Source organism: Nostoc sp. FACHB-152, from assembly GCF_014697475.1.
In the GTDB taxonomy this organism is placed as follows: domain Bacteria; phylum Cyanobacteriota; class Cyanobacteriia; order Cyanobacteriales; family Nostocaceae; genus Nostoc_B.
Window position 1 is genome coordinate 1 of record NZ_JACJRV010000003.1, and the last position, 57671, is coordinate 57671.

Annotated in this window: 45 protein-coding genes; 21 read left to right on the plus strand and 24 right to left on the minus strand. The window is 39.8% G+C overall.

Features of this window, described 5'->3' with window-relative positions; all coding sequences use genetic code 11:
• Positions 1 to 168: 168 nt before the first annotated feature.
• Positions 169 to 1950 carry a family 10 glycosylhydrolase gene (locus H6G76_RS03835; RefSeq protein WP_313934741.1) on the minus strand — a complete coding sequence of 594 codons (1782 nt, stop codon included), beginning with the start codon at positions 1948 to 1950 and terminating at the stop codon, positions 169 to 171.
• 41 nt (positions 1951 to 1991) lie between these two features.
• Between H6G76_RS03835 and H6G76_RS03840 the strand changes: the two genes are divergently transcribed.
• From H6G76_RS03840 to H6G76_RS03850, 3 genes are read left to right on the plus strand one after another with little or no spacing between them, the layout of a single operon-like run.
• The gene (locus H6G76_RS03840; protein ID WP_190695618.1) at positions 1992 to 3131 is read left to right on the plus strand and encodes an acyltransferase family protein; all 1140 of its coding nucleotides are present in this window, start codon (positions 1992 to 1994) and stop codon (positions 3129 to 3131) included.
• A 28-nt stretch (positions 3132 to 3159) separates the two neighbouring features.
• Positions 3160 to 3372 carry a hypothetical protein gene (locus tag H6G76_RS03845; RefSeq protein ID WP_190695621.1) on the plus strand — a complete coding sequence of 71 codons (213 nt, stop codon included), beginning with the start codon at positions 3160 to 3162 and terminating at the stop codon, positions 3370 to 3372.
• 33 nt (positions 3373 to 3405) lie between these two features.
• Entirely contained in the window at positions 3406 to 5400 is a 1995-nt protein-coding gene (locus H6G76_RS03850) for an MASE1 domain-containing protein (protein ID WP_190695624.1), read from the plus strand.
• Positions 5401 to 5753: 353 nt separating this feature from the next.
• Here the strand turns inward: H6G76_RS03850 and H6G76_RS03855 are convergent, their stop codons facing one another.
• On the minus strand, positions 5754 to 7109 hold the full coding sequence (locus H6G76_RS03855) for a hypothetical protein (protein WP_313934743.1): 1356 nt from the start codon (positions 7107 to 7109) through the stop codon (positions 5754 to 5756).
• A 228-nt stretch (positions 7110 to 7337) separates the two neighbouring features.
• Complete coding sequence (mnmG, locus tag H6G76_RS03860) at positions 7338 to 9260, minus strand: tRNA uridine-5-carboxymethylaminomethyl(34) synthesis enzyme MnmG (RefSeq protein WP_190695627.1); 1923 nt, start codon at positions 9258 to 9260, stop codon at positions 7338 to 7340.
• 290 nt (positions 9261 to 9550) lie between these two features.
• Between mnmG and H6G76_RS03865 the strand changes: the two genes are divergently transcribed.
• Positions 9551 to 10360: a D-alanyl-D-alanine carboxypeptidase family protein gene (locus tag H6G76_RS03865; protein ID WP_242056305.1), complete on the plus strand. Its 810-nt coding sequence runs from the start codon at positions 9551 to 9553 to the stop codon at positions 10358 to 10360.
• A 63-nt stretch (positions 10361 to 10423) separates the two neighbouring features.
• Entirely contained in the window at positions 10424 to 11866 is a 1443-nt protein-coding gene (locus H6G76_RS03870) for an NYN domain-containing protein (RefSeq protein ID WP_190695633.1), read from the plus strand.
• 4 nt (positions 11867 to 11870) lie between these two features.
• Here the strand turns inward: H6G76_RS03870 and H6G76_RS03875 are convergent, their stop codons facing one another.
• On the minus strand, positions 11871 to 13178 hold the full coding sequence (locus tag H6G76_RS03875; protein WP_190695636.1) for a sensor histidine kinase: 1308 nt from the start codon (positions 13176 to 13178) through the stop codon (positions 11871 to 11873).
• On the minus strand, positions 13175 to 15454 hold the full coding sequence (locus H6G76_RS03880) for a hybrid sensor histidine kinase/response regulator (protein WP_242056306.1): 2280 nt from the start codon (positions 15452 to 15454) through the stop codon (positions 13175 to 13177). Before H6G76_RS03880 ends, H6G76_RS03875 begins: the two co-directional genes overlap by 4 nt.
• 568 nt (positions 15455 to 16022) lie before the next feature.
• Between H6G76_RS03880 and H6G76_RS03885 the strand changes: the two genes are divergently transcribed.
• On the plus strand, positions 16023 to 16604 hold the full coding sequence (locus tag H6G76_RS03885) for a TIGR04376 family protein (RefSeq protein ID WP_190696411.1): 582 nt from the start codon (positions 16023 to 16025) through the stop codon (positions 16602 to 16604).
• 244 nt (positions 16605 to 16848) lie between these two features.
• Here the strand turns inward: H6G76_RS03885 and guaA are convergent, their stop codons facing one another.
• The 5 genes from guaA to H6G76_RS03910 all read right to left on the minus strand — a co-directional run bounded on the left by guaA (position 16849) and on the right by H6G76_RS03910 (position 21336).
• A complete protein-coding gene (guaA, locus tag H6G76_RS03890; protein ID WP_190695641.1) occupies positions 16849 to 18471 on the minus strand; it encodes a glutamine-hydrolyzing GMP synthase in 1623 nt (540 codons plus the stop codon).
• Between the two features lie 228 nt (positions 18472 to 18699).
• Positions 18700 to 19815 (minus strand): cobalt-precorrin-5B (C(1))-methyltransferase CbiD, encoded by a 1116-nt coding sequence (gene cbiD / locus H6G76_RS03895; RefSeq protein ID WP_190695643.1) that lies wholly within the window; start codon positions 19813 to 19815, stop codon positions 18700 to 18702.
• 67 nt (positions 19816 to 19882) lie between these two features.
• Positions 19883 to 20182, minus strand: coding sequence for a hypothetical protein (locus H6G76_RS03900; RefSeq protein WP_190695646.1), 300 nt, complete (start codon positions 20180 to 20182; stop codon positions 19883 to 19885).
• A gap of 24 nt (positions 20183 to 20206) precedes the next feature.
• Positions 20207 to 20800: a DUF3177 family protein gene (locus tag H6G76_RS03905; RefSeq protein ID WP_190695650.1), complete on the minus strand. Its 594-nt coding sequence runs from the start codon at positions 20798 to 20800 to the stop codon at positions 20207 to 20209.
• Positions 20801 to 21114: 314 nt separating this feature from the next.
• Positions 21115 to 21336 carry a Calvin cycle protein CP12 gene (locus tag H6G76_RS03910; RefSeq protein ID WP_190695652.1) on the minus strand — a complete coding sequence of 74 codons (222 nt, stop codon included), beginning with the start codon at positions 21334 to 21336 and terminating at the stop codon, positions 21115 to 21117.
• 494 nt (positions 21337 to 21830) lie between these two features.
• Here H6G76_RS03910 and H6G76_RS03915 point away from each other — a divergent pair, with 494 nt between their 5' ends.
• The 5 genes from H6G76_RS03915 to H6G76_RS36870 all read left to right on the plus strand — a co-directional run bounded on the left by H6G76_RS03915 (position 21831) and on the right by H6G76_RS36870 (position 30441).
• Entirely contained in the window at positions 21831 to 23045 is a 1215-nt protein-coding gene (locus H6G76_RS03915) for an FIST N-terminal domain-containing protein (protein WP_190695655.1), read from the plus strand.
• Between the two features lie 226 nt (positions 23046 to 23271).
• Positions 23272 to 24459 (plus strand): TRC40/GET3/ArsA family transport-energizing ATPase, encoded by a 1188-nt coding sequence (locus tag H6G76_RS03920; protein ID WP_190695658.1) that lies wholly within the window; start codon positions 23272 to 23274, stop codon positions 24457 to 24459.
• 324 nt (positions 24460 to 24783) lie between these two features.
• Positions 24784 to 28092, plus strand: coding sequence for a GAF domain-containing protein (locus tag H6G76_RS03925; protein WP_190695660.1), 3309 nt, complete (start codon positions 24784 to 24786; stop codon positions 28090 to 28092).
• 60 nt (positions 28093 to 28152) lie between these two features.
• Positions 28153 to 28758 carry a DNA-3-methyladenine glycosylase gene (locus tag H6G76_RS03930; protein ID WP_190695662.1) on the plus strand — a complete coding sequence of 202 codons (606 nt, stop codon included), beginning with the start codon at positions 28153 to 28155 and terminating at the stop codon, positions 28756 to 28758.
• A 327-nt stretch (positions 28759 to 29085) separates the two neighbouring features.
• On the plus strand, positions 29086 to 30441 hold the full coding sequence (locus H6G76_RS36870) for a tyrosinase family protein (protein WP_313934744.1): 1356 nt from the start codon (positions 29086 to 29088) through the stop codon (positions 30439 to 30441).
• A gap of 146 nt (positions 30442 to 30587) precedes the next feature.
• Here H6G76_RS36870 and H6G76_RS03940 read toward each other — a convergent pair whose 3' ends face one another.
• The 7 genes from H6G76_RS03940 to H6G76_RS03970 all read right to left on the minus strand — a co-directional run bounded on the left by H6G76_RS03940 (position 30588) and on the right by H6G76_RS03970 (position 39875).
• Positions 30588 to 31019 (minus strand): hypothetical protein, encoded by a 432-nt coding sequence (locus H6G76_RS03940; RefSeq protein WP_190695664.1) that lies wholly within the window; start codon positions 31017 to 31019, stop codon positions 30588 to 30590.
• 272 nt (positions 31020 to 31291) lie between these two features.
• Complete coding sequence (dnaN, locus tag H6G76_RS03945) at positions 31292 to 32446, minus strand: DNA polymerase III subunit beta (RefSeq protein WP_190695666.1); 1155 nt, start codon at positions 32444 to 32446, stop codon at positions 31292 to 31294.
• Positions 32447 to 32577: 131 nt separating this feature from the next.
• Positions 32578 to 33252, minus strand: a complete 675-nt coding sequence (locus tag H6G76_RS03950; protein WP_277883072.1) for an ABC transporter ATP-binding protein — start codon at positions 33250 to 33252, stop codon at positions 32578 to 32580.
• A 103-nt stretch (positions 33253 to 33355) separates the two neighbouring features.
• Complete coding sequence (locus tag H6G76_RS03955) at positions 33356 to 34636, minus strand: ABC transporter permease (protein ID WP_190695668.1); 1281 nt, start codon at positions 34634 to 34636, stop codon at positions 33356 to 33358.
• 159 nt (positions 34637 to 34795) lie between these two features.
• Entirely contained in the window at positions 34796 to 36328 is a 1533-nt protein-coding gene (locus tag H6G76_RS03960; protein WP_190695670.1) for an efflux RND transporter periplasmic adaptor subunit, read from the minus strand.
• Between the two features lie 887 nt (positions 36329 to 37215).
• The gene (locus tag H6G76_RS03965; RefSeq protein ID WP_190695671.1) at positions 37216 to 37734 is read right to left on the minus strand and encodes a hypothetical protein; all 519 of its coding nucleotides are present in this window, start codon (positions 37732 to 37734) and stop codon (positions 37216 to 37218) included.
• A gap of 323 nt (positions 37735 to 38057) precedes the next feature.
• Positions 38058 to 39875, minus strand: coding sequence for an ABC transporter ATP-binding protein (locus tag H6G76_RS03970; RefSeq protein WP_190695673.1), 1818 nt, complete (start codon positions 39873 to 39875; stop codon positions 38058 to 38060).
• A gap of 517 nt (positions 39876 to 40392) precedes the next feature.
• On the opposite strand from H6G76_RS03970, the gene H6G76_RS03975 reads away from it, so the two are divergent.
• Positions 40393 to 40812 (plus strand): hypothetical protein, encoded by a 420-nt coding sequence (locus H6G76_RS03975; protein ID WP_190695675.1) that lies wholly within the window; start codon positions 40393 to 40395, stop codon positions 40810 to 40812.
• 131 nt (positions 40813 to 40943) lie between these two features.
• A complete protein-coding gene (locus H6G76_RS03980) occupies positions 40944 to 41120 on the plus strand; it encodes a hypothetical protein (RefSeq protein WP_190695676.1) in 177 nt (58 codons plus the stop codon).
• A 138-nt stretch (positions 41121 to 41258) separates the two neighbouring features.
• Here the strand turns inward: H6G76_RS03980 and H6G76_RS03985 are convergent, their stop codons facing one another.
• Positions 41259 to 41522: a hypothetical protein gene (locus tag H6G76_RS03985; protein ID WP_190695678.1), complete on the minus strand. Its 264-nt coding sequence runs from the start codon at positions 41520 to 41522 to the stop codon at positions 41259 to 41261.
• Between the two features lie 393 nt (positions 41523 to 41915).
• Here H6G76_RS03985 and infC point away from each other — a divergent pair, with 393 nt between their 5' ends.
• On the plus strand, positions 41916 to 42383 hold the full coding sequence (gene infC, locus H6G76_RS03990) for a translation initiation factor IF-3 (protein ID WP_313934748.1): 468 nt from the start codon (positions 41916 to 41918) through the stop codon (positions 42381 to 42383).
• A gap of 200 nt (positions 42384 to 42583) precedes the next feature.
• Positions 42584 to 42910: a thioredoxin gene (gene trxA, locus H6G76_RS03995; protein ID WP_190695680.1), complete on the plus strand. Its 327-nt coding sequence runs from the start codon at positions 42584 to 42586 to the stop codon at positions 42908 to 42910.
• 168 nt (positions 42911 to 43078) lie between these two features.
• On the opposite strand, the gene H6G76_RS04000 is transcribed toward trxA, so the two are convergent.
• From H6G76_RS04000 to H6G76_RS04010, 3 genes are all read right to left on the minus strand, one after another.
• The gene (locus tag H6G76_RS04000) at positions 43079 to 43369 is read right to left on the minus strand and encodes a hypothetical protein (RefSeq protein WP_190695682.1); all 291 of its coding nucleotides are present in this window, start codon (positions 43367 to 43369) and stop codon (positions 43079 to 43081) included.
• Between the two features lie 176 nt (positions 43370 to 43545).
• Positions 43546 to 43851: a P-II family nitrogen regulator gene (locus H6G76_RS04005; RefSeq protein WP_190695685.1), complete on the minus strand. Its 306-nt coding sequence runs from the start codon at positions 43849 to 43851 to the stop codon at positions 43546 to 43548.
• A gap of 166 nt (positions 43852 to 44017) precedes the next feature.
• Entirely contained in the window at positions 44018 to 44332 is a 315-nt protein-coding gene (locus H6G76_RS04010) for an RNA-binding protein (RefSeq protein WP_190695688.1), read from the minus strand.
• 329 nt (positions 44333 to 44661) lie between these two features.
• Between H6G76_RS04010 and H6G76_RS04015 the strand changes: the two genes are divergently transcribed.
• The 3 genes from H6G76_RS04015 to H6G76_RS04025 all read left to right on the plus strand — a co-directional run bounded on the left by H6G76_RS04015 (position 44662) and on the right by H6G76_RS04025 (position 48772).
• On the plus strand, positions 44662 to 45498 hold the full coding sequence (locus H6G76_RS04015) for an alpha/beta fold hydrolase (protein ID WP_190696425.1): 837 nt from the start codon (positions 44662 to 44664) through the stop codon (positions 45496 to 45498).
• Positions 45499 to 45635: 137 nt separating this feature from the next.
• A complete protein-coding gene (locus tag H6G76_RS04020; protein WP_190695691.1) occupies positions 45636 to 47333 on the plus strand; it encodes a serine/threonine-protein kinase in 1698 nt (565 codons plus the stop codon).
• A 248-nt stretch (positions 47334 to 47581) separates the two neighbouring features.
• Positions 47582 to 48772 carry a DUF4336 domain-containing protein gene (locus H6G76_RS04025; protein WP_190695693.1) on the plus strand — a complete coding sequence of 397 codons (1191 nt, stop codon included), beginning with the start codon at positions 47582 to 47584 and terminating at the stop codon, positions 48770 to 48772.
• A 116-nt stretch (positions 48773 to 48888) separates the two neighbouring features.
• Here the strand turns inward: H6G76_RS04025 and H6G76_RS04030 are convergent, their stop codons facing one another.
• Together H6G76_RS04030 and H6G76_RS04035 are read right to left on the minus strand one after the other, a co-directional pair.
• Positions 48889 to 49461 (minus strand): ABC transporter permease, encoded by a 573-nt coding sequence (locus H6G76_RS04030; protein WP_190695696.1) that lies wholly within the window; start codon positions 49459 to 49461, stop codon positions 48889 to 48891.
• A gap of 192 nt (positions 49462 to 49653) precedes the next feature.
• Positions 49654 to 50961 (minus strand): S41 family peptidase, encoded by a 1308-nt coding sequence (locus tag H6G76_RS04035; RefSeq protein ID WP_190695698.1) that lies wholly within the window; start codon positions 50959 to 50961, stop codon positions 49654 to 49656.
• 495 nt (positions 50962 to 51456) lie between these two features.
• Between H6G76_RS04035 and H6G76_RS04040 the strand changes: the two genes are divergently transcribed.
• Positions 51457 to 52386 carry a carbohydrate ABC transporter permease gene (locus tag H6G76_RS04040; protein ID WP_190695701.1) on the plus strand — a complete coding sequence of 310 codons (930 nt, stop codon included), beginning with the start codon at positions 51457 to 51459 and terminating at the stop codon, positions 52384 to 52386.
• Positions 52387 to 52887: 501 nt separating this feature from the next.
• Here the strand turns inward: H6G76_RS04040 and H6G76_RS04045 are convergent.
• Entirely contained in the window at positions 52888 to 54252 is a 1365-nt protein-coding gene (locus tag H6G76_RS04045) for an NAD(P)/FAD-dependent oxidoreductase (RefSeq protein WP_190695703.1), read from the minus strand.
• A gap of 590 nt (positions 54253 to 54842) precedes the next feature.
• On the opposite strand from H6G76_RS04045, the gene H6G76_RS04050 reads away from it, so the two are divergent.
• Complete coding sequence (locus H6G76_RS04050; RefSeq protein WP_190695707.1) at positions 54843 to 55607, plus strand: N-acetylmuramoyl-L-alanine amidase; 765 nt, start codon at positions 54843 to 54845, stop codon at positions 55605 to 55607.
• A gap of 487 nt (positions 55608 to 56094) precedes the next feature.
• Positions 56095 to 57639 (plus strand): glucosaminidase domain-containing protein, encoded by a 1545-nt coding sequence (locus tag H6G76_RS04055; protein WP_190695709.1) that lies wholly within the window; start codon positions 56095 to 56097, stop codon positions 57637 to 57639.
• The last annotated feature ends 32 nt before the right edge of the window (positions 57640 to 57671 follow it).

Sequence of the window (57671 nt, forward strand, 5' to 3'; positions counted from 1 at the left end):
GAACTCCTTTAATAAGTCTTTTAGCTCCTTTAATGAACCTCGGAACTCCTTTAATGAGTCTTTGATACTCATTAATGAGTCTTGGAACTCCATTAATGAGTATCTCATCGTGATTAACGAGCTTGAATATAGGACTGATATTTGATTTGTGAAAAAATCAGTACCTTTCTACCTGCTTTCTTTGCTATTGCCTATTACCTGTTGCCTCCATACACCCATACTAGATTTTCTTGCTTGATATTCTGGAAGTTCTACAATGGCACTTGACCCTTGAATGCCATAGCGAGTTACCGCAGAAACCGCTACATCTTCAACTTGGTTATTACTTATTGAAATTGAAGTCTGCCCAGCAGGTAAAATTTGTGTATTCCAATCATTTCCTGTTTTTGTTTGCACAACCCATAACCAAACTTGTTGTTTACCTGTTGGTTGCCATTTGATTAAAAGCTTACTGGCAGATGCATTTGCAATGCTTAAATCTGGTTTTTCTGGCAATGTTTTATCTAACCAAGGTGATGATGGTACTAAAGCAGGAAGATTATAAACATCCTTGGGTAATAAATCAGAAATACCTCCACGATTTTGCATCAGAGGTTTCATACTGAAATGAACATTACCATCTGAACCTGCATGACCTTGAGTAGTTTTAATCTGATAGATGATTTCTTTAGCAGGCCAAGCTGTATTGCTGTTTTGACCAACACGGCTAGTAAAAATTCCTGGCCAAATATGCCTACCTTGAGTATTTTGTTCTAGCCACCAATTCAACAGTACAGGATAACTTTGTTGAGCTTGTTCAATTTTCCAATAAAGTTGTGGTGAGAGATAATCTACCCAACCATTCATTAACCATTTACGGGAATCGGCATATAACTCTTCGTAAGCATTAAATGCCTTATCTTTACCTATTTGTTTTGGAAATCCTGGTTGCCAAACGCCAAACGGACTAACACCAAATTTTACCCAAGGTTTAGTGCTTTTAATATTTTGGTATAAACGCTGTATTAATGTGTTGACATTTTCTCGCCGCCAATCATCACGGCTTGCTGTTCCACCTGATTGCTGATATTTATGCCAACTAATTTCATCAGGGAATTCAAGATTTCTATTTTTTTTATCTTTTTCTGGATAAGGATAAAAGTAATCATCAATATGAACACCATCGATATCATAACGATTAACAACATCCATAATTACGTCAATGGTGTAATCTTGAACTGCCTTTTCGCCAGGATCTAACCACAGATATTTGCCGTAATGTTTGACTAATTCAGGATGAGTTTTGCTGATATGATTGGCAGCAACAATCGATTTTGATTGAGGATGACGCGCGCGATAAGGATTAAACCAAGCGTGTAATTCTAGCCCTCGTTTATGGGCTTCTGCCACGGCAAAAGCTAAAGGATCGTAATAAGGTGAGGGTGGTTTACCCATCCGTCCAGTTAAAAACTCTGACCAAGGTTCATATTTAGATTGATATAGAGCATCACAGTCAGGACGGACTTGTAAAATAACTGCATTGAGTTTTAATTTTGCGGCACGGTCGAGTATGGCAATTAATTCTGCTTGTTGTTGATTTGTGCTGAGTCCTGGCTTAGAAGGCCAATCAATATTTGCGACACTTGCAACCCAAGCACCCCGAAATTCTCTACTAGGGGAAGGGGGAGTAATATCGTGTTTAGTTAAAGACTTATTATTCAGGCCGCAGGGATGCAGGGGTGCAGGGGTGCAGAGGGAATTTTGCGGTTGCTGGAGAGATGCGCTGGGTTGTGTTGGCTGAGGTGAGGAGTCAGCAACTTGAAATGGGAGGAGGGAGAAAACAGAAGGTAAGAGGCAGAGGGGAAGAAGCTTTAAAAAAGTAGCTTTTGTGTTGTTTCTCACTGTGTAGTTATCTTTGCCGTGCTGTAGTTGGTGTAAAAATCTACGAAGAAAAATGTCTTTGATATTCACAAAATTTTAGAGGAGCGTTTAACAGATTAGACTATAACTTTATGGAAAAGTCCTCAACACCCTTTAAGCGTCTCGCTTCCCTTGATGTGTTTCGAGGAATTGCGATCGCCTCTATGATTTTAGTGAATAATCCCGGCAGTTGGGATTATATTTATCCTCCCCTGGAACACGCTGAGTGGCACGGTTGCACACCGACAGATTTAGTTTTTCCCTGCTTCTTATTTATTGTCGGTGTCGCAATGCCGTTTTCTTTTGCCAAGTACACACCCCAAAATCGTCCAACTGCGGCTGTTTACCAGCGCATTCTCCGTCGGGGAGTAATACTGTTTGCTCTAGGTTTGTTTCTGACGTTGTTTTCCTTTACCTTGGACTGGTTAATTAAAGGTATCCCGCCAAATTTCAGCACGATGCGAATTATGGGAGTGTTGCAGCGCATCAGTCTGGCTTATGTACTAGCGTCCCTGGCAGTTCTCAACTTTTCTCGCCATTGGTTGTGGATACTCGCAGTTATTGTCCTCATTGGCTACTGGCTGGCAATGCAATTTATTCCAGTCCCCGGCTTTGGTGCAGGTAATCTCTCCCCAGAAGGCAACTTGGGCGGTTACATCGACCGGATAATTTTAGGCAAGCACCTTTATCGTGGTGGCCCCTTTGACCCAGAAGGTTTATTTAGCACTTTGCCAGCAGTTGTCACAGTTTTGTTGGGCTATTTTACAGGTGACTGGTTACGAACTCAGCCAATCAAAAATCGCACAAGTATAAATTTAGTAATCTTCGGATTAATTGCGTTAATTATTGGGCAATTGTGGGGATTTATTTTTCCTATTAATAAACAATTGTGGACAAGTTCTTATGTTTTATTTACTGCTGGTTGGGCAATATTAATTTTGGCTTTATGTTACGAATTAATCGAAGTCCGTAATGTTAAAAGATGGAGTTTCCCATTGGAAGTGATGGGACTAAATGCCATATTTTTATTTGTTGCTTCTGGCTTATTTAGTAGAATCTTAATTAAAACTTATATTGGCAGCAGTACAACTTACACTTGGATTTATGAAAACCTGTTTCGCCCTTGGGTTGGTGCGTTAAATGGTTCTTTATTATTTGCCATAGTTATGGTTTTATTTTGGTGGTTAATTCTATATGGAATGTACCGCCGTCGCTGGTTTTGGAAAATATAATTTGTGAGCCATTGCTAGTACATTGCGGATGGCAGATGTACCTCTGCTGCTGCTTCCATTTGTTGGGCTACGAATACAAGAAGGCGATCGCGCGTTAAATTTACTCACAATTTCCACATTTTTTACTTTTAATATAACCATCGAAGGGATTGCCGGATATCGCCAAGGTAACAAGGAACCGAGGCGAACTGACTTTTTAAAGTATGTAGAAAAGTCAGATAAAAGGGAATTCTATGTCTAGAAACTAAGGTTGCTATCAAGCAGCCAAAAACGGATGATTCAAAAAAAATTCCCTATGTTTCCTCAAACGCTAAAACGAATCGGAGGCATTATTGCTCTGGCGATCGCCTATTATGAGATGGCTGAAATTTCCCGCCATCTTGCTTCCACACCTCAGGATGTGACTCCAGTTTGGCCCCCAGATGGAATTGCTGCTGGGGCTGTTCTGTTGTTTGGTAACTGGATGGGTTATGGTGTGTTGCTGGGTTCATTTTTCGCTAACTTTTGGGCGTTCCGAGATGCAACAAGTTTTTTATCTTTGCTGATTTCAACGTTACCAGTATTGGGGATTGCGATCGGCACAACGCTGGGGACTATATTAGGTGCCTTCCTGCTGCGGAAAACCACTAACCTTCGCTATCCTTTAGAGCGTGTTAGCGACGTGTTCAAATTTTTGATTTTGACTGGGATGGTGGGGCCACTCATCAATGCAACGGTGGGAGTGGCTTGCTTGGCATTGAGTGGTAAAGTTCCTTGGACAGCATATGGAATAGTTTGGCAAACCTGGTGGATTTCTAATGTTTCAGGAATTTTTATCGTCACGCCAATTCTGCTGAGTTGGGGACAATTTACACAAAAAAATCGAGATTCATTCTGGCAATGGTTATTTCTCCGTTCCATCTCAGATCATGCTGCAAATCTCTCTCATATTCGACATTCCCGATTTTTCTCACATCATTTAAGATTCTGCTTCATCTTAGTAGAGCCAATTATCCAGATGGGGTTGGTAATTTTCATCGGTAAAGTGGCTTTTAGTGAGGGATACCACCTGGAGTATATGTTGATTCCGATTTTGATTTGGTCGGCTTTTAGGCTGGGTCAACCGGGTGCAACACTGTTAACTTTTTTTGTAGCTGCGATCGCAGTAATTGCCACCGTCAATGGCAAAGGTGGTTTTGTGGGCGAAAATCTCAATCAATCTTTGATCCAACTGCAATCGTTTATTGGCGTAATTACACTCACCATTCTTGTACTGACCGCAACAATCGAAGAACGAGCGCAAGCAGAAACTAGGCTGCGTTTAGCGTTTGCCGAATTAGCCAGAAACAATGAAACTCTAGAAGTTAGAGTTCAGCAGCGAACTGAAGAATTGCATGAAAAGAATATAACTCTGAAGCAAACTCTACAAACGCTCCAACAGACTCAATTACAGATGTTTCATAGTGAAAAAATGTCTGCATTGGGACAGATGGTGGCAGGGGTTGCCCATGAAATCAATAATCCGATTAATTTTATTCATGGCAACTTAATTCATCTTTCTAACTATATCCAAGACTTATTAAGAGCATTGCACGCTTACCAAACGCACTATTCAAATCCGCCCCAAACCCTACAGGCAGAATTGGATAAACTTGAACTGGAATTTTTACAGTCAGATATGGCTAAAATTCTTCAGTCGATGAAAAGTGGCACCGAGCGTATTAGTACTATTGTGTTATCGCTGCGGAACTTCTCGCGCTTAGATGAATCAGAATGGAAAAAGGTAGACATTCATCAGGGAATTAATAGTACTTTAGTGATTTTGCAGCATCGATTACAAGCAACAGCAGATCGTCCTGAGATTCAGGTTATTAAAGAGTATAGCGATTTGCCACGAATTAATTGTGATGCTGGTTCCCTAAATCAAGTATTTATGAGTATTTTGAGCAATGCTGTTGATGCATTAGAAGCATCTAATCAGGGGCGTTCCTTCCAAGACATTTCTGCCAACCCAAATACCATCTGCATTCAGACTCGTCAACTTGAGCCAAACAAAGTGACGATTATGATTGATGATAATGGCATAGGTATTCCAGAAGAGATTCGCTCTAAAATATTTGATCCGTTCTTCACCACCAAGTCAGTTGGCCAAGGTACTGGCTTGGGTTTGTTTATCAGCTATCAAATTGTCACCCAGAAGCATGAAGGTAATCTTTGGTGTGAATCCACAGTGGGGCAAGGCACAAAGTTTGTGATTGAAATTCCTGTAAAAGCTAATACAGTTAATTGAAAAACCCTTATATAGAAATCCAGGTAAAGAAGGTAGGTAACAATATACTGAATTTTTTCAAAAATCAAATATGAGTCCTAGAGTCATAAAAATTAAATACTGTAAAACTACTGCATAACCAAAAAAAGCGTGATATAGTGTCTAAGCAAGATTACATAAAAAAACCTGCTAATGCAGGCTAAATGTTTGATTAACGCTAAAAAAGATATAGCAAAATTTATGCATGGGTAAACATCAGTAGGTTATCGTTGCGCCTACCTACTTAATAAAGCGAATTTTCATCACTAATTAATTGTTATATTTTTAGCAAACGTAGAATCTTAGCTGTAAGCACAAGAGCGATCGCCTGAGCATTACAACTTTTGTCCGGTATAGATTGAGCGGACTTCACCATTACGACGAACTATCGCTTCACCGTTATTGACTTCTACTAAAGTCCAACCACTAGTACCAATGCTTTCTCCAATATTGATCCGGCGAGTCACCCCGTCAACTTGAAATAAAGCCGCAGATTTATTGCCTAACTCCATAACCCCCTCTAAAGTATGGCTGGGCGCAGGTGCAGAATTTGTTGCCACATAAACTTGTTGAGTCGTTGTCGCTGAAGCTACAGCAGCTACTTGAGGTGGTGCAGCACGCAGGGGAGCCACTGGTAATGCAGAAATAGGGCTGGCTGACTGCCTAACAGTGATAGGCGTGGTTCGCACATCAACAGGTTTGAGGTCTTTATGCACAGCCGCCAACATATTGATACTGACAGGTTTTGCTGCTGGCCTGACAGCACCTAAGGCAGTGGTCACAGCATTGGGCTGAGTTGTCTGTCTAGCATTGGCTACAGGCGGTAAAGGTAAAGGAGTACCGGGAAGGCGCGGCAGACCATAGCGCATAGGCGATGGTGCTTGATAAACAGGAATATAGATGCGTTCAACAACGTTAGTCGCAGAACGGTTAGGGGCTGGCGGTGTATTGTTGGCAGTGAGAGGAGATGGCAGATTACCTACTGGTGGACTGCTAGCATAAGCAACAGATGAAGGATTAGAATTCACCCTGTTAAGGATACCAGTGCGAAAAGATTTTTGATTACTGGTTGCGGCTTGCTGATCGATTACTGCTAGCGAACTTAACATATAGTCAGCTAAATCTGCCTCAACATCTGCACGTGTAGGTAACGGTGCTTGAGATATGGCCATTTGCCCAGTCAATTGCGCTGTGATAAAAGTAAATGCCCCAGATTGTAACCAGTAAATCGTACCAGCGATCGCCACGCCAATTGCTGTCCCTAAAATCACCAGTTTGCTCAAAGCCAGCCTGATTTTCTTAGGTCTTCTCTTGTTGAAAGTCACTGCCGGGGTATCAACCACAACTGTACTCGTGTGTTTGTTCCTGACTTGGGGAACGCCGTGTACAGTCCGGTTAAGTGTATTGGGTAAGACAATTTGCTGTAAATTAAGCGTTTGCAATGGTTCGTAATCTGAGTAGTACCAATCGCTGGTAGATTCCTCCTGAGAACGCTGTGGTGTACGGCTGCTATACCTTACAGTATGAGAAGACAAATGACCGCTAGTATCTAGAATGTCGTCAATATCGGCAAACAGATCATCCATCAAGCCATCAGCATAAATTTCTATTGACCAAGGCTCGTCGCTGATCAATTCGTCTAATGGTTCCGGAGCGATGAATTGGGTGCTGAATTCTTGTAACATAGGCATAATTTTAGGTTTTGGTTGCCAGAATGGGGCAACACCGCCCCTAGTCGCTGGAAGTTAGGATGTTGCAGAAATATCAAACTGCCCGCCTAGACTTGACGAGTAAATGTTTATGTGATATTAATTTCAACTGTAATCTAGAGACGGCTAGTGATGCCAGTCACGAATTCGTGTCATCGATCATACCAATCCCTTCACTTCTACTATACCCACGTTTGTTAAAACTTTAACTTAGGTTAAGGCTGGTAACTCTGGCTGGCTCTTTGTTTTACGCAATTCCAAATAAATTAATAATGCGTTAATATCCGCCGGATTTACCCCACCTATACGGGCGGCTTGACCAATAGTAAGTGGTTTTACCTTACTTAATTTTTCCCGTGCTTCCTTAGAAAGAGTATCAATTTTAGCATAATCTAAATCCGCAGGTAGCTGGCGATGTGCTTGGCGGGCAACCTGTTCAATTTGATTTTGTTGTCTGGCAAGATAGCCGGAATATTTAATGTCAATTTCTGCGCCTTCTCTCTCTGCTTGGGTGAGGCTGATGTTACCTAAACCATACCTGTTAAGGTCAATATAATGAAATCCTGGTCGCCGCAGTAAGTCAGCGAGGGTGATAGAACCTTTGATGGCTTGTTGAGTATCAGCTGCGATCGCTTTCCCTATTTCTTCATGTTCTTTGATGCGGGTGGCGTATAGCCGTTCTTTTTCCGCAGTAATCTGGGCTTGTTTGTTGGTAAATAAATCCCAACGGCGATCGTCAATTAACCCAATTTCTCGTCCCAAAGGTGTCAGGCGTTGGTCAGCATTATCAGAACGCAACAGTAAGCGATACTCTGACCGACTAGTAAGCATCCGGTAAGGTTCGCGCAAGTCTTTCGTACACAAATCATCCATCAGCGTGCCGATGTAACTTTGCTCACGCGGAAAGATAATCATGTCCTGACCACTAACAAACCGTGCCGCATTAATTCCCGCGACTATTCCTTGGGCGGCTGCCTCTTCATAACCTGTTGTCCCATTAATTTGCCCCGCACAAAATAGCCCTGCCACCTTCTTCGTCATCATTGTGGGATAACACTGTGTAGCAGGTAAATAATCATACTCCACAGCATAAGCCGGACGCAGCATTACACAATTTTCCAAACCAGGCAGACTCCGCAGCATTTGTAATTGCAGATTTTCGGGCAACCCAGTCGAAAAACCTTGAATATATAGTTCAGGAATATCTCGCCCTTCTGGTTCAATAAAGATTTGGTGGCTTTCCTTATCCACAAAGCGCACAATCTTATCTTCAATACTAGGGCAATAACGCGGGCCTTTCGCCTCTACCCAACCACCATAAACAGGAGATAGATGTAAATTCTCTCTAATTAAACGATGGGTTTCGGCTGTAGTACGAGTCATATGACAAGGCATTTGTTCCCGTTCTACCCATGCATCTGGGTCAAAGCTAAACCAACGAACTTCTGCATCCCCAGGCTGGACTTCCATCTTACTGTAGTCAACCGATCGCTTGTCTACCCGTGCAGGTGTCCCAGTTTTTAACCTTCCGGTTTCAAAACCCAAACGATTTAAGGTTTGTGTCAAACCCTCAGCCGCAAACTCTCCAGCGCGTCCCGCCGCCATTGATTTATTACCTACCCAAATTTTGCCACCTAAGAAAGTCCCAGTGGTCAAAATTACAGCCTTGCACGCAAACGCCACGCCAAAGTAAGTTTCTACGCCGACGACTTCATCGTTAGCACCCAAAACTAAATCTGTGACCATGCTTTCGCGGATGCTCAAGTTTTCTTGATTTTCGACAATTGCTTTCATCACCGCAGCGTATTCGCGCTTGTCTGTTTGGGCGCGTAATGCCCACACCGCCGGCCCCCGTGAAGAGTTGAGGATGCGTTTTTGCAAGTATGTGCGGTCTGCAATTTTACCAATTTCCCCACCCAGGGCATCTACCTCGTGGGTCAACTGCGATTTAGCCGGGCCACCCACTGCTGGGTTACAAGGTTGCCAAGCAATTTTATCTAAATTCAGCGTCAACAGCAGAGTCCGACAACCAAGACGGGCAGCGGCCAGGGCGGCTTCACAACCTGAGTGACCTGCACCGACGACAATGACATCAAAAGCGTCTTGGAATTCAATGGAATTGTGCATGGTCATACTTATACAACAGCGAGCTATGAGTCAATGCTATTTTAGCCGATCCAGTGCTTTCAAGGATGCGCTTTGTTAATAAAAAAGCTATCAAAAGAACTATTCATCTAGTAGTAGTAGATTTCTTTTTAGCAAAATTATAATTATTAACTAAGTCTAAGAAATTAGACCGAGTTAATTGTGGTTTTTATGTCTGTTTTCTAACTATTGTTGCAATCAAATTATTTCTAAGGCTAATGAAAAATATTTACATAACTAAGTTATTTAGGAAACGTTTAAGTAAAAAAATCAGATTTATGATTATTTCTGTTTGTATTTGTTTGGTATTAGTAGCTAGTAGTAGCATCTATCGTCAAGTAGCTACTAATGCTCAACCTATCAACCAATGTTTGTTGGCAAAAGCATCAGGCTGTAATACTAATGTTCAAGAATCAGTTTTGTCTACCTCTGGGTCTAGCCAACCTTTAACCCAACAAGAGCGTTTTGTATCTACCATTACACAAAAGTTAAAAGTAATTCCCCAACTTGGTACTTATGAATATACTTTACTCCGTTCTTATGGGGCTGCTTTTGTCAATCCATCTAACGATGTTAAATTGCCAGATAAGGTGCTTTTAACTACTGAAGAAGAAACTCAAGAATTTCAAACTCAACTGACGTTAGAAAAAGTTGTTGGTACAAATGACTGCTATTTACAAAAAGCAGCAGCAGATGCATTAAACAAAGCCAAAATACAACAGCATATTCCACTAAAATCAGGATATGGGAAGAGTGATTGCACTCGCAATTTTGCTACTAATTTAAGATTTTGGCAGAAATACGCTAATAACACAACTTTAGAAAAAGTCAAAGAAGGGAAGGAAACTGCCATTTTGGGTGTAGTTGCACCACCAGGCGCATCACAACATCTTTGGGGATTAGCAATTGATTTAGGCGTAAATAATCAGAAGCAAAGACAAGTTCTCAATCAAAATGGTTGGTTTCAAACAGTAGTTAAAGATGTACCCCATTGGACTTATTTAGGTATACCAGCAGAAGACTTACCGAAGTTTGGTTTTAAAAATCAAGTTGTACAGGGTATTACTTATTGGCTGACACCTTTGTAAACGTTAGATTTTATACATTTATGGGAATAATAAAACTAGCATTACATTTTTGAGTATAGATTTATGCCAAATAAAGTTAGTAATTCAGGGCTACTCTTCCTACTTAATTTATTAAAAGCAACTTCCCAAAACCAAGAAATAAACTTACTTTTAGACCAGAACTTAGACAAGTTAAATAACGATTTTGCTTGTTTACTCAGAGAATGGGCAATTGACCAGTTTAAGAATAAACCTGATTCAGCTATTAATATAGCAAAAGTCATTTTTAAATTTAGCAATATAATTCAAAAGTTTGAGCTAGGTAATAAAGATATTAATTTAGAAATTGCGATCACTGGCTACGAGACATCTTTAAAGGTCTGTACTTACGAAACTTCTCCGATTGTCTGGGCTAATCTACAGCAAGCATTATCTGAAGCTTATCAACAACGTCAGCATATTCTATCTAATACTATTGTTAACCTGATTGAGCAACATCAAAGTTATATCAACTCTCTATCTGAAAAATTACCACAGGAATTAAAACAAACACAGCTAGAGGTTGAACAATTAACAAAAACATTAACACAGTTAAAAGCAGAATCAGTTAATTTGGCGCAAAGCGAAGACATAAAAAATTTAATGGCTGATTATCACGATATAAAACAGAGCCAAAAGATTATTAACAATGATTATCTTTTATCTACTAAACAACATTTCAATACAGCAGTTTTTTATGATATTGAAAACTTAACAATGGGGAGAAGTAATCCTAGTTTTAACTTTTCTCTAAAACTAATTCAAGATAATATCAAGAAAACTAATACAGTCAAGGAAATAGCTTTACAATATGCATATGCAGATTGGAGCGATTCGAGATTAAAATCTCTGAGAACTGAAATTCAAGAATTAGGAATTCAACCAGTTCAAATTTTTGATTTTGGCCCTAAGAAAAATGCAGCAGACATACAACTAGCAATTGATGTTACAGAATTAATTACTCTTCGCCCTAGTTTACAGGTATTTGTAATTGTCTCAGGAGATGGTGGGTTTGCTTCTCTTGCCAATAAGCTGCATGAATATGGCAAAACGGTAATTGGATGTGCATATGAAGAACATTCTAATCGTTTTCTCAAGTCTGTTTGTGATTATTTTATTCCTATAAATAATCCCCAAGAATCAATAACAGAAATCCTGATGAAGGAAAGGAATTATTTTTACGTTGATATTTATATCCACACAAAAGAAATTTTATTGAGTTTAAAAAATGAGCATCAATTTGTAAAATCTGGAATTCCCATTCCTCAAGTTCATACAATTCTGAAGAAGCTCATACCTAATTTTGACGAAAGGTTGAGAAAGGAGCAAAACTATAAGAATTTAATAACTTTTTTAAAAAAAGCTATCGAAGGCACAGAAATTTGTATTTCTAGTGATAGCAATAAAATAATTTTGAAAGAAAGTTTATCGAAATATACTACTGAAGCATCAAGTAATATTTTGGTTGAGACTTTGGCAAATAAGTAATGTTTTATCTGAGGACAGATGCTCCGATGGGTAGCTCAATAATGAACTCTAGGCCTTCACCTGGGGTTGAGTTGTAATATAGTTTGCCATGATGATTGTTAACTACAATTTGGTAAGCAATTGATAAACCTAGACCTGTTCCTTTGCCGATAGGTTTTGTTGTATAGAAGGCATCGTAGATTTTGCTTTGATTTACTTCACTAATTCCTGAACCATTGTCGGCGATTTTAAGAATAACTTTTTCTCCAATGACCTCTGTTTTAATGCGAATTATACCAGGATGTTTGGTAATTTCCTGGTAAGCTTTATTTTTTTGGGTTTCTTCAATAGCATCGATCGCATTACAAATCAAATTCATAAAAACCTGATTAATTTCCCCTGGATAGCACTCAACAAGCGGTAAATATCCATACTCCTTGATTAGTTGAATGCCAGGACGATGAGCATTTTGTTTGAATCGATGACCGAGAATCAATAGTGTGCTTTCTAACCCTTCATGCAGGTTAGCCAGTTTCTTTCCTGCCTCTCTATGTCGAGAGAATTTATTCAAAGATGATACAATTTCTGTAACGCGATCTGTACCAAATTGCATAGATTTAAGGATTTTAGATAAATCTTCTAATAAATAACTTAAATTAGTTTTTTTAATGGCTGTTTGAATTTCTGATGGTGGCTCTGGTAGATACTTTTGATAGAGTTTGAGTAAATTAACTATCTCCTGAACATACTGTTCCACAAAATTTAAATTACCAGCTATAAAATTGATGGGATTATTTACCTCATGCGCAATTCCGGCTGCGAGTTGACCTAATGTTGCCACCTTTTCGGCTTGAATAAGTTGGGTTTGAGTTTTTTGTAGTTCAGCGTTTTTAGCAATCAAAGTTTTAGTCAAATTTCTCAGCTTTAGGTGATGTTCGATTCGCATTAATACTTCTTCATGCTGAAAAGGTTTGGTAATGTAGTCTACGGCTCCTAATCGTAATCCTTTAACTTTATCGGCAGTTTCAGAAAGTGCAGTCATAAAAATAACAGGGATATCCTCAGAGCGAGGATCGCTTTTGAGATGTTGACAGGTTTCAAACCCATCCATACCGGGCATCATGACATCAAGCAAGATTAAATCGGGTAAATGATCGTTGTTTAATTTCTGAAGGGCTTTCTCACCACTACGAACTGCCCAAACTTCAAAGCTAGAATCATCCAAAAAGCTGGATAAAACTTGTAAGTTGGCAGGATTATCATCAACAACTAAAATAATTCCTCTAGGGTGGCGATCGCAAAAAGGCTTTTGGTCTGCTATTTTTACTGTCATACTGTTTCTACAATATATTTATTTAAAAAATTGAGGATCGCATCTTCGTTAAATTGCCTTGCTAGTTGCCGCAGTTGATTAGCAAAGATTGCAAAAGTCGGATCAGTTGTCTCTAGTTGATCAGCCCACCGGAGAATGGCATTGAAATTACCTTTATTTACTAATGTGATGAGTTCTTGCAACACTTCAGGTGCAGGAGGAATTAATGTATCTGATTGATTATCGGCTGTAACTAAGTTGTTGATGATTTCTCCCTCAGACTGAGGCTGCTTGTAAATCCATTTCAAACCTAAATGACGCTCTAATTGCTGTAGTAATTCATCTACCTGTATAGGTTTGCTGAGGAATTCGTCACCGCCTGCTTGGATACTGCGATGTTGGTCGGTTTCAAAGACACTAGCGGAAGAGACGATAATTTTCACATCTTGGATATCTGGGGTGCGTCGCAGATGTTGAATCAATTCAAATCCATCCATTTCTGACATTAGTAAGTCTGTAATGATCAAATCTGGTTTAAGTGCGATCGCTTTTGCCAAACCTTCTTTACCGTTAGTAGCTTCGACTACATTAAAGCCTAGTGGTTGCAGCAGGTTGGTAATGATTGTGCGATTCTCCCAGCGATCGTCCACCATCAAAATTGTGCGTGGGCTATCCTCAAAACCAATGATTTGTTCTGCTGATGCAGACATCGCAGACTGTACCCATTCACTGGCTTCTGGTATTTCCAATTCAAACCAGAAAGTGCTACCCTCACCAACTTGGCTTTTGACATGGATATCGCTATCCATCATCTGTACCAACTGGCGAGTGATGGCTAAACCTAGCCCTGTGCCTTCAGTCTGATGCTTTTTCTCACTGACTTGCTCAAATGGTAAGAAAATCTTGTTCAGTTCTGCTGGTGCTATCCCAATACCTGTATCTTCGATAGAAAAACAAATGTTGTATTTCCTAGCAGGTTGCGCGATCGCTGCAATTTTGAAGGTAACTTGACCCTCATCCGTAAATTTGATGGCATTTCCCAACAAATTCAACAATACCTGACGCAACCTTTTGACATCGACATGAACTCCTGTAGGTAAATTAATTGCGGGTTCATAGACAAACAAAATACCCTTTTGTTCTGCTCGAATTTGGCAAATTTCGGCAATTCCCTGGATAAAAGACGGGAAATGAACATCATGAGGATGTAGTTCTAGTTTCCTCGCTTCAATTTTTGAGAGATCCAATATGTCATTAATTAAGGTCAGCAGATGAGATCCGCATTGTTCAATGATGTTGACATGATATTGCTCCCGTTCTGGTAAACCTTGAGAACGCAACAAAATTTGAGCGCAACCTAAAATGCCATTTAATGGTGTTCGGAGTTCATGACTCATGTTGGCTAAAAATTCGCTTTTGGCGCGGTTTGCCGTATCAGCTGCGGATGCCGATTTTTTTAGTTGCGCTTGTTCAAATGCTTGCACGCGCCACAAAACAGTAATCATGGTGACTGTCAGCCCTGCGACAACTAAGGCAATCAAGTCGAGGAACTTCAAGCGAGATTCAATATTTTGGCGCGGAATCACTAAAGCTAAAGACCAATTAGCTTCTTGTAATGGAACATAAGCGACATATTTTTGAGTGCCGTCAATTTCCATCAACTGAATTCCCTGTTGTTTATTTACCATCTGCTGGGCGATCGCATTTAAATTGCGATCGGCAATTTTGAGCAGGCTGGGCGCAGGTTTTTCTACCGTTGACATTAACGTTACGTCAGGATGAACAATTGCTTGTCCTTGGGAATTTAGGGCGAAAGCATAGCTGTTCTTGCCGTAGCGCAGGGAGTTGACAACCTTAGTAACGCGGTCAACTTTCACATTGCCTTGAAAGACCCCAATTGGTGAATGATTAGTCTCAGAATTAGCCCATATCGGCGTGGCGATCGCAATTAAGGGAATTCCTGTGGAACGGCTGATAAAGGGATCGGAAATGTTGCTTTTTCCTGCTATTGCTTTTTGAAAGTAGTCTCGATCCTGAATATTCTTTTTTGTTCGACCAACCTTAGTATTAGAAAATGAGCCATCCTGGGTAGATATTTGGAAAAAGAAAAATTCATGAATTCGCTTGACTTCTGCTTGTAAATATGGGTCTGCTACAGACCAATTTAAGGTGCGTACAGTTGAAGTATTGGCGAGGGTTTGTACCTCTACCTTGCGGACGTGTAACCACTCTTCAATTTCATCAACGCCTCTTTGCACTTCTTGAAAAGCACTTTGTTTCAAATCTGCTAACGCCATGTTGCGTGCAGCTAGATAAGTGCAGTAAGAGGAAATACTTACGATAATAGTAGTGCCACCAAGAACAAAGCGAAGCAGTAAATTTCGTGAGCAATTTTTTTCAATATCACATTTTAATAGGCTTGAGACAGGTCTTCTCAAAAGCTTCATACATTCAAAAATTGTATTAATAAGAATTAGAAAGCTATTGTTATCTTGCCCAATTAAGTGTTTAAAATCACAGATTTATTTAACTTGCAATCACAGAGTTATTTAACTTGAAAATGTCAGGATGTGAGGGTGTAGAGAAAGAAATATTTATAAGTGTGTGTAAAATATCACTATTCTTTTGGATATTAAAGTACTGAAATTAAAAATTGTCTGACCGGAAGAGGCAGGGGGAAAGGGCGACCTTATAACATTTCACCAAATAAATGATCCAAATAATTTTTCCTTTGCTCCCCTGCCCCCTGCCCTTTTTCCTGTTTTTGACGGCTACTTACCGATCAATAGGCCAAAAGACTAATTTTCGGATGTGATAATTGACTACAATAAAGTAGTCACGCACCCGACCTCTGGAGTTCTGGCAGTGGGCTTATTTGATGATTTGAGTCGGTTTTTAGAAAACCGTTTAGAGGAATTCTTGCGGAATAATCCACAATTGGAGTTAGAGGCGCTGTTAGAGCAACTGCGTCAGCAAGAGGACGATACTTTAAAGTTAATAGCAGATTTACAAGTTCAAGAAAAGCGATCGCAAGATGATATTCTCGCCACTGCACAAGAAATTCAGCGTTGGCATATCCGCGTGCAGAAAGCCAAAGATGCCGGTCGAGAAGATTTAGCCGCAGCCGCCCAACAGCGAGAAGCCGCCCTCCTGCGCGAAGGGAATCAGAAATGGGGACATATGCAAGGGTTAAAAGACCGCATCAACCAGTCGCAAGAACTATTGCGAAAAATCCAAGTGCGGCGGCAAGAAGTCCAAGCTAAAGCCAAAGAAGCACAAACAGCACGCGCTGAAGCTCAAGCCCAACAACAACGTTTAGAAACCAATGGTTGGCGGAATTCACCTCAGAGTTCTTCTAATAGTTTTGATGATTTAGAAGAAAAGTTCCGTCGGTGGGAAACAGAAGACGAATTAGAACAGCTGAAACGGAATTTGGGTAAATCATGATAACAATATAGGATTTTAAATCGAACCGCAAAGAACGCATAGACGCGTTAGCGGCTTCCCGTTCGCGCAGCGTCTCCGTTAGGAGAAGGGTAGAACACGAAGGAAAAAAATAAGTAATCTGGTAGGAAGAAGCGAGTCTACCCAATTAATAGGTTCTGATATCACAGCCGTTAATTTATCCGTTTTTCTTCAAAAAATTAGGTGGGCAATGCCCACCTAATTTTTTGTAATTATTATTACCTTATTACTCCCACTCGATAGTTCCAGGTGGCTTGGAGGTAATATCATAAACCACGCGGTTAACACCTTTGACTTCATTGACGATGCGGTTAGAAATTACTTCTAAAACATCATAAGGAAGCCGCGCCCAGTCAGCAGTCATACCATCCTCACTGGTAACAATCCGCAGGACAATGGGGTAGGCATAAGTACGCTTATCACCCATAACACCGACGCTACGAATTGGTAGTAAGACAGCAAAAGCTTGCCAAACTTCGTTATATAATCCACGTTGATTAATTTCTTGCCGCACGATTAAATCGGCATCACGCAGAATATTCAAACGTTCGGCGGTGACTTCGCCGATGATGCGAATTGCTAAACCAGGGCCGGGGAAGGGTTGCCGTTGGACAATTTCTTCGGGCAAACCAATAGAACGACCGACTTTGCGGACTTCATCTTTAAATAGTTTCCGCAGGGGTTCCACTAGTTTAAATCGCAAATCTTTGGGCAAACCGCCAACGTTGTGATGACTTTTAATTTTGACTGCTACCCGTTCGCCTGTTTGGGGGTCAACGTTAGTGTCGGCTGATTCAATCACATCTGGGTAGAGTGTGCCTTGGGCTAAATAATCAAAGGGGCCGAGGCGTTTCGATGCTTCTTCAAATGTACCAATAAATTCATGCCCGATGCGACGGCGTTTTTCTTCGGGATCTGTCACACCTGCGATGGTAGCCAAGAAGCGATCGCGTGCGTTTACATATTCTACAGGGATATGAAACTGCTCTTGGAACAACTTCACCAACCGTTCTGGCTCAAATTTCCGCATGAAGCCTTGGTCGATAAAGACACACGTCAGTTGATCGCCGATCGCTTTATGTAGTAAAAAGGCTAGGGTAGAAGAATCAACTCCCCCAGATAGTGCCAAAAGTACGCGTTTATCACCAACTTTGCCCCGAATTTCGCGGATAGCTTCTTCTACAAACGCTGCGGTTGTCCAGGTGGGTTCACATTCGCAGATATGGTAGACGAAGTTACGAATTAAGGCTAAACCACCGATGGAATGTACAACTTCGGGATGGAACTGCACGCCGTACAGTTTCTTCTCGTGGTCGGCAATGGCAGCACAGGGAGTATTTTCTGTATGTGCCAATACTTCAAAACCAGGGGGCATTTTAATCACGGAATCTCCGTGACTCATCCACATAGTAGTGCCATCTTCGACATTTGTTAGCAAGTCGGTGGGATCATCTATATATAATGAGGCTTTGCCATACTCACCGCGATCAGCTTTTGCGACTTCCCCACCTAGTTGATTTACCATCAACTGCATCCCATAGCATACGCCCAAGACAGGAATTCCGAGTTGCCAAATTTCTGGGTCGCAATGGGGAGCTTTGTCACTATACACCGAACTCGGCCCCCCGGAGAGAATGATGCCTTTGGGGTTGAGTTGCCGTAAATGTTCGGCTGTAGTGCGATAAGACAGCACTTCTGAGTATACTTGAGTCTCACGGATGCGTCGGGCAATCAGTTCGGAATACTGAGAGCCAAAGTCGAGAATAACAATGATTTGACGCTCAAGCCGCCTCAATTCTTCTACTTCTTGAGGCGCTTGTTCGGTTAGTAGAGTCACCGCTGTATTCATGATGGGGGAGTTTGAATTAAGTAGTAGATAGTTGCACTGTGGTCTAACAAAAATACCATTTATCTGCCTAAAGAGGCTTGTAAATGGTAAAAAATTCCCCGACAAACACGCTTTATAACGCGTTTGCTTGGCCATTTATTTTGACATGGTATTAGAAGGAATAACTTACCCTAGAGTGGTTACGGAAAAAGTTATTTATTTGGATTATTAATGATTATTCATAATAAATTAACATAAATTTTCGATTACGAAACAAGCAGTTTTGCTTTTTACAATAATTTTGCGATCGCGATCAAACATAATTGAGCCACAAAGGGGTACTGCTGTGCCTCGGTTATTATGGCTTTGAATGTATTCTTGAGAACGCGTATCGATAGTTTGGGCGATCGCGTTATAAACTCTATTCACCCAATCACTATCACTAGAAGCATCTAATTCTCTAAGATATTTTAGTGCAGCTTCCGCAGTTGCACTTTTAAACACTGCTTGTATATCTGATGACTTCATTCCTGCCAAAGCACAGTGGGCAGCTAAAATTTCCCGCCGACCATCAGCTAAATGATGGTGGGTGTGAAAAATCCCCCCAGCTAGTTTCAGCAATTTGCCGTGATAGCCAAACAATAAGATTTCTTTAACACCTAAAGCATCAGCTTCGACCAACATCGGCCCCAACCAGTTAGCAGTTTTTACTAGCTGTTCAGGATTAATACCGAGTTTTCGCGCCAAATCTAAACCGTTCTCGCCAATGCAAAATACCAAGCTGGTAAAACGGCTGGCTTTTTGTTGTAATTCCGTCCGAAAAACAGCTAACTGATCAGGTGAACTTAGGGGTTGGGAAATACCTGTTGTGCCTAATAGAGAAAGCCCTTCCACGACACCAAAAGCAGCATTAGAAGTTCGGACAGCAAGCGATCGCCCGAACGGTAAAATAATCGTCACGGTGATTTTCTCACCCGGTGCTAGCAGCCGCCGCAAATTCTCTTGTAATAAGCTTTGGGCATAACTATAAATAGCAGGTCGCTCATCTGCATTGAGATTTTTTCCAATCCCTTCGCCACCTTTGATAGTTACTGCTGCCTCGGTTTCCCCTCCCCACTCTACCATTGACCAAATCGGTGTATCGCGTGTTAGGTCAAGATTATCACCAGGGTCACTACGAGTAATTGCCAGAGCCATATTTTCAGATAGCCCTGCTACTTGTTCGATTGCTATTTCTGCGACTTGTGCAGGTTCAATCAAATCAATCGCCACCACTTTTAATGGCTGACGCTGGCGTAACCAATGTAACGCCGCCACAGCCCCAGCACAAGCAAACACAGGTAAAGTGTATCCAGCCTTAGTCATTGGTCATTGGTCAATAGTCATTAATTCTTCTCCCCTGCTCCCCTGCTCCTCTGCCCCTCCGCCTCCCTCAAACCCCGACTTCCGCCAGCAAAGCTTGCATAGCTTCCCAAGAGATGCCTTTTTCAATATAACGAGGTGCTTCCGGATTATAAGGACTGGCGATGCGATCGATACTGATAATTGTGGCTGCATCTAGTAATACTGGAACATCAGGATCAAATGCAGTGGGGCGCATCAAAGAACTAGAAAAACCTTTGAAGACTGCAATTTTATCTTGCTCGTCATCTATTTCCACAGTGATCAGTAAAACTTCTTGGGGGCGTTTAGCTGTGTATTGTTCTAGCCGCTTGCCAATGGAATTATTCATCAAATTAGAATGCTATCTAGTTAATTACTGTGGTGTAGCCGAGCGTCCTTGTTTACCAAGCTTAAATAGAACAAAATAGCCTAAGTAAACCACATAAATTATTAAACAGGTTATACCCAGAAAACCCAGAAATGCTGGCTTGCTATTGTGATGGAAATAATCTTTAAAGATTAAAGGGGCTTCAAACCAAACTCGACAATAGGGAGTTTTAATTGCTGTTTGCGAAAAGGCACAACCGATAAAAGGGAGCAAAGCGATCGCACTCAGCAGGCTATATACTGTTACAGCCCAGCGCCAAGCAGTAAAAATCAACTTCAAAGGGCTACTGGGTTGATAGTCAATTTCCTCATTGAGATCCACCCAAAACCATAACGAAATGGGAACGAGAAGATGTGCTATCAACCCAGAAATAAAGCTGACTGGGTATGCAGCAATCATCAAGTAAATAGTAATTGCCAGCAGACTAGCAACTCGCCAGTAAATCATTAACAGGCGTTGTATTCCTTCTGCTTTTTGTACAAATGCCCAAATCAAAAGAATTAGCGGAATAAATAACGTAAATGCTATCCCCAGCCGGTAATCAGTCCATATGTAAGGGCGGAACCAAACTTCTTCCATTGTTTTTGCCAGACTATAAATAAAAAGTTTGCATGAAGATTCAGATATTTACTATAACGGATACTTCAGCAACAACTTTTAGCCAAGATAGGTAATTCTGATACTGGCACTTTACGGTGACTGAATTTTACCCATCTGGAGAAAAAAAACAAGCAACTCACAGATCTTTTACTTTAGTAACTTGTACAAAATGACAACTTATATTAAGGGGAAGTTAAGAAACGTACCCCAAAGAGCATGAAGGTACAAAGTCTGAGTAAAAAGATTCTGGTTGCTTGCCTGTTTGATGAATCGAAAACTTAGCAACTCAAGGTTTATTCATCATAAACCCGACACTCAGCTGCGTCTGGGTTATCATCACAGTACTGTTCCAGGGAATTTTTTGGCTTACTTTGGCGCTGGTGGGAGGCTTCAGCTTGCAGTTCTTCAACTGCATCCCAAGCCGCCGCACACTCAGCAGAATTGCTACCTGAGACATCACAGACAGCACGAGCTTGTTCTACTTCTACTTGAATTTGTTCTTGGATATCGCTCATAGCTTTTGTTGTGTGTTGTTAATACTAGTATGGAAAAGTTCAAAAATTGTGAGTTTTTGTACTATCACTGATCATTCTACCCAATAAGCACAACCACTTAGTCAGACAACTGGATGATTGCTATAGCAGTCCTAAATGAGATTCAAACAAATCTATTGCCTATTGCGTATTCCCTATTGCCTATCCACATAAGCAGTTTGTAAATCAAATAGGATTGCTATAAGTACGACAAAGTAAGATATCCATACTGTATGTTTGTCTATCTTTTAAGATTTTGTAGAGTCGGTACTGTGAAAGTACATTCATCAACTATATTTATTCCATGCAGTAGGAATTGATGAATATCTATTCTCAAAGGCAGCTAGGCTAAAGGCAAAGGGGAAGATAAACTTTTCATCCTCAGTTGTCAAATCTATCTATACAAGTCTTGTGCCTCTTTGCCTCGGCAAAACCTTGGGCTAAAAGCACGACGAACAAGAAAGAGCTAAAAACTCATGGCAGACCAAATGCAGTGGGCAAATGCCCTATCAACCCGTCCTTCGTTGGAAGCAGCTGTTACAGATGTAGTGCAAAGGGCTGTGTCTTCATTAACAGCACCAGCGCATTTAGGGCTGGTGTTTATTTCATCTGCTTTTGCCAGTGAGTACTCACGGCTTTTACCTTTGCTAGCAGAAAAACTTTCGGTTCCTGTAATGATTGGTTGTAGCGGTGGTGGAGTAATAGGTACTACAACTGAAGGGCAAACTCAAGAAATAGAATCTGACGCTGCCTTGAGTCTGACTTTGGCACATCTGCCAGGAGTAAATTTACAAGTTTTTCATGTTCTGTCGGAAGAATTACCCGATTTGGATAGTTCACCCGATGCTTGGATTAATTTGATTGGTGTACAACCATCTGAAAATCCGCAGTTCATTTTGCTGTCTAGTTCTTTCTCTTCAGGAATCAATGAACTTTTGCAAGGATTAGACTTTGCTTATCCTGGTTCAGTGATTTTAGGGGGACAGGCTAGTGCGGGTGGAATGGGTGGTCGAATTGCGCTGTTCTGTAACGATCGCCTGTATCGTGAAGGTACTGTAGGCTTGGCTTTAACTGGCAATATTGTCTTAGAAACTATTGTGGCTCAAGGTTGCCGACCCATTGGTGAGCCGATACAAGTCACCAAAGCTGAACGCAACATCATTTTAGAACTTGATGAAAAAGTGCCATTGGTAGTGTTGCGAGATTTAATTAACAGTCTCAGCGAGAAAGAGCGGACTTTAGCGCAGCATTCTTTGTTTGTTGGTGTGGCGATGGATGAATTTAAGCTGTCTTTGCAGCAAGGGGATTTTTTAATTCGCAGTATTTTAGGGGTAGATCCAGCCGGAGGTGCGATCGCAATTGGCGATCTTGTCCGTCCTGGCCAACGTCTCCAATTTCATTTACGTGATGCTGAAGCTTCCGCAGAAGATTTAGAATTTCTGTTAGAAAGATATCAAAATCAAACAAATACGACATCTTCGTCTATTGCTGCTTTAATGTTTTCCTGTGTAGGCCGTGGCGAAGGACTGTACGGCAAACCCGATTTCGATTCAGCACTATTTAAACGCTATTTCCCAGATCTACCCATAGGTGGCTTTTTCTGTGGTGGCGAAATTGGCCCCGTAGGTGGTAGAACCTTCCTACACGGTTACACCTCAGTTTTTGGAATTTGCCGCCAGCATGAAGGCTGAGTTAATAGTCATTAGTCAATGGTCATTGGTCAAAAGGCAGAAAGTCCCAGAAAAAGGCTTCATACTAGCCTGCGGCAAGCCGCTAAGAGCGTCTACACACTTCATAACTTTTTCCCCTGTTGCCTATTCCCTATTGCCTGTTCCCTGTTCCCTGTTCCCTTTATTTCTTTAAACAGTCGATAATGTAAATAAATGTGAAAAATTCTCAGGCAGGTCGTATTCATTCATGCGCGTAATTTTAATGACAGGCAAAGGCGGTGTCGGAAAAACCTCCGTTGCGGCAGCAACAGGGCTGCGTTGTGCAGAACTAGGCTATCGCACCCTAGTTTTGAGTACAGATCCGGCACACTCGTTAGCTGACAGTTTTGATCTAGAACTAGAACACGCACCTCGGCAAATTCGCCCCAACTTGTGGGGTGCAGAACTCGATGCACTACAAGAACTCGAAGGTAACTGGGGTGCTGTGAAGCGATACATTACTCAAGTTTTGCAGGCTAGGGGCTTAGAAGGTGTACAGGCGGAAGAATTGGCAATTTTACCAGGCATGGATGAGATTTTTAGCTTGGTAAGGATGAAACGCCATTATGATGAGGGAGATTTTGATGTCTTAATTATTGACTCAGCTCCTACGGGTACAGCCTTACGCCTTTTGAGTTTACCGGAAGTGGGCGGTTGGTATATGCGCCGCTTTTACAAACCTTTTCAAAACATCTCAGTAGCGTTGCGTCCTTTGGTGGAACCCATTTTTAGACCAATTGCTGGTTTTTCTCTGCCAGATAAAGAGGTAATGGATGCACCTTACGAGTTTTATGAACAAATTGAAGCATTGGAAAAAGTCTTAACAGACAATACTCAAACTTCTGTGCGTCTTGTGACTAATCCAGAGAAGATGGTAATTAAAGAATCTCTACGCGCCCATGCTTATTTAAGCCTTTATAATGTGGCGACTGATTTAGTAGTGGCGAATCGAATCATTCCGCCAGAAGTACAAGATCCCTTCTTTCAACGTTGGAAAGAAAATCAAGAGCAATATCGTCAAGAAATTCATGAGAATTTCCATCCTCTACCAGTTAAAGAAGCTCCTCTTTTCTCTGAGGAAATGTGTGGAATAGCAGCATTAGAAAGACTCAAGGATATTCTTTACAAAGATGAAGATCCCAGCCAAGTTTACTACAAAGAAACAACAGTTAGAGTGGTGCAAGAAGAAAATCAATATAGTTTAGAACTGTACTTGCCGGGGATTCCTAAAAACCAAATTCAACTGAGTAAAACAGGTGACGAGCTAAATATCACTATTGGCAACCATCGCCGCAACCTAGTTCTGCCGCAAGCTTTAGCTGCACTACAACCCGGTGGAGCAAAGATGGAAGATGATTATTTGAGAATTCGCTTTGTTGATAATGCCAGGGTTTAATGTTGCTGTTGTAATAAAATTTTAATAAACATTAACAATAAAAGTAGAGATAAAAATTATGTATCTCTACTTTTACTTTTATATATATATTTAGCAATAATTTATTAAACTCTAATTCAATCCATGTTCATCAGAAAAACATACTTTTTCTGGAAACTATTTATAAAATAAATATCATAAAGATATGTAACAAAAACATGGGAGTGTTTACTATATTTTGACCGTGGTTTTACTGTGGACAAATAGAAGATGAAAATTAACAATAAATTTAGATTTATAATGTTTAGTTATTTATTTTTTTGAAAGTTATTAAATATAAAAGCAATGTCTCCAATAACTGATGTCGACTTGTGGATGAGACAAAATCAAGAAACTGTATTGCGGCGTATTACCAACCGGATTCGTCAAACATTAGAGTTAGAAGAAATAATTACGACGACAACAGCAGAAATCAGGACTTTACTCGGAACTGACCGAGTGATGATTTATAAATTTCATACCGATGGTAGCGGTGAAGTAGTGAGTGAGTCGATTGATGGAAATCGCTTACCTTCGCTATTAGGGCTAAATTTTCCATCTGATGATATTCCTCCCCATGCTCGTGAACTGTTTATTAAGTGTCGGGTACGTTCTGTAGTGAATTTGGAGACGCAACAGATCGGTCACAGTTCAGTCAACATCCTAGAAACAGGTGAAATTCAGGCAGAAAATATCCGTTACCGCCCCGTAGATCCTTGCCATGCTGAATATTTAACGGCAATGGGGGTGAAGTCTTCTGTAGTAGCACCAATTTTTCATCAAGATAAACTGTGGGGATTGCTAGTATCTCATAGTTGCGAAGCAAGTTCTATTTCAGAATCTGAGCTAGAACTCATGCAAATGGTGGTAGATCAATTATCAATAGCGATCGCCCAAAGCAATCTCCTCACCCAAGCCCGTGCGAAAGCAGAACGAGAAAGTCAAATTAACCGCATTGCCACGTTACTACATTCCCTACCGACAATTGTTCTCCAACCTGCATTAGAAGAAGCGGTTGCTGCTTTTAAAGGTTCTGGTGGCAGACTGTGTATCAGAAACGAAGCCTTTCATCCGCAAGATGGTAGGGTTAAGAGTCTAGCCGAATGTCTGATTCCGGGTAGTAATTGCATTAAAGTTTATACCTGTGGACAGCAACCACAAATTCCTCAAGAAACTATCTATCCCTTAATGGAGCAGTATAGTGTCTGGCAGGAGCATTATCAGTCAGGTAGATATGATGTTTGGGCGATCGCTGACATTTATCAAACCTCAAATTTGCGAACTTTACAACTAGCTTTTCAACCTACTAAAATTCGCAGCCTTCTGATGATCCCACTTCAATATCGTCAGCAGTTAGTAGGTTATTTAAGCATTTTCCGAGATGAAATAGACACAGAAACCTTGTGGGCTGGACGATTTGATAGCGATCGCCGTCAATTATATCCCCGTCTATCGTTTGATTTATGGCGAGAATCGAAAAAAGCTCAACCTCAGCAATGGCAAGAAGAAGAAATTCAATTAGCTAGAGAAATCTCTAAACACTTTGCCTCAGCGATTCAACAACATGAACTGTACCAACAGGTACAAGCTTTTAATCACAACTTAGAACATCAAGTTAAAAGACGAACAATTGAATTACAACGTACCTATGAACAACAACAATCAGTATTTGGGGTAATTGCCAAGATTCGTGAGTCTTTAAATACTCACACTATTTTTCAAATCACCACAAAAGAAGTGTGTCAGTTAGTAAAAGCAGATCGCGTTTCTGTTTACCGTTTTACACAAGATTGGGGTGGTGAATTTGTTGGAGACTTTGAGGCGGCTAGTCCCAATTGGACAAATGAAGCCAAAATTCGGATAAATACCATTTGGAATGACACTTACCTCCAAGACACCGAAGGAGGACGTTATCGCCACAATGAAACCTTTGCGGTAGATGACATCTACAAAATGGGGTTCACTCAGTGCCATTTAGAAAATTTAGAATTTTATCAAATTCATGCTTTTGTATTAGCTCCGATTTTCGTTGGGCAAAAGCTGTGGGGTCTACTTTGCACCTATCAACATTCCGGCCCCCGCGAATGGAAAGATTCAGAAGTTACCTTCCTCAGCCAAATTGCTGGTCAATTGGGGATAGCACTCCAACAAGCTCAGTTACTCATGCAAACTCAGCAGCAGGCTGCTGAATTGCGTAAAGCAGCAGAACAACAACAGATATTATTTGAAGTAGTAACCAAGTTGCGAGAATCTCTTGATTTAGAGACAATTTTTGCTGCAACTGCACGTGAGGTGCGCCGTATCTTGAATGCTGACCGAGTAGTGGTTTACCGTTTCGATTCTAATTCCGAACTGGATGATGGCGAAATAGTTTCAGAAGATATTTTGCCAGGGTTTATCTCGACTATCACATTAAAAATTAAAGATACCTGTTTTAAGCAGAAATATGTTGCCTTTCATCGCCAAGGACGGGTTCATGTCATTACTAACGTTAACAACTCTGGACTCAACCCTTGTTATTTGAAGATGCTGCAAGAAATTCAGGTCCAAGCTAATTTGGTTGTCCCCCTAGTTAAAGGTAATGAACTCTGGGGTTTGTTATGCATTCACCAGTGCGCCCAACCTCGTGAATGGCAAGCTTCAGAAATTCAATTTACAACTCAAGTGGCGGCGCAGCTTTCCGTAGCCGTAGAGCAAGCTGATTTACTGTTTCATAGCCAGCAGCAAGCACAACAGTTACAGGAAGCATTACATGAATTACAAACAACCCAAACTCAACTTATCCAAACTGAGAAAATGTCCTCATTGGGTCAGTTGGTAGCAGGTGTTGCTCATGAAATTAACAATCCGGTGAATTTCATTTACGGTAACCTGTCTCATGTTCGGGAATACACTGATGATTTACTCGCTATGCTGCATCTTTATCAGCAGCACTATCCTCGCCCTGACGCAGAAATTTGCGATCGCGCCGCAGAAATTGATTTAGAGTTTCTGACTGAAGATCTGCCAAAAATTCTGTCTTCTATGCACATTGGTGTAGAACGCATTCGTCAAATTGTCATGTCTTTGCGTAATTTCTCCCGCCTTGATGAAGCTGAAATGAAGGAGGTAAATATTCACGATGGCATTGATAGTACGCTGTTGATTTTACAGCACCGTTTGAAGTCAACAACTGGTGGTGCTAGCATTCAAGTAATCAAAGAATATGGTGATTTACCATTGGTTGAATGCTATGCCGGACAATTGAATCAAGTGTTTATGAATGTGTTAAGTAATGCTATTGATGCATTGGAAACTTATCAAAACTTACCATCACAAACTCACCAACATCAAATTACGATTCGGACTACTGCTGGCAAGTTGCATGGCAATGTGCCTAGCGTCATGATTTATATCAAAGATAATGGACTAGGAATATCAGAGTCTGTGAAATCACGCGTATTCGATCCATTTTTCACGACTAAACCAGTGGGTAAGGGTACAGGTTTGGGGCTATCTATTAGTTACCAAATTGTGGTAGAAAAGCATGGTGGAACATTTCAATGTCAGTCTCAGTTAGGTGAAGGTAGCGAATTTCTGATTGAAATTCCGGTTCAGCAAAGTATTCATACATAAAACTTCAATCAATTCTGAATTTCTGTAATCTTATAGTAGCTACAGTAAAGTACAGAAAAAGTGACTACGTGCATTGATGCTACTTGGTTGAGTCGCCCCTCAACCATAATCGCACCTGAACTTATCGGTTGTACTTTAGTACGGCAGATGTCAGATGGCAGTATTTTGCGAGGAATGATAGTAGAGACAGAAGCTTATGCACCTGATGATCCGGCAATGCACGCTTATCGTGGCCGGACTACACGTAATCAGGTGATGTTTGGTGTTGCTGGTAAGGCGTATGTGTACTTAATTTATGGGATGTATTACTGTCTAAACGTTGTCACTGACCGAGATGGAGTAGCTAGTGCTGTGCTTCTGCGCGCCCTTGAGTTAGATCAAGTACCCAATTGGGTTAACCATAAGGAAAAACTCAAACCTCATCGCATTGCTGCTGGGCCTGGTAAACTTTGCCGCGCCTTAAATATTGATTCGACGTTGAATGCAACACCCCTAGAGTTTGGTCAACCATTATGGCTAGAACACCGCCATCCTGAATTTCAACAGCAACTAGACCAAGGACATTTAACTTTAATTCAGACTACCCGCATTGGTTTAACTAAAGGGGTAGATTTGCCGTGGCGTTGGTATTTATTTCACAGCCCTGCTGTGTCTAAAAAAGGATGACGCATTCAGTCAAATTGAACTCTTAAATAATGAGCTTCATGATCCAAAAAGAAAATTTTATTTAACCTAAATTCGGGTTAAAGATATAAAGGTAGAATCTAGTCCATCTGAAGACTGGGTTTTTTAGGTTGATGACAATAAGCAATTAATCTGCAAAGAACCTCAACAAAGAAATTAACAGGGCTAGAAATCTTAATTAATGTATTAATTTTACACTGATATTTAAATATTTATGGGAGTATCAATGGTACACAAATTTTGACATCATAATATCAAGCTAAATTTGTGGGCAATAGTGAAAGAAACCTATGGCATGAGGTAAATATCGTGGCTAGAATTTTGGCAAGGTTCGCTAGCACCACCGAACGGACAAGATTTCCTTCAGCTAATTTTTTGAGCGCAGCTGCTATATCAGGAACAGCAGCAACAGCCACTGCTAGAACTACAACTACAACTTTTTACCGCAAAAATATCCTTAACTTAACAGCCGATGAACTGGCGAACTTGAGAGAAGCATTCATTAAAGTCTATGAAATCAGAGCGACTGATGACCGCAGTTACCAATATATAGCAGGTATTCATGGTTTACCCGCTCCTATTTATTGCGCCCACGGTAATCCTCTGTTTGCTGTGTGGCATCGTCCATACTTACTTATGCTGGAAAAATCTCTTCAAGAACAAGTTCCTGATGTAACAATTCCTTATTGGGACTGGACATCACCAACAACCCGACAGGAGGGAATACCCAAAGCTTATACTGATGAAAAGGATGAGTCGGGAAATGATAATTCTCTCCTCAAAGCGAGGATTGAGTTTTCAGGTTCAAATTTCCCAGAGACTTCCAGAGACCCAGGGCCACTCGAAACTTTTGATCGACTTGCTGAACTGGTTAAACAGGCACAACAAGTAGATACTACTTACTCTAGATATTCATCTGCGCTGGAAAGTCCACACAACGGTTTGCATGGTTGGGTTGGTGGGACTATGGGAATAGTCCCCTATTCTGCTTATGATCCCATTTTTTGGTCACACCACTGTAATGTAGATCGCCTCTTTGCAGAATGGCAGGCAGCACATCCAAATATTGTTCCCAAAGAAGAAGCCTTTAACGGAAGATCGATTTGGACAACTCCTCTCACACCTTTTGGCGTTACTACCGAAGACGTATGGGATATTAAAAAGCTGGGATATGAATATTTAACTGATGAAGCACCGCCAGCTGCATCTACTGTTGCTGAAAAATTTTCTGGTACTCCGGTGCTTGGTTTTTCGTTAGCATCTGTTGAACCAACTTTTGAAAAAGCCGAACTAGAATTCCAGAATCTGCTACATCCTCGATCTTCTTGTGAAATTCGAGTGTTCCTTAATCAACCCGATGCCAATGCCAACACTCCTACCACAGGAAATGAGCATTACGCAGGTTCTTTATTTTTATTTGGACATGGCGAATGTCCGGGTGAAGCAGGACACTGTGCGCCTGAGCGTGGCCCCATCGATCAGTTTGACATTCGTCGTCCTTCTCACGTTCAACCATTTAATACTTCTATAGACGTAACGGAGGCTATTCGCAAGCTAGCAGGAGCTGATGAAGTCAGCGTAAACTTGATTGCGACTGATCCTAAAGGAAATCAGTTAACCAGTCCGGGAACTGACTTTGAAGCAATTATGCTAACAACGCTTTAATACTTACTTTTTCCTTATTTTAAAAACAAAGCATACATGACATTTAATGACAGCATTCGGCTCTATTTATTTAGAAGATTGCCGAATGCTGTAACTTTTAATAAATGTTTTCCAACCATTTCAGCCAAATAGAATGTTAAAAGTGTTTAGTCTACTTCTAAAGTGATGTAACCAAATTGAAAATCAGGATTAGCTAGTTTATGCCCTTTTAAATCAACAGTAGCAAAAGAAATAACTATATCAGAGTCGCCAATAAATTGATGTAGTTTGTCAGTAATATCAATATAAAGCGTAAATGGAGATATATTTGATGCGCCAGGACTAAGATCGTAGTCATTGCCTATTATCTCACGATTCGAGATTTGCCGTCTTTGTTCTTCTACAGAGTAACCTTGACCATAAAAAAACAAAGAACCTGCATATATGCCTTCTCTCACAGTAGGTATATTGTTATTAGCATTAGGATGACTTAGGAAAACTTGAACCTCATAGGAATCATGAGTATGTAAGACGTTATGGAATACTAAATCTGCTTTTTTGTAGTCTGCTCTTACTTGTTGTATGGGAAGTATAATCATAGGAAAGCACCAACCTATGTAAGAAGAGGTTATTGTTATAAAAAACATTACAGTTAATACAATCAGGATGATTGTAGACCTGAAAGTACTTAAAATAGAAAACTTATATCTGATTCGTAAACAAAAGCTTAAGCTGCTATTCACTTTCCCATTATATGAATCAATGATGCATAAAACATTGCTTCATTCACCTCCATTTCCAATTATAGTTTTTAACAGATATCAATGAAAGAAATGCGATCGCATTTCCCTCAAAATGCTGCTACTGAGTTTTAACTACGTAGCTGTACAGGCATAGCTAAATAAGTCATTTTCAAACCTCCAATTGGTGTAAAAATCACTGGTGTGAGGTTTTGATTGATGTGCATCTGAATTTCTGAAGATGGCAAAGCTTTTAAGCCATCCATCAAATACTTGACGTTAAAAGCAATCTCTATATCTTCTCCAGAGATTTCAGCAGGTATTGACTCTCTACCGCTACCCATTTCTTGAGCTTCGCAAGATAATATCAATTCTTGAGTGGCGTTATCAATTGTGAGCTTGACTATATTATTCTTTTGATCTGCTAGTACAGAAATTCGTTCTAAAGTGCTGACAAATTGCTTTCTATCTACTGTTACTTGTCGCTCAAATTGGCGGGGAATCAGTTGTCGATAGGCGGGATATTGCCCTTCTAAGGTGCGGCTAGTTAAGCGTTGATTTTGTAAATCAAAAACCACTTGACCTTGATCTAAATATAAGGCGATCGCATCATCGGAATCAGCGTTATGAGCTATCATCCGCTCTAATTCTCGTAAAGCTTTGCTGGGTACTGTCACCTCTAATTGTCCACTTCCACCCAAAGGACGCTCGTTTGTAGTTTCTACTACTGCTAGGCGATGTCCATCCGTAGCACCAAATTCTAAGGTGTCTTGTTTCACACTCAGATGAACTCCGGTGAGGACTTGCTTAGTTTCATCAGCACTAGTGGCAAATAATGAACCCCGCAGTCCTTCAATTAAAGCGGCGGCGGTTAAATGAATTGGTTCAGCATTTTCAATTATGGGGAGTTCTGGGAATTCTTCGGCACTCATAGCGCGTAATTGATAATACCCGCTTTTTGGAGTGAGGGTAACAATTAAGCCTTCGCCTGTAGATGCAGCTGATGCTTCGTCATCTAAGGTAATTTCTCCTTCTGGCAGACGGGAGGTAATATCTACTAAGAGTTTAGCAGGCAGTGCGATCGCTCCACTTTGCCAGACTTCGGCGTTAAAGCTGGTGCGGATACCCAAACTCAAATCAAAGGCGGTTAAACTTACCTGGTTAGTTTCTGCATCCGCTTGCAACAGTATATTAGCTAAGACTGGGTGATTCGGTCGTGAAGGTACAGCACGGCTGACAAGTGAGAGGTTTGTACTAAGATCGCTTTGAGAGCAAAGTAATTTCATAGTGTAGAGGTTAGTGTTTTTTACTCAGAATCATAAGCTACTATATTTTTTGCTTTGCGATCGCATTACTTTTAAGGCAATAGACAATAGGCAATAGGCAATAGGGGAATAAGAGCAGAAATTGTGTTTTTTTATAACTTGACTATTAAGCCATCTTGTACGCGAATAATTCTTTTAGTTTGAGCAGCAATATCTGGCTCATGGGTAACAATAACAATTGTGATTCCTTGCTCATTTAATTCTGTCAATAAATTCATGACTTCAGAAGAAGTTTCTGTATCTAAAGCACCTGTTGGTTCATCTGCTAAAACTAATGCAGGTCGATTAACTAAAGCACGTGCGATCGCAACTCTTTGTTGTTGTCCTCCAGACAGTTGACTGGGACGGTTGAGAATGCGATCGCTTAAGCCCACTCTTACTAAAGCATCCAATGCTCTTTGCCGACGTTTATTTTTAGGTAAGTTAGCATAAACCATTGGTAACATAACATTTTCTAACGCTGTTGACCGAGGTAGTAAGTTAAATTGCTGAAAAACAAAGCCGATTCTTTGGTTGCGGATATAAGCTAATTCATCATCATTAAAAGTAGTTAGATTTCTCCCTTCAAAAATATAGCTACCATTTGTAGGTCTATCCAAACACCCTAAGATATTCATCAACGTCGATTTACCTGAACCAGAAGCCCCCATAATTGACACATACTCACCCTCTTCAATTGCTAGATGAATTCCCTTCAGAATCGGAACCTTCATTTCTCCTAATTGGTAAGTCTTGGTAATAGATTCCATCCAAATCATGTTTGTCATTTTCTGACATCCTGCCTGATTACAAAGCCCCGTTGGGGCGGGTGTGGGGTGTAGGGTGTGTCTCTTTACCCACACCCTACACCCTGCGCGAAACGCTTGAAATTTAGTCGCTACGTAAAGCAGTAATTGGGTCTAATTGAGCAGCGTTGCGTGCAGGAATAACGCCTGCCACTAAACCAACAAATAACGACAATCCAAAACCAACAATTACTGATAAAATAGAAATTACAAAGGGAAATTTTAAAATATTAGCGGCGACCAAAGCAATTACAATACCGCTACCAATACCAATACCACCACCCACAATAGAAATCACGATCGCCTCAGCTAAAAATTGATTCAGAATTGCTGAATTAGTTGCACCGACAGCTTTACGAATCCCGATTTCGCGTGTGCGTTCCACTACAGAAACTAGCATAATATTGGCGATCCCAATTCCGCCGACGACTAAAGAAATACCGGCGATCGCTACTACCATAACTGTAAACAAACCTACGACATTAGTGAAGGTATTAACAATGTCAGCTTGGTTAGTAATCCGAAAATCATCTATTTGTGGGGGATAAATCTCGTGACGCAAACGTAATATATTAGTAACTTGAAACTGAGCCGCTTCTAACTGTTCTTGATTACTAGCTTTGATTAAAATTCCACTTACAGAAACACCTGTTAAAGCATTATTTCCTACTAATCTCCCCGACATACTAGTCAGGGGAATAAAAATTTGGTCATCTCGATCAAATGGCCCCTGCGCGCCTTTAGGTTCTGTGACTCCAATCACTTCATAAGTTTCTCCCTGAATGCGGATTTGCTCACCGATGACTTGGGTACTATTTCCAAACAGTGTTTTTTTGACTGTCGGCCCAATCACCGCAACTTGTTTGGCAGAATCTAATTCGTCTTGATTAAAAAATCGTCCTTCTTGAGGATAAGTATTTCTGGCTTCTGGATAATTTAAATCTGTACCGTAGATTGTGGTTGACGTATTTTCTGGGCCATAAACTACCTGAGCATTGCGTTGAAGATAGGCGGAAACTAGCTGTGCTGATGGTGCTTGTTGGGCTATGGCTTTGGCATCTTCCCAAGTTAAGGTACTAGTAGAACCTAAACCTTGACGAACATTGCTACTTCTGGGCGCACCTGCCAAAATTTGCAGCACATCTGTACCTAATGCTTGTATTTGTTGTTCAACGCTCTTTTGCACCCCTTGACCAACAGAAGTAATGGCAATAACAGAGGCAATCCCAATAATCACCCCTAACATAGTAAGTCCTGTGCGTAATTTATTACTCCACAGTGTTTCTACCGCCATCGAAAATATTTCTGTCAATGGCACTGTACGCTTACTCTGAGTTTTTTTAAGTTTATATAAACCCTGAATCATACTAATTTTAAATTTAAAGCATTGATATCTAAAGCTTTGAACTTTACTAGTTCTGTCACAGCAACTTTGCCGAGTTCATAGTCAGAAAATAAAATTCTTTCCCCCCGCTCCCCTGCTCCCCTGCGCCTCTGCCCCCCGGTATTTTGAGTTGACACAGCACTAGGGAGCATTACCACCACGACGGCCACCCCCTACACCTGGGAATACGCCCCCGCGTGGTGTTGATTGTGGTCTTGACCCTGGCGGAAAACTCAGTAAGACTTTCTCATTGCCTGTTAATCCAGACTTAACTTCAGTAAAGTTATTTACAGTCATGCCAGTCTGAATGCGAGTGAATTTCGGTTGTTCATCTGCTCCTAAAACAAATACGCCTGTAGCATTTTCGCGGCGGACGACTGAGGCTGTAGGTACAACTAGGGCATTTTCTAACTCACCAACTTGAAATTTTACATCTACATTCATTCCCGATCGCAGTAGAGTTTGAGGGTCTGACAGGGATGCTTTCACCTGAAAACTGGTAACGTTTTGCTCGACAGTAGCTTGAGCCGCAATTTGAATAACTTTCCCTTGAAAGACTCTTCCTGGATAAGCATCAGCTTTAATAGTCACTGGTTGACCAATACGAATTTTAGAAATATTTGATTCTGATACATTGGCAACAACTTGATTTGTCGAAGCTAAAGCCAAAATAGAAGAAGAAGTTGCGGAAGAAACAGAACTACCAGAAGTCGTTGGCGTAACGAAAGCCCCAGGATCAGAGAATTTTTGCGTGACAACACCAGCAAAAGGTGCGCGAAGTATTGTGTCATTAATTTGAGCTTGGATATTTTGCAGTGAGCCACGTGCAGATATTACTTGGGCGCGAGCGACTTCAATATCTTCGCTACGGGTTCCGGCTTTGAGTAACTCTAAAGCTTGTTGTCTTTGTTTGACTGTCGCCCTGGCTTGTTGAATATCTTCTGGGCGTGAACCTGCTTGTTGTAGTGACAATGCTTGCTGTGCTTCATTCACTTGCGCTTGGGCAGTGTCACGCGCTGACCGTGATTGGTTAACTGCTTGCAGCGCGATCGCTCCAGAGCTATATAATTGCTGATTGCGACGTAAATCGTCTTCTGCTTGCTGGAGTGTCGCCTGTGCGCTTCTTAAACGTGCTTGAGCTTGACCTATATCTTGAGGGCGATTTCCTACTTCTACCTTCCGCAGATTTGCTTGCGCTTCTTCTAGTTGTGCTTGTGCTTGGGCTATATCTTGAGAGCGATTTCCGGCTTGTGCTTTTTGCAGATTTGCCTCGGCTTGTGCTAGTTGTCCTTGTGCTTGAGTTAGATTGCCTCGCAGATTGGAATCATCCATGTAAGCTAGAATCTGCCCTTGTTTGACAACATCTCCTTCTTTAACTAGGAGTCTTTTCAGTATGCCTGAAGTTTTCGGACTGACGTTAATTGTACGCTCAGGCTTAATTGTGCCATTGGCAGAAACAGCGATCGCTAAATTTTGTCTTGTTACAGGCTGTGTTAAAATTCTTCGTCTAGCTTCTTGACGAGGCGCAACTGTTACTTGGTAATAAATTGCATAGCCAATTCCACCTAACAGACCAAAGATAAGTAACCACGAAAACCACCGATACTGGCGTTTCTTTGGCTGTTCTGGAACTATAACTGATGAATCTACAGTCTGTGATGTATCAATTTTCATAACCATGTCTATTATCAAAAAGGGCTACCGAGCTAGTTAGTCTGGGCTAAAACTTTAGCTTGGTAGCTCAGACTTTTAATTTCTTCATTTTCTTTAATCGTTATATGGGACTCACATTTAATTTTTGAAAAAATCAGTTCATTTCTGCCTGCCTTCTTGCCTATTGCCTCTCTACACAACTATGTTCACTAATCAAACTTGATTCCTAAAGTAACTATATAAATTGAGGTAATTTTGCCCAATGATTAATGGCTATATTTTCACCATTAATCCATTCGTAAGTTTGGATATATAATTTGCTCTTTTTTGCTATCCATCCTTCGATAGACTTTTTTTTGTAATAACAGGGGCGAAGAATAGATTTAAATAAATTCGTATCCAAAATAGGCATTGTACGATTTTTGGGCGACATCATCTAGCAATCCTATTTGATTTACAGACTACTTGTGAGAGCAGACAATCGGCAATAGATTTTTTGGATATTATTTATGACTTATCAATTGACTCATAAATAATAAAATTTTATAATCTCATATTGACAATGTTAGAATTAAAAAAATCATAACAATAATTTTAAACTAAATAGTTTAAACTTTTAGTATGACTAAAGTCACTAGTACTTACTAATTAATATATGACGAAAGTCACTAAGAGATAATTTATAAAGTAAACCTTAAATTGTAGGGTGCGTTATAGCAACGCTTAACGCACATAAAAAGATAGTGCGTTACGGCTAATTCTGGTTCTCTTAAGTTCCGAAATCTTTGCATAGTCATAACAAACCCTACTTTTATAAATGCTCACTCAGCAATTTAGTGATATAAATTCAGATGCTAATCCAGGAAACATATCAACAGCTTTTGTCTAATGTATCCTGGCTTTGAAAGCTATCTATCTACAATTAAAAGCGGTACTTTGGCAACTTCAGCTAATATTTCAGCATATTCCAGCAAGATGTGTCTGACTTGATTTAGTTCTGCTCTTAATTCTTGATTTCTCTCCCATAATTGTTCATGTTCAACAGGCGATGTATCTTTGGTTTTTCTGCTTTCGTAGTCTAATAATAAAGGATGCCATTTCGCTAAAACTGGGCGTAAAACTGTGTTGAGAACTGCTATTGCTAAATAACCAAAAGATATTTCGCTATCATCTTTGCATCGAGCTATAGAAGCACCATATTTTTTTAATATTTCTCTAGTAGTGGAGAAAACTGAATAAAGAGAAGACAAAGCTTCTCTTAATAAACCTTCATCGGGCTTAAGTTCTATAATAGATATACGTGTTATTAACTCTACATAAAGTTCCCAAGCCGCCTTTTCTTCGGTTTCATCAGGCTCCCAAGAACCTTCAACTTCGCCTATAAAAGGTAGCTTAATTTTAACTTTGATATTTTTACTAATAGGCATAATCTTTTACTCCTACTTTTTAATGTAAGATTGTCAATTTAGTCAGTCACTCTATATAAAGCAATCCTAAATCATTCATGAGAAATTTAGAACTAGTTGGGCGAATAGAATTCGCTACTACACAAACAAAGTCCACCTACATAGACTTAATAAAATAATCCGCGCTGGCGGGTTTTGTCTGTATAGCCGAGCCAGTACGTTGCGGAGGTTCCCTCGGTTGTAGCAACTGTCGTCGGCAAAGCCGACTCCCTGACTGGCGTGCAATTTATAATCGCCAGGGCGGGATAAAATGTGACTTTTTGTTTTGATGTCAGGACACGACATTACTGATAACCAGCCGCCTGCAAGAGAAATAATCTGGCATATAGTCCGCCAGTTTGCAGCAATTCCTCATGAGTTCCCTGTTCTATGACTTCGCCGTTTTCAATCACTACGATTTTGTCAGCCATTCTGACAGTTGAAAAACGGTGAGAAATCAAGAACACCATTTGATGTTGCGTCAGGGTACGAAAATGATTAAAAATTTCAAACTCAGCTTGAGCATCGATCGCAGATGTCGGCTCATCTAGGACTAGAATATCTGCATGGCTACGCATAAAAGCACGGGCTAAGGCGATTTTTTGCCACTGTCCACCAGATAGTTCCTGTCCGCCTTTGAACCAACGACCTAGTTGTGTCTGAAAACTTTGAGGTAATCTTTCAATAAAAGTTTGGGCTAAACCTTTTTGGGCAGCGATTTGCCAGCGATGTTTATCTTCTAAATTGTGAACATCGCCAACACCGATATTCTCTCCGACGGTAAATTGATAACGAACAAAGTTCTGAAAGATTACGCCAATACGTCGCCGCAATACATCGACATCCCACTCTTGCAAGTCCAAGCCATCTAATAAAATTCTGCCTGAGTCTGGGGTATAAAGTCGGGTGAGGAGTTTAATTAAGGTAGTTTTACCGGAACCGTTTTCACCGACAATTGCCAGTTTTTCACCAGGTTTGAGATGCAGAGAAATATTTTTTAAAGCGGGTTTAGAACTACCAGGATAAGTAAAAGATATATTCTCAAACCGGATACCATCTTGGGGATCTAAACCTTTGGTAGCGTCACCCCAAGCTTTGGTAACTTTCTCTTCTAAAAAGTCGTATAGGTTGGATAAATACAGGTTGTCTTCATACATTCCCCCAATGGAAGTCAAGGCGTTAGAGAAAGTGGACTGTCCTTGACGGAAGACGGTGAGATACATCGTCATATCGCCTAAGGAAATTCTAGCCGCCACGGCTTCTAGAACAATCCAAGCGTAGGCGATGTAAAAGGCAAAAGTACTTACCAAACTCAAAAGATAACCCCACATTCCCCGCCGCAGCGTTAAGTCTCTGTCTTCGCCGTAGAGTTGCTCAAATACATTGCGGTAACGTCCTAACAGCATCTCTCCCAACTGGTAGAGTTTGACTTCTGTAACAAAGTCTTCTCGCGCCAACAGATTTTCGATGTAGTGCTGTTGACGGGTTTCGGGCGCACGCCAGCTAAATAGGCGAAAGGCTTCGCCAGCAAATCTAGTTTCGGCAATGAATGCAGGCATAGCTGCTACTATCAAAACTATCGCTGCCCAAATTGAGAATTTAATTAGCAAAATGCCGTAAGTGACGAGAGATAGGGCATTTTGTACCAAGCCAAAAGTGCGGTTAACCAAAGACAGGGGACGCACAGATGCTTCGCGCCTAGCATTAGTTAATTTGTCGTAAAATTCTGAGTCTTCAAACTGGCGTAGGTCTAGGGTGAGTGCTTTTTCTAGGATGAGAACATTTACCCGTTGACCAAGTAGCACCCTAAGTAGAGATTGACAAACGAGTAGCCCTCGCTGACTTGCAGCTAATAAAGCAACTGCGATCGCCTCTAAACCTACATACAATAAAGGATGATAACTAGTGGTCAAATTACCACCAGCCGCAGCGACAACTGCATCTACAATCAGCTTACCAATATAGGCGATCGCAGCTGGTAAAAGCCCCGCTACTAAAGTTAAAACTGCCAAAATTATCGTTAAAGTGCGGCTGGTAGTCCACACCAAATTTATCGCCCGTCCACTATAGCGGAATACGGACAGTGATTGTCGCAGAGTGTTTCGTGTCTTTCTTATCCCCATTAATTATTTTTATAGCGTAAAAACACGCGCATGGTACGGAAGGGAGCAAAAGAAGTAATTTATTAATTGGTACTTGCAAAGACTATAGCAATCCTAAATCATTCGTGAATGACAAGATCCCCGAATTCTTATAGAAGTCGGGGATTTGAATCTCACTATTTTCATAAATCAAATAGGATTGCCATACACTACTGTTTCGTCTTTTTACCAAGCTAAAGAATAAATAATTAGCTTAGGTATTAGATAAATTGTATAAAATATTAAACTTTTCTTCTATCCTACAAACAATCGCTACAACTAACTCTCAGGTCTTCTTTTATAGCTTATGTTCTCTACTTACGTCCGTAATTTAAAAAATAAAAGTAGACGGTTATACAATCTATAAGCCAGGGTTAAAGAGATATTTTGTAGTGTAGTTGAATGTCGTGTTAAGGTAGAAGATAACGAAGAACAATAGAAATAAAATAAGATACAAAGATCCGATTGTTATTAGTTAACTATGTGATGTTATATATTTATGGAATCTAATAAGTACAAAATTGAGTACAAGTTTCATTCAATCACTATTGAAGAAGAATCATTAAGCAAAAAAGCTTATTATTATAAGATTTCTGGCGAGTTGTGTCATAACAGCGGATTTGTTAATTCCATTTCTGAAGCAGAACAAGAAGCCAAAGATAAAATTGACGAAAAGTTTAATCTGATAGATAAAAAAGCTGCCTTACACAGATATTGCGTAATGCGTGATTTTGAAAGCTTTGTTGAGTTGCTAAATCAGCAAAAGGAAATTTCTCAAGAAATTGTTTATCAAGTAGCTTCCCAACTAGCTTTAGCTTCAACTTTAAAATACTTTACAAAAGAACCTCTAAAGATTGATGTCAATGGCTTAGGCTCAGTAGATGTTAGTGGAGTGAGCAACACAGATAATTTGCAATAAGATAATTTTTTGGCAGAAAATTCTAGTGCCAGTTAAATATTGGCTATTTTAAACTTAGTAATTAGTGAGGGGAAATAAATATCTAAATTTGCACGTGGAACCAAAAGATTACATAACAACAGCTAAGAAAGATGACAGAAGATAAAGAATTAGTGCTAGGTCACATAAGTCTGGATGTCAAGAAACTGATAAAAATGTATGCTGATGTTAACAATTGTACACAAATTGAAATGCTAGAGCGCATTGTTTTGGAGTGGAACGCACAACAGAGCGGCAGCGAACGACCGCCAGGTGACGAAGATGAGTAACTTTTTTATGTAAACTTTAACGTAACGGGATAAGAGGAGCAATTGTATACAAACTGGTATTTTTACAGCATTGTTAGTAAAAGAATTACCAACCGCAGATGCGATCGCTCCTAAAATTATTGATACCTTTATTCTCATCTATCTTAATTCAACATTCTGCTCAAAAACCAAGATACAATCGTTTACCGTTTTTTTGTATTGAAAGCCATAATCAAGCAAAGCTTGCTTTAAAATTTCTACTTCTGGTTCTGTTAGAGTGTTGGTATTGGATTCTATCTCAATAGCTTCCTTGTTAACGGTAAAACTAAAACAATTTTTAAATTGCTCATAATCCCAATTCAATTTTCTAGCTACATTTAACTCGATAGCAGCTAATGTATTAGCAAAATTAGGCTCAAGCATAATTATATTCCTTATAGTGTCTTATATATTCTAACGATTAAAAAAAGAAAAGTCTGAAATAAAGATTAATGAATAATTTAAGCTAATTGCAAAATATTTGACATTAAAAATCAACCAACTTCTTACTTAACTTTCAAAAAAGTAACGAAGTAGGACTTTATAGTTAATAAATAGATAATACTTTGATGTGTGGTAGCTCTATCTCAAATTTAAAATTAAATTGAGCAATAATAAGAAAAATAACGGATTTGCGCCATCTCTGGTAACAACCGTCAGGATTTTCTGCCAGATGACCGACGAAGGATAGATCGCACTGTGCTACCTTAGTAATACTTGCAAGTAAAAGTGTTGAATAACTGAGAGGAAAGAATTATCGTAGTCCAAAAACAACTAATTAACTCGCAAATCAAGTCACCTCAAGTCTACTTGATTGACCATGAGAATAACAATCGTGGTTTGATAGACACCTATGAAGCTCTACAACTCGCTGAGAGCTTAGAACTTGACTTGGTTGTAGTCTCCCAAAACCAAGATATTCCAGTAGCAAAAATCCTTAACTACGGCAAGCTTCAATATCAAAAGAAAAAGCGCCAGGGACAGAGTTCTAGATCCACTGTGAAAGAAGTTCGCTTTCGTCCAAATGTAGGCACGGGCGATTATAATTTACGTATTAATCAGGCGCTTCAATGGTTGAATAAAGGCGATTCAGTAAAATTTGCTATTCGTTTACGAGGTCGAGAAAACCAATATCGCCAGCAAGCTGGCGATATGCTTGACCGCATAGTGGCTGATTTGGGACAAGTAGGTAAAGTGCAGTCGCTAGATAAACGCTCACTCATCGTCCAAATTATGCCTGCTTAAAATATTCTCAGCACTCTATGCTTTGCATAGAGTGCTTGTCTCTCGCTTCAAAAGATGATTTTACTTAGAAATAAAAATTATTAACTAGTTTGTGATAATGTGTGTGTGCTGAAAAAGCGATCCTTTCAGTGCAGAAGACAGTGTAGCTTTTATAGCTATCTATTTCGTGCAATTTTAATTTGATAGCGGAAAATAAAATAATGTCTACCGACACAGTTCCTTACATCCAAGAAAGCGAATTTGATACTTTCTTAAGTGAAGAAAAAGTTTTTGTTGTTGATTTTACTGCTAGTTGGTGTGGCCCTTGTCGCCTCATCAGTCCATTAATGGAGCAGCTGGCTAATGAATACAAAGGCCGCGCTAAGGTAGTGAAGGTTGACGTAGACAACAACAAGCCAATATTCAAAAAATTTGGGCTTCGTAGCATTCCAGCAGTATTAATTTTCAAAGATGGTGAATTGGCAGAAAAAATTATTGGAGTTTCTGCCTATGAGCAGTTTAGTAGTGCTGTTGAAAAGGTGCTTTAGCTGTAACATAACTCCTAATGTGCAAGTAATACACGGAAAAATCAAATTTCCATGTATTACTAGAAAGGATCAAGTTAAAATCTAAATATTACTCTGGTTAAGAGTTAATCCAGATTTTCTTGATGTGAGCGTTTTGCTATAAAGCTGACCGAATACTTACATTTACTCTTATGGAGAAGTAATCATCCTACTTTCTTGGAGACTGGTGACACAAAAATTAATATGGGAGCGGATAGCTCGCTCATAAACTGCCGTTTGCTGTGTGCGTATGCCTACAGCCTGATATATCAATTTAATTTCGGGAAATTCGCTCCAATACATCAAAAAAACGTCTTTAGCAGGAGTAGTAATTTCATAATTATTCTCTTGCTTTTTCTTTCTCAACTTACAATTATTTAGTTGTAATTTGTGTCTAAATAATTTCTCAAATTCTGGAATTATATTTGAAGTAGTTTCCATACTAGATACACCTGAGAATGGGTTATTAGGGTAAAGATTATAGTGTGATGTCACTAAGTATGACACTGACGCTACATGATATTAGAGGTAGTCATATCAAAGTTTGCAATTACGTTAAACGTAATGAGATGTGCTAAAATAATATGCCTTTTAAACTTTATTAGCCAAAAAATTCATCAATAGAAAGCTTCTATATTGTGTCGAAAAGCAATTAAGGCGTGTTTACCGCGTTCCTCTTTTAGCGCATCAAGAATTGCATCAGATACTTCCAATGAAACTATTATCTTAATTTCAATATTAGTGTTGTAGCCGGCTAAGTCTGCCAAGCGTCTTCCGTGACCGCCTTCACCCTGCACTTGGCTAATGGTGTAGCCGCTGACATCATAGGTTTTGAGCAGCTTAACAATACGGTCTTTTAGCACCGTTTCACCAATGATGGTGATTAAAACGGCAGATTCTAGGGGAGTGCCTAATTCTAACATGAAAAACTCCAGAGATTTTGTTTTGGCTGAGAAGGTTTAAGTTTTCGCTACTCAGCCCAGATTCTGTATTAAAAAAGCTCAAGCATTTCTGCCTGAGCCGGTACTAAATGCAATTAATGTACTTCCTGGATTAATGGATTAGCTTCAAGAGCTAAATTGGTAAAGCTTAGTAGCGGCTACGACCGCCGTAGCTGCTTCTACCACCGCCACCACCACCGCCACCAAAAGAACTTCTATTTTCTTTTGGTTTAGCTTTATTAACTTTAAGGTCACGTCCCATCCACTCAGCACCATCAAGTGCTTCAATTGCAGCAGTTTCTTCTGCATCTGTACCCATTTCCACAAAACCAAAACCGCGTAAACGGCCTGTTTCACGGTCGGTAGGTAGCTGAATTCGTTTTACAGAACCATATTCTGCAAAAACTGCATTCAGGCTATCTTCTGTAACTTCATAAGAAAGATTGCCTACATAAACTGACATAGATTCTCTCCGAACTCAAAAAGGTGTAGAGATTTAAGTTTCGGAGAAAAGTCTGTAAATACCAAAAGGAAAAAGCCCGTCAATACTAAAAACAAACGCGGTCGCCGAATTAACTCTCACTTACTAGTATGGCATAGCCAGCAATGATCACGTTAAAGTTGCACAAACCGTTATATAAAGTTATATAAGCAATTTATACCTAAGTATAAATTATTAAGATGCGATGTGGTGGCTATTCTTACGCCAGTATTAGTACTACCTTTGGTTGGTTAAGGCTTTCGCAGTACTATATAAGCACCCAGCTAACGCTCCAAAAATAGATTTACATGATGCCTGTACGTCAAACCTTAGCTAAATCTGATATTCAACTGTCTTATTTAGAGTGGAATCAAGGTCAAGAACCTTTGCTGTTACTACATGGGTTAGGCGACCATGCCCTTGTTTGGTCTAGCTTGGGAGAATATTTGGCCACAGATTACCATATAGTTGCGCCAGATATGCGGGGTCATGGTGAGAGCAGCAAGCCAGAGAATGATTATAGCTTTGAAAGTGCGATCGCGGATCTCGAAACCCTGATGGATAAATTGGGATGGTCATCAGCCCATGTTGTTAGTCATTCGTGGACAGGTAAATTATCTGTTATCTGGGCTAGAGAACATCCCCAACGGGTGCGGAGTATGGTTCTGGTTGACCCCATTTTCATCTGGAAAATGCCCGAATTTCTGAAAGCGACATTTCCAGTTTTGTATCGCTTCTTATCTTTTCTCAAAGGGATGGGGCCATTTGCTAGTTATGAAGAAGCCGAACAAGTAGCTCGTCAATTAAATCAATATCAAGGCTGGAATGAATTACAACAGCAAGTGTTTAAAACTGGAATTGAACAAAAACCCGATGGTAGTTGGGGTAGCAAGTTCACCATAGCCGCCCGTGATGGCATTTTTGAAGATGTGATGCGCGTACCGGGCTTTACCATCCCTATCGATACACCCGCCTTGTTCGTCAAGTCAGATAAAGGACTCAACCGCCAAGAATGGCAACTGAAACCTTACAAAACCAATCTCAAAAATTTACGCTTGTGTCAAGTTCCCGGAAACCATTGGCCTTTTTTGACCCAACCTGAGACATTTAACCGGACTGTGGCTGCATTCTTAGCAGAATGTAAATGAGTCAAGAGTCAATGGTCATTTGTCAATGGTTGATAGTTAAAAGCATCTGGACTGTTGACTGTTGAACGCCAGTTGCTTTAAGTCGGGAAACCCGCCCAACGCACTGGCTCCTGTTGACTGTTAACTGTTAACTGACCATGAGTTTTTGTATAAATCCAGTTTGTTCCAAACCCGACAATCAAGCTAACGAAAAAAACCGCTTCTGTCAAAGTTGTGGTTCAGCGTTGGAATTACCAGGACGTTATCGCGTTATAGGATTGTTGAGTGACAAAACTGGTTTTGGTAAAGTCTATGAAGCGTTTACACAAAACAGGGCAAAAATCCTCAAGGTACTGCGAGAAGATTTATCAACTGATGCAGAAGCAGTAGCAATTTTCCGGCGAGAAGTTGCTGTGTTAGAACAACTGCATCATCCTGGTATTCCTAAAGTCGATGGTTATTTCCAGTATCAAACGCGCAATGGTTTGGTGTTGCACTGCATTGTCATGGAAAAAATTGACGGCTTGGACTTAGAACAGTGGATGAACCAGCAGCAATATCGTCCCATTTCTCAAACCCAAGCTATTGCATGGTTGCAACAATTGGCTGAAATTTTAAATTTGGTGCATCACAAGCAATGTCTGCATCAAGATATCAAACCATCCAATATTCTGCTTCGCCCTAATGGGCAATTAGTATTAGTTGACTTTAGCATATCAAAAGAAGTTTCCCAGCAGTATCTTGCCCAATTTAGTAATAATGATGGCATGACCTCAATTATTTCATCGGGCTACGGTACGCTAGAACAAATGAAAGGTCAAGCTGTACCACAATCAGATTTTTTTGCTTTAGGACGCACATTTGTCTTTTTGCTGACAGGGCGACATCCTTTAGATATGTATGATGCCCGTAACAACTTGTTGCATTGGCGAAATTTTGCAAATCATGTTTCAGCATCTTTGTTAGATTTAATTGATTGGTTGATGGCAACGAATGTAGAAAAACGTCCAAATAATGCCCAAGAAATATTGCTACGGTTGGGAGAAATTGAACAACAACAAACTAAGCTGAATGTAGAAGATAATGCTCAAATAGCACCGCCTTTACCAACAATTGCTAAAACTGAAATCGGACAGAAATTACCGTTACTTGCCTTATTCGCCGCATTGGGCGTATCATTGGGGTTGCTTGGTATCATGGCTTTGGGAATGCGATCGCCTCAACTTTCTTTTCTAGTCATGCATACACAATCCCCTAAAACCAGGGGTAAAATTGATTTTTTTACTTATCAAGAAGGCAGAGATAGTCAGGGTAAAACTGCGGAATTTAGTATTGCTATTTTATCTAATGAATACAAATGGCTATTAAATAGTAATTTTCAAATTAAGCATAACGATAAAATCGTTAGTCTTGATTTTTTAAAATTAAATTTAGAACAACAAGGAATACAGCAAATGATGGAATATCCTACAGATATAATTTCTGTAGGTTTAGCGTCTTGTGAAGGGAATATAGCAGTTGCACAACGTCTTGGTTTAGAACGTGCCAAGCAAATACAACTTTTAGCTAAAAAATTATTTAGCAATACCTCCAGCATTAAACGTTATCGCTTATTAAATTTAGGAAAATTTCAGAAAAGTAACTGTCAACCTAATCAAGATTTAACTGCTTATCAAAGTAGTGTGATAATTATTGGTGTGAGAAAAAAATCTAAGGGCGTAATTTTAGATGAAGCTTTACGAGATAGATTAGTAAATAAACCATTCGCAGATTTTAAATTAGAAGATTATTCTTTAGGTTCAAGTGATAAATTTACAACTATAGCGCAACCTATTTTCATACCTGTGAAGAGATAAATAATACTTTAACCATGTTATCCCAGTAACTGTATAAAATATTGAAAATTTTCTAAGAATTGTATCAATAATTATTGCTTTATCAACGTTGTATATATACTTTACAGATAGTAAGTATGTTGGCGGGATCAAAGCCAAGTATATCAAGTTTGGTAAACTATAGCGAAATATAGGCTATTTGAACAACCGAATTTACAGTATTTTAGGATAGGGGTATGGCAAGAGATTAGCATTGGGTAAATTCATCTATGCATTTCAGCAACAACCCAAAAGATTGGTCATGGCCGTTCTGGCCTGTTGTCCCGCTTTATCCTTACAACAGACGGCGGACACTTTGCCAAGAAATAGTTAAAGATACTATCTGGACATTCGACCAAATGCACGGCATTCTCTACACTATCGTGCCGATTCGGATGACTATAATCAAGCTGACAGGTGGTGGTTTGCTCGTTTACGCGCCTGTTGCGCCAACAACCGAATGTGTCCGCATGGTTAAGGAGTTGGTAGCAAAGCATGGTGAGGTGAAGTACATTATCCTACCAACTAGTTCTGGACTCGAACACAAGGTGTTTGTCGGCCCCTTCGCTAGATGTTTTCCCCAAGCACAGGTTTTTGTTGCGCCTCATCAATGGAGTTTTCCCTTTAACTTGCCGTTGAGTTGGTTAGGTTTTCCGCAAAAACGAACTCAGGAATTGCCAGAAGATTCTAGGCTTGCGCCTTTTGCTGAGGATTTTGATTATGAGGTGTTAGATATTAATTTGGGACGCGGTTCTTTTGTGGAAGTGGCATTTTTTCACAAGCGATCGCACACTTTACTCGTAACCGATACTATACTATCTGTACCCGAAAATCCACCTGTTATATTTCAATTAGATCCCTACCCCTTGCTATTTCACGCCAGGGAGAATGCACTCCAGGTCATTGAAGACAACGAAGCAAACCGCCGTCAGGGATGGCAACGCATTTCCTTGTTTGCTATCTATTTCCGCCCCAGTGCATTGGAAGTAACTGGACTGGGAGAAAGTTTAAGCGATGCAGTCAAAGCACCAGACCATTCTCAAAAAGCGTATTTCGGTTTATACCCGTTTCGTTGGCAACCTAATTGGCAGCAGTCATTTCATGCCCTGAGTGGTAATGGTCGTCCATTTGTCGCCCCAATTCTGCAAACTCTGATTCTTCCCCAAGGGCCAAGACAAGTCCTCGACTGGGCAGACAAAGTAGCAACTTGGGATTTTCAACAGATTATTCCCTGTCATTTTGACGCGCCGATTAAAGCTAGCCCAAGCCAATTTCGGCAAGCATTTAGTTTCTTAGAAAAACAACCATCAACTAGTAAAGAAAGTCAACCTTTATTAGAGGAAGACTGTAAATTTATCCAGGAACTAGAGGCGAATTTACTCAAGCGCGGCATTGCTACTCCACCCAAAGAAAAGGTGTAACGGCAGGTATGGTATAACTCGTAGGATTTGCGTACAGGTTGACAATTGAACCACAGAGACGCAGAGAACACGGAGCAATGAGAGTTATACTTAAATTTGTAATTCTGGATAAAAACTTAAACAGATTTTTTACTCTCTGAAACCATCTTTACTAGTAAAGCTCCCATAAAATCTAAAAACTGATCCAATAAAAGACCAATAATTCCTATGTAAATTAAAGCTTGGAGGATGTAATTAGCGTTGCCAGCTTTATAGGCTTCCCAAATCATAAAACCTAAACCTCTGGGGCCAATTAACATTTCGATGGCAATAACTGTAAACCATGCTACCCAAATGCCAACTTTCATTGCATGAAATACATGAAAGATAGCGGCTCGAAAGTTATTATTTTGCCTTTTAAAATGTTGTAAGCCTATTGCTACATTAATAATCATTGTCCAAAGAGTAGCAAAAAATACAACAATAATAGTTGCAGGTTCACCATCTTGAAATATAGACAATGCTATCGGTAATAATGCCACAGGGGGAATACTATTAGGTATCTGAAATATCCTTCTTAAAATTTGGTAAAGTGTACTATTTATACCAACAAAATATCCAATAAAGCTGCCAAGAACAGCAGCCGGAATATAGCCCACAAATAATTTTTGCAGGCTGGCTAAAAAGTCTAAAAATATAGTCTGTTCCATGCGTCAGTTATTATTTGGAACGCCTAGATCATACTGTGGTAATCAACAAAAAACAGTCTATAGATAACCGAAGAGAATATATACTAATTGAATTAACGCTACTAAACTAAGGCAGCAAAGAGTTATTCAGGAGAATAGGATTGAGCAATAGTCGAGATTTTACGTAAGTCAAACATTGCTATTGCCTACTGGTTAGTTTGCTTGACTTTTCTCAGTTGGTAAAGTTTGTGTTTGTAACACAGTTTCTATAGCTTTTTGTTTTTGAGGGTCTACTCCTTGAGCATATTCTAAGGGGAATGGAACATTAATGTCTGGTATTACACCTTTACCTTCGAGTTTTTGATTACCATTTACGAACACATTCGTAACCGCAACATAAAGTAGGCTACCATCGCGCATTAAATAAGGACGACCTGCAAGTACTGCGCCCGCCGTTTGAGTTCCAATAACTGCGCCAATCTTATTTTGTTGAAAGCCAAATGCGAGAATTTCTTTACTACTACGGCTACCCTCATTCACTAACATGACTACAGGTTTTTTCCATTGGTAGTTGTAAGTATAACGACGTTGATTTCGCAGAATGTTAGTGACGCTGAGATTGTGTTGTGTATTAAAGATGTTGAGATAACTAACATCTCCGCCACCCCAACCATCTCTAAGATCTAAAACTAAGCCGTCAGCATTTTTTAAGCGACCATAAATTAGTTCATCTTGGAGTTCTTGCTGGTAGGGATCAGCCGCGTTTGACCATATATGGACATAGCCAACTTTTTTGCCATTTTGCTCAATTAGCTCAATACTGGCTGTCTGAGCTTGCAGAAACATTGTGCTAGCATCAAAAACTTGAGGTACTACAGCTATTTCTTGCTGGCTGTTGGCTGCTGGCGATCGCTGGATTAATATATTAACAGTTTGGCCTGCTTTACTAGCGAAAGATTGTATGGGGTGATATGGCGAACCATTCACATTTAAAATTTGGTCGCCTACCTTCAAGCCAGCTTTAGCAGCAGGGCTATCGTCAAGAATAGAACTAATAAATGTTCTGCCATTAATATCTTTAGTAAACAACCCAATACCAGTGTATTCAACTTTACCTTTGGGAAAAAACTGTTTTAATTGCTTTTGAAGCTCAGAGCTTCTAGGTAAAAAAATCCCTAAAAGCTGATAGTAAGCAGGTTCATCTTGAGTATAAAACCGAGTATGAGAAGATTTAAGTTGAGAAAGCATTTGATTAATTACAATCGCAACATCTTTTTGTGAATTAGTTTTGATTATTTGAGGTTGATATTGTTTCTTAATGGCTAGCCAATCTACTCCATTAAATTTGGGGTCGTAAAAGTTATCGTTTACTGTTTGCCAAACTTGTTCAAAAATTTGAGTTTGTGGTTTTGCTAGGATTGGCAGAAGTGGCGAACTCAACCACAACACAAGCAAAATGCAAATACTTAGTATCAATACTCTAGCTGAATGTTTGAAGTAAGAAAGTCGAAATACTCTCATATTTTGTTACTTTAGGTTCATATTGCCGTGATTGGTGAATCTCAATATCCGGGAGTTTTTTTTTGCTAAAAACTGCGCCAAATAGTCAGTATTTAGCAAAATTTTACTTCTTAGCTCCTTTAACTAAAGCAATTCAGGCAAGCAGAGGAATAACTTAAAATGCTGATTTCCGTCGAGTTCAAAGTTATATAGACGTTATGTTGCATTTTTCATAACGTCTTGGTATACATAGTCTAACTTTAACTTCCACTAAGCAGCGTAACGGAAAAAGGCAGCAGTAATTAAATTTAGATAGGATTATGTGATTTATTGTAGTTATTTGAATTAATTTAGGGTTTACCCAGTAGAACGTAAAAACGTAGACGCGCAAGCGGCTTCCCCCAGGATACCGCCAAGAACGCAAATGACACAAAGAAGATAGATTTTGCGTAAGTCCTATAATTATCAAATATTATTAGCAATTAAAATGCGATCGCCCTGAAAGCCAAATCGATTATGAAACAGCTAACATCAAAAAACTGGATTGTATTTCAACATAAATTAACGCCTTATTTATTTTTACTACCCGCTTTAATTCTCTTGGGTTTAACCGTTTTTTGGCCTGCATTGCAAGCCTTTTACCTTAGCTTTACCAGCTACGAAGATATTGCTGAATCTCCAAAATGGATAGGTTTTTCTAACTTTATACGGTTATGGAAAGACGCAGTTTTTTGGAAAACTTTAGAAAATACCTTTCTTTATTTAGTGGGTGTAGTACCAATTTTGGTCATTGCACCTTTAGGGTTAGCAATTTTAGTAAATCAAAAACTCCGAGGAGTCAGTTGGTTTAGAGCGGCGTATTATACACCAGTGGTAATTTCAATGGTAGTTGCGGGTATAGCTTGGAAATGGTTGTATGCAGAAAACGGTTTACTCAATCAGTTATTTAAAACTTTGGGAATTTTCCCTGAAGGAATTCCTTGGTTGACTAGTCCAGAAAAAATTTTTGGTATTGTACCAATTTCTTTAGCTAGTGTTATGGCGGTCACTATCTGGAAAGGATTAGGCTACTACATGGTAATTTATTTAGCTGGGTTGCAATCAATTCCGGCTGATGTGTATGAAGCCGCAGCTATTGATGGCTCAGATGGTATTCGTAAACATTGGGATATTACTATACCTTTAATGAAACCATATTTAGCATTAGTAGCAGTAATTTCAGCGATTTCTGCTACTAAAGTTTTTGAAGAAGTTTATATTATGACTCAAGGCGGCCCGTTGGATAGTTCTAAAACAATTGTTTATTATTTGTATGAGCAAGCTTTTAGTAATTTAGAAATTAGCTATGCTTGTACAATTGGGCTGATATTATTTCTAATTATTTTGGGCTTATCTGTGTTGCGTTTAATTATCAATCCGCAGGGAGGAGATAATATTAGTGTTTGATGTTTATTATTTTTTATATACCTCAAATTTTGCTGTTATTCCTCACAAATTAATTAGTTATAAATCAACACAGTTCAGTTAAGGTTTTGATCCCCTTGAGCCTCCCCTTAAAAAGCAGGGTGGTTTCATACGAAAAAATAAAAATCTATAAGTCCTGATTTCTCGTTTTGTAGCCCAGATTTTGACCCCTCTCCAAACCTCTCCCCCCGTGGGGGAGAGGCTTTGAAATACAGTTGTCATTTTTCTCTGCTTGTATGAAACCACCCTGCCTAGCCCCCCTTAAAAAGGGGGGAATCATACTCTTGAAGTCCCCCTTTTTAAGTGGGATTTAGGGGGATCAGAGGATTTGTGTGTACACTGTAGGTGAACGGGGAGAGGAGCCAAAACGTAGTTTTGGCGGGGTGGGGTTCTTCGGTGTAAGTAATCAAGCAGACATAATATCACAAGAGACTTTCAACCCTGTTGCCTATTGCCTATTGCCTATTGCCTGCTATTGATAGATTAGGCGTTTACAGTCTGTCTATTGTTGGTTGGGGCGTAATTTCTACTATTACTATCTTCAGTTTTAGCTAATGCTACAGATTGGTGTTCGGTAATCAATCTCGCGCTACGTTTGCGGGTGAGATAGTTCCATCCCCACTGAATCATCACTAATATTTTTTGGTCAAACTCAATCAAGAAGTAGATGTGAATTAGTAACCAGAATACCCATGCAAAGAAGCCTTTCAACTTAACTAAACCTAAGTCTACAACGGCTAAATTCTGCCCAATCATTGCTAGACTGCCATAATCTTTATATTTGAATGGTTTGAGGGTTTTACCTTGCAGGCGTTTTTGAATTAAGGCGGCGACGTATTCACCTTCTTGTTTGGCGACGGGTGCAACACCAGGGAGGGGTTCACCTGTTTGATGAGAGAAACTGGCTAAGTCTCCCACGACAAAAATATTGTTATGTCCTTTAATGCTTAAGTCTGGTTCTACAATCACTCTTCCAGAGCGATCACATTCTACCCCAGTTCGTTGGGCTAAAACTTTACCCATTGGTGAACCTTGAACACCTGCTGCCCATAATATAGTCTTGGCGGCAATTTCTTTGAATTGTTCGCCTTGTTTTACGGTGATGATGTCGTTTTCAATATTTGTGACTCTGGTTTTAGTCTGGACAATCACACCCAACTCTTGCAAAGATTCTGCTGCTTCTTGCGATAACTCTGGCGCAATAGCTGGGAGAAGTCGATCAGCCCCTTGCAATAGTAAAATTCTGGTTTCTGAGGTGTCGATGTTGCGGAAGTCTTCTTGAAGAGTTTTGTATGCTAACTCTGCGATCGCTCCTGCTAATTCTACGCCAGTGGGGCCACCGCCGACAATCACAAAAGTCAGCAAAGCACGGCGTTTTTCGGGATCTGTTTCGTGTTCTGCTGCTTCAAATGCTGTAAATATCCGGCGACGCATTTCGATTGCATCTTCAACAGTTTTCAAACCAGGTGCAAACTGTTGCCAGTTATCTTTACCAAAATAAGAATGCTTTGCACCTGTGGCAACAATTAATGTATCGTATGATATTACTTTTTCACCCAAAATTACTTGTTGTGCTTTGGGATCAATATCATTTACTTCTCCTAACACCACTTGTGTATTTTTGCTTTTGCTAAGTATAGAGCGCAATGGTGCGGAAATATCAGCAGGTGATAGCGTTCCTGTAGCAACTTGATATAAAAGCGGCTGAAATAAATGGAAGTTACGTTTATCAATGAGAGTAACATTTACATTTGTGTTAGCAAGTGCTTTTGCTGCATACAGTCCACCAAAGCCACCACCAATGATTACAACCTGATGCGGTGGATGATTCTCAAGTGAAGCTAACATAAGTAATATTTCCTTGTGTTAAGAGTATTGTAATTATTCTTAACAAATATGTAACAAACTCATAATATTAGTTGCCGTTTATCTTGAACAATTGACAAATTTATAAAATTAATCAAAGTTACCATAAATAATAATTTTAGGTCTATTTACTAAATATATGCATTACCAATATTTGGCTTGAAAATATTGAAACTCTTATCATACAAGCATCTTGTAAATTGACGCTTTAAAAGGAGTTAACAAGTTGCCGCCAATTAATTTTCTAATAATATGTTTTTATTGAGAATAAAAGATTAACTAATCAGCGTTAATAGCTGAGTTAGCACTCTCACATATATTAAGAAAAGCGTGAGTAATTAGTAGCGGCAGAAAAAAATGCCTGAAATTACTGATAATCACTTTTAATAACTGCTAATTATTGATTAATAGGTTATTATTGTTAGCTTCAGATTAGACCTTATTTTAAGTAATTACGCCGAAATGAGCTAACTCACCTTGGATCACCGACAGAGCGATCGCAGTTAAATTAGCATATAGAACTGTCTAGTCAAACAATTTCTTTTTTTAGGGAACTAAACAGAGGACAAGTTATGAAATTTGGTATTGATATAGGTCACAATTGCCCCCCCGACACAGGAGCATTAGGCGTTCAGAAAGAAGATGATTTGACGAAAGCTGTTGGTACACAACTGATGCAAAAACTTAAAGCCGCAGGTCATACCGTTGTTGATTGCACTCCTAAGTCTGCTAATGGTGTCAACGATTCTCTACTGCGAAGAGCAAATACAGCGAATGCAAATAATGTGAATATTTTTGTCTCTATTCACTTTAATGCTTTCAATAAAAAAGCCTGTGGTACAGAAGTTTTCGGTATTAGTAATGCTTCAAAAGGAATAGCACAGTCAGTGCTTAAAGAAATTGAGAAACTTGGTTTTAAAAGTAGAGGTGTCAAAAGTACACAGTTGATGGTTTTGAGAAAGACTCAAATGCCAGCTATCTTAGTTGAGTGCTGTTTTTGTGATTCTCCAACAGATATGGCTATCTTTGATGCCGAAAAAATGGCTGAAGCTATCAAAGTTGGCTTAATTGGTGAAGCAAAAGAAGAGTCAGCCAAAGCTGATGATAAAGACTACATTTTGGAGATTACAACACCAACTGTTTTAAAGCCATCTACAGAGCAATCATCTGACTTACCTAAAGAAAGTGTAATCGATATTGCTCCAGGTAAATACCCTGTTTTAGATGCTCATTTTGAAGAGCAGCATTATTGGGTGAAATGGCCTGATAAGAGCAAAGCCAACCGTAATGAACATTTTGTCTTTTCTGGACACTGCAAAATTTATGAAAAAGATTGATGTAGCCGTTCCTACAAGGAATAAATAAAACATAAGTTTGAATATTCAGGATTCAAAACATTTACAGCAGGGAACAGGGAACAGGAAACAGGCAATAGGCAATAGGGTTCTTGGATTTTTGAAAAAATCCGTACATTCTTAGCAGCATTTATTTATGGGGTTCAAAATTTTTGACTTTTAACTTTTGACTTTTGACTTCCCCGTTCGCATAGCGTCTCCGCAGGAGAAGGGGCTGACTTTGTTCTTAAAATCTTGTCCTTAGTTTACCTGTAATCTGCTGTAAGTAATCATGTATAGCAAGCCTAGAGGAGATCCAAACAAACCTATTGACTATTGCCTATTGCCTATTATCTATTGCCTGCCCCCACGAGTAATTTGTAAATCAAATAGGATTACTATATTTGTTTTTTGTTTAATGTAGGCTTTCAAGTTTTGAGTCCTGAATTAATTTTATATTATTTAAATTTGCAATACGTAAGATAAGTTTATGGCAATATTAGACGATTTAGTTAACAAATATTTTAATACTGATTTAGCTTTAATATTTACAAAAGTCGGAATTGATACACTCAAAATTAGTGACATTAATCGACAAATTTTAAAAGAAGTTACCCTCGCTCAATGGTTATTAGAGTCTGGTAGAGGAAACAGTGAGCTTGCTACCAAAGCTAATAATTTTGCAGGATTGAAATGGCGATATCCAGATATGCAAGGCTTTGCTGAACCGTTAAAAATCAGAGTACCTTCGGAAGACAAAGAAGTTGAATTTTGTCTATTTTCCAATATTGATGACTTTTTCATGGGTTATTGGAAGTTTTTAACACGCTCTCCCTATAAAGGCTTAGAAGAACATACCAATACTCCAGAAAATTTTATCGGCTTTATCAAGACTAAAGGATATTCTGCTGATCCGAATTATGTTACTAAAGTGATCAAATTGCTGCCAGATGCACAGAATTTACTAGCCAGTGCAGCTGGTGTTATAGTTTCTACCTTACCAGAGCAACTGCAACTTACCCGTGCGCCTAAAGAAGTTGCTGTAGGGCAGGTTTTTAGTGTGGAAGGTGTTGCACCTTTAGCTGACAAAGGCAAAGTTTTGTCCTTGACGATTGATGATAAATTTCCTGCCGAAGGTATCACAATTGGTCAAGATGGCAAATGGCAATTTGAATATGCTTTTTACAAAGAAGGCGATCGCAAAATGCTGATTGCGATCGCTAATCAAAGTCTCGAACTACGTTTCAAAGTCTTCCCTACTAACCAACAGAATGATTCACTATCAACTGACCCAGGCGCAAAGATAATTAAACTGACTGGTAGTGTCGGAGTTGGCGGAGTCAACAAAGCTGATGATGTCAAAGCCATTAAAGCACGGTTATATGAGCTAGGTTACACCTGGGTAGGAGATCCCAACACCTCACTGCGAGACAGAGGGTTAGATGATGCAATTCGACTGTTTCAATCGATTATTGCTGGTCGCAGCACTATTAAAGGCGACGGTAGAGTTGATGTAAATGGGATTACTCATCAATGGTTACAAGCAGCTAACGCGCCGAAGTGGGTCATGATGCCCAACAGCGAACCGCAAAATGGATTTATCAATGCCGAATTAGCACAAACCGATGATGAACATGATTTTGGTACACACTGGCTAGCTAATGTGATCAAAGATATTGCTCAAGATTATCAAAACACTTATCGCCGTACTCGTCCCAATGCTGCACCATTGGCGATCAATGATGTTAGCCTACCTCATGGAGGCGACACCCCCGACCATCAAGGACATGAAACTGGCATGATGTGTGATGTTTTCTTACCAAAAAAAGATGGGAGTTTTGGCGGTATTTTCTGGACAAGTCCCCAATACGATCAAGAAGCAGCACGAGCTATTTTACAGTCTATTCGCAAGCAAAAGTTAGTCCGGACAGTGTTCTTCAACGATCAGCAGCTAATTAAAGAAGGTCTTTGTCAGCCTGCTAATGGTCACGATCATCATATTCACTTTGAAATTAACCCACCATTTAGAGTTTAATATCGTGTTCTGTGAAAGACTTGTGATTGAGG

Bases quoted from the DNA above. Each gene is read 5' to 3' on its own strand.
- H6G76_RS04040 (WP_190695701.1), top strand. From the start codon at position 51,457: ATGAAACAGCTAACATCAAAAAACTGGATTGTATTTCAACATAAATTA.
- mnmG (WP_190695627.1), bottom strand. From the start codon at position 9,260: ATGACCATGCACAATTCCATTGAATTCCAAGACGCTTTTGATGTCATT.
- cbiD (WP_190695643.1), bottom strand. From the start codon at position 19,815: ATGACTAAGGCTGGATACACTTTACCTGTGTTTGCTTGTGCTGGGGCT.
- trxA (WP_190695680.1), top strand. From the start codon at position 42,584: ATGTCTACCGACACAGTTCCTTACATCCAAGAAAGCGAATTTGATACT.
- H6G76_RS03980 (WP_190695676.1), top strand. From the start codon at position 40,944: ATGACAGAAGATAAAGAATTAGTGCTAGGTCACATAAGTCTGGATGTC.
- H6G76_RS03840 (WP_190695618.1), top strand. From the start codon at position 1,992: ATGGAAAAGTCCTCAACACCCTTTAAGCGTCTCGCTTCCCTTGATGTG.
- H6G76_RS03910 (WP_190695652.1), bottom strand. From the start codon at position 21,336: ATGAGCGATATCCAAGAACAAATTCAAGTAGAAGTAGAACAAGCTCGT.
- H6G76_RS03870 (WP_190695633.1), top strand. From the start codon at position 10,424: ATGCCAAATAAAGTTAGTAATTCAGGGCTACTCTTCCTACTTAATTTA.
- H6G76_RS04030 (WP_190695696.1), bottom strand. From the start codon at position 49,461: ATGGAACAGACTATATTTTTAGACTTTTTAGCCAGCCTGCAAAAATTA.
- H6G76_RS04045 (WP_190695703.1), bottom strand. From the start codon at position 54,252: ATGTTAGCTTCACTTGAGAATCATCCACCGCATCAGGTTGTAATCATT.
- H6G76_RS03940 (WP_190695664.1), bottom strand. From the start codon at position 31,019: ATGATTATACTTCCCATACAACAAGTAAGAGCAGACTACAAAAAAGCA.
- H6G76_RS03915 (WP_190695655.1), top strand. From the start codon at position 21,831: ATGGCAGACCAAATGCAGTGGGCAAATGCCCTATCAACCCGTCCTTCG.
- H6G76_RS04025 (WP_190695693.1), top strand. From the start codon at position 47,582: ATGCATTTCAGCAACAACCCAAAAGATTGGTCATGGCCGTTCTGGCCT.
- H6G76_RS03950 (WP_277883072.1), bottom strand. From the start codon at position 33,252: ATGACAAACATGATTTGGATGGAATCTATTACCAAGACTTACCAATTA.
- guaA (WP_190695641.1), bottom strand. From the start codon at position 18,471: ATGAATACAGCGGTGACTCTACTAACCGAACAAGCGCCTCAAGAAGTA.
- H6G76_RS04055 (WP_190695709.1), top strand. From the start codon at position 56,095: ATGGCAATATTAGACGATTTAGTTAACAAATATTTTAATACTGATTTA.
- H6G76_RS03975 (WP_190695675.1), top strand. From the start codon at position 40,393: ATGGAATCTAATAAGTACAAAATTGAGTACAAGTTTCATTCAATCACT.
- H6G76_RS03970 (WP_190695673.1), bottom strand. From the start codon at position 39,875: ATGGGGATAAGAAAGACACGAAACACTCTGCGACAATCACTGTCCGTA.
- H6G76_RS03845 (WP_190695621.1), top strand. From the start codon at position 3,160: ATGGCAGATGTACCTCTGCTGCTGCTTCCATTTGTTGGGCTACGAATA.
- dnaN (WP_190695666.1), bottom strand. From the start codon at position 32,446: ATGAAATTACTTTGCTCTCAAAGCGATCTTAGTACAAACCTCTCACTT.
- H6G76_RS03865 (WP_242056305.1), top strand. From the start codon at position 9,551: ATGATTATTTCTGTTTGTATTTGTTTGGTATTAGTAGCTAGTAGTAGC.
- H6G76_RS03985 (WP_190695678.1), bottom strand. From the start codon at position 41,522: ATGCTTGAGCCTAATTTTGCTAATACATTAGCTGCTATCGAGTTAAAT.
- H6G76_RS03955 (WP_190695668.1), bottom strand. From the start codon at position 34,636: ATGATTCAGGGTTTATATAAACTTAAAAAAACTCAGAGTAAGCGTACA.
- H6G76_RS03850 (WP_190695624.1), top strand. From the start codon at position 3,406: ATGATTCAAAAAAAATTCCCTATGTTTCCTCAAACGCTAAAACGAATC.
- H6G76_RS04015 (WP_190696425.1), top strand. From the start codon at position 44,662: ATGCCTGTACGTCAAACCTTAGCTAAATCTGATATTCAACTGTCTTAT.
- H6G76_RS04050 (WP_190695707.1), top strand. From the start codon at position 54,843: ATGAAATTTGGTATTGATATAGGTCACAATTGCCCCCCCGACACAGGA.
- H6G76_RS04035 (WP_190695698.1), bottom strand. From the start codon at position 50,961: ATGAGAGTATTTCGACTTTCTTACTTCAAACATTCAGCTAGAGTATTG.
- H6G76_RS03925 (WP_190695660.1), top strand. From the start codon at position 24,784: ATGTCTCCAATAACTGATGTCGACTTGTGGATGAGACAAAATCAAGAA.
- H6G76_RS03855 (WP_313934743.1), bottom strand. From the start codon at position 7,109: ATGCCTATGTTACAAGAATTCAGCACCCAATTCATCGCTCCGGAACCA.
- H6G76_RS03880 (WP_242056306.1), bottom strand. From the start codon at position 15,454: ATGGCGTTAGCAGATTTGAAACAAAGTGCTTTTCAAGAAGTGCAAAGA.
- H6G76_RS03900 (WP_190695646.1), bottom strand. From the start codon at position 20,182: ATGAATAATTCCATTGGCAAGCGGCTAGAACAATACACAGCTAAACGC.
- H6G76_RS03905 (WP_190695650.1), bottom strand. From the start codon at position 20,800: ATGGAAGAAGTTTGGTTCCGCCCTTACATATGGACTGATTACCGGCTG.
- H6G76_RS03960 (WP_190695670.1), bottom strand. From the start codon at position 36,328: ATGAAAATTGATACATCACAGACTGTAGATTCATCAGTTATAGTTCCA.
- H6G76_RS04000 (WP_190695682.1), bottom strand. From the start codon at position 43,369: ATGGAAACTACTTCAAATATAATTCCAGAATTTGAGAAATTATTTAGA.
- H6G76_RS03965 (WP_190695671.1), bottom strand. From the start codon at position 37,734: ATGCCTATTAGTAAAAATATCAAAGTTAAAATTAAGCTACCTTTTATA.
- H6G76_RS04020 (WP_190695691.1), top strand. From the start codon at position 45,636: ATGAGTTTTTGTATAAATCCAGTTTGTTCCAAACCCGACAATCAAGCT.
- H6G76_RS03920 (WP_190695658.1), top strand. From the start codon at position 23,272: ATGCGCGTAATTTTAATGACAGGCAAAGGCGGTGTCGGAAAAACCTCC.
- H6G76_RS04005 (WP_190695685.1), bottom strand. From the start codon at position 43,851: ATGTTAGAATTAGGCACTCCCCTAGAATCTGCCGTTTTAATCACCATC.
- H6G76_RS03875 (WP_190695636.1), bottom strand. From the start codon at position 13,178: ATGACAGTAAAAATAGCAGACCAAAAGCCTTTTTGCGATCGCCACCCT.
- H6G76_RS04010 (WP_190695688.1), bottom strand. From the start codon at position 44,332: ATGTCAGTTTATGTAGGCAATCTTTCTTATGAAGTTACAGAAGATAGC.